The following is a 54,414-nucleotide window of genomic DNA, read 5'->3' as shown; positions in this document are numbered from 1 at the left end:
ACAGTGAAGCTGACACTCACATCATCGCATAAGCTAGTGAGCCGATATACAGACATCCAGTTGTCGAAAACAACCAAACCGCCCGCATATCTCTTCAGATAAACCGTAATGTCAAAGAGCCAGAGGCAAAAATAAACCGGAAGCGCCTTAGTTAAAGCGCGTCCCGCTTGTTTTCCTCTTGTAACCGCCCCTCCGTTTCGCGTTAGCGTCGCTTCGGTGCGTCCCGCAACGGTGTGTGCCGTTTCGGTGAGGGGGTTTCTACGCATCCACGCTGGTGCCCGCAAGTGGATTTTTCGCAAAACCGTCACTTTTTTAATTCCGGCCCAAAAACAGCGAATAAAACATGGGCTTTTTATCAAAGCTTCGGATGAGCATAAGCGCCGTCTTGCCCCGACAAATAGAAAAGGGCGCCGGAATCACCGTGCGCCCTCTACCGATTCCATCGATTTCCGACTCGGATTTCAGGAAAACAGCCGCCCCCGCGACCGGATAATTGCCGGAGCCAGCATCACGACATAGGCCAGATCGACCAGCACAAGCAGCAGCCAGATGCGCGTGAACACCAGACCGATCCCGACCACGGTCGCCATCAGCAAAATCCCGACCATGCCACGCGGAACTTTCACCGCCTTGGGCGAGAAGGTCTTGAGCCGCGAAATCATCAGCAGCCCCACAAACCCAAGCCAAAGCGCGACCAAAGCCGGCACCAGCCGCATATCCAGAACGCCTGCAAGCGACAGGTATACCGGCAGCAGCCCCAACAGCGCCCCCGCGGGCGCAGGCACCCCGATGAAATGGCGGGCGGTTTCCTCGGACTCGCCGCGCATCACATTGAACCGCGCCAGACGCATACAGGTCGAAGCGGCGAAGATCAGAACGAAGATCCAGCCAAGGCTGTGGGTCTCACCCAATGCGTATTGGTAAACCAGAACGCCGGGCGCAACGCCGAAGCACAGGAAATCCGACAGCGAATCCAGCTCCGCGCCAAACTCCGAGGTCGCGTTGAGGCGTCGCGCGATCAGCCCGTCCAGCCCGTCGATCAGCGCCGAGAGCAGAATCAGCAGCGCCGCCGTCTCGAACCGCTCGTCCATCGCGAAACGGATCGAGGTCAGGCCAAGACACATCCCCGAAATCGTCACCAGATTCGGCAAGAGTTGCAGAAAGGGAAGCTGGTCTCGGTGCTGCGGATCGCGGGCCATCTGGAGAACTCCTTAGCGGATACCACCGACGCAGGCGGGCGCCTGGCCGGTCAGATCGGCGATTACGGTTTCACCCGCGATCATCGTCTGACCGATACAAACCTGCGGCTGCACGCCTTCGGGCAGGTAAATATCAAGCCGCGAACCGAAGCGGATCAGGCCGAAACGCTCGCCGGTTTGCAAGTGCTGCCCCTCTTTCGACCAGCACAGGATGCGCCGCGCGACCAGACCGGCGATTTGCACGGTGCCGTATTTGCGCCCGTCAGCCAGCTCAACGGCAATTCCATTGCGCTCGTTATCCTCCGACGCCTTATCAAGCGAGGCATTCAGGAATTTCCCCGGACGGTAGGCAACTTTGGTGATGCGCCCTTCGGCGGGCAGGCGGTTCACATGGCAGTTAAAGACCGACATGAACACCGACACGCGGGTCATCGGCGCGTCACCAAGCTCCAGCTCGGCGGGCGGCACGGCGGGTTCAAGCAGCGAGACCACGCCGTCAGCGGGCGAGACCATCAGCCCCGGACGCGTCGGCGTAACCCGCACCGGATCGCGGAAGAAATAATAGACCCAGATCGTCAGACCAGCGCCGATCCAGCCCAGAGGCTCCCACAGCAGGAACAACACCACCGTGATAGCCGCGGCAATCGCCACGAACTTGCGCCCCTCGGGGTGCATCGGCTTCACGAAAGTGGACATCATCGAGACGGACATAGGAACCCCATATTCTGTTATCTGACCGTCCTAGACGATGCGCGCGCGCATGGGAAGCGCGCGATTGATCGCGGTCCCGTCAGAGCGGACCGCCTCGTTCGCGCATGGCGCGCGCCAAAGCGGGATTGCCACGGGCCTCAAGCCCCTCCGCCGCGCCAAGCCGGTCTTCTGCCTCGCGGTTCTGCCCGATCTTCGATTTCGCCAAAACACGGGTGATCGTGATCTCCAGCCCGATAATCTGCCCTAGCATCTGCTCCATATAATCCGCAGGCGCATCGGCCATCCGCCAACCCTCCGCGCCATTGGTCTCTTGCTCGAACCGCTTGGTCAACCGCCCGACAACCGCGCGCAGGGACTTCTCATCGTCGAAAAAGCGCGCCGCGCCATAGACATGCGCCACCTCGTAATTCCACGTCGGCACATGGCGATGGTGATCCGCCTTGCCTGGATACCAGTTGGGCGAGATATACCCCTCGGCGCCCTGAAAAATCGCCAAAAGCTCGGCCCCCTGCGCGACCCGAGTGTGCAGCGGGTTGGCCCGCGCGATATGCCCGATCAGCCGCCCTGCCCCGTCACGCAGCAGCGGCAGATGGTTGGCCACCATCCCGCCTTCGGCCTGCGCAACCACGCAAGCCAGAGGGTGCGCGTCGATCAGTGCCTCGATCCGTGCGGGATCGGTCTCGGCAAAATGCTGTGGCAGATACATCGGCACCTCGGGCTTTTGATGCACAATATCGCCAAAATGAAAAAGGGCCACCCAAAGGCAGCCCTTTCCAAACTTGCAATTCCAGTGAAACTTAGCGCTTCGAGAACTGGAACGAACGGCGGGCTTTGGCCTTACCGTATTTCTTACGTTCGACAACGCGCGAGTCGCGGGTCAGGAAGCCAGCGGCTTTCAGAGCTGCGCGCAGCGAGGGATCGTAAAGTTGCAGAGCCTTCGAGATGCCGTGCTTGACTGCACCAGCCTGGCCCGAGAGGCCGCCGCCGGTGACGGTCGCGTAGACATCGAACTGGCCAGCAACGTTTGCCACGCCGAAGGGCTGGTTCACGATCAGCTGGAGAACGGGACGTGCGAAGTAGACGCCCATTTCCTTGCCGTTGACGGTGACTTTGCCCGAACCCGGCTTGACCCAAACGCGAGCGACAGCGTCTTTACGCTTGCCGGTTGCGTAGGCACGGCCTTGCGCGTCGCGCACGGCCTCACGGGTGGACGGTGCAGCAGCGGCCACGGCTTCGCCGGAAACGGCCGACTTCAGATCGTCGAGAGATTTGATATCGGACATGATTAGCTCCGGGTGTTCTTTTTGTTCAGGACTTTAACGTCGAGAACTTCGGGCTGTTGGGCTTCGTGCGGATGCTCGGCACCGGCGTAAACGCGCAGGTTCGACATCTGGGCACGGCCAAGGCGGTTGCGCGAGATCATGCGCTCGACAGCCTTGATGACAACGCGCTCGGGGTGAGCACCGTCCAGAATCTGGCGTGCGGTGCGCGACTTGATGCCGCCCGGGTGATTGGTGTGCCAGTAGTAGGTCTTGTCATCACGCTTCTTGCCGGTCATCTGGACCTTGTCAGCGTTGATGATGATGACGTTATCACCCATGTCCATGTGGGGGGTGAAGGTCGGCTTGTGCTTGCCACGCAGGCGCATGGCAACGATCGTTGCGAGGCGGCCCAGAACAACGCCTTCAGCGTCGATCAGGATCCACTTCTTTTCGATCTCCGCCGGTTTTGCGGTATAAGTTTTCATCTTAGATCGCCCTTGAAGGGTTATGGAATTCAGATTGCGGGCTTTTCACGGATTCTCAGGCGAAAAGCAAGCAGACAGATCATAATTTTACACTGTGAAATCAAGGTGTTACAAAATAGGTATTAAAATACCCCAAATCTCGTGCCACTTTTGACGCCCACATGCGGCCAATGCACATCATTCGGGTGGCGCAGCTGTGGGAAACTGCGATCATGGGCGGCAACACAACGGCTCTCAGAGGGCTTGAATGCAAGACACACTGCCTCTTTTGGCCTTTCTGTTCCCGCTGGCCTACAGCCCCGGCCCCGGCAATATGTTCTTTGCCGCCAACGGCGCGCGCTTTGGGTTGCGCGCGACCCTTCCGGCGAGCCTTGGCTATCATATCGGCACTTGGGTCGTCACTGCGGGCCTCGGATTTGGCGCGCTGTCAGCGCTGACCCAGACGCCGCGGCTGTTTCTGGCACTGAAACTTGCGGGAACCGTGTATGTCCTCTGGCTTGCGCGGCGCCTGTTCAACGCGGGCGGCACCGATGGCACGGCAGCACAGGCCAAGGCCCCCCGCGTCACGGATGGCGCGATGCTCCTGATCCTCAACCCCAAAGCCTATGTCATCATCGCGCTGATGTTCTCGCAGTTCCTTTCAGGGGCCGGCACGCCCGAGGTCTTGCGGATCACCACGATCTTCACGCTCAACAACTTGATCGCCTTTACGGTTTGGACCCTTCTGGGCGACCGGCTCGCGCTTCATTTCCGCGACGAGGTCCACGCGCGCGCCCTCAACCGCGGCTTCGGCGTGATTCTGGCGATTGTCGCGCTCTGGATGCTTTTCACCTAACGCGGCGGGATCGAGTAGGTCATCGAGGCGCGGGCAACAGGCTGTGCCTCGCCATCCGAATAGATCAGCACATCGCCCACCGCCAGAACGCGACCCAGCTTCAATATCCGCACATGGCCCAGCAAATCCCGCCCTGCCGCCGGTTTGCGCATAAAGTCGATCGAGGCATTCGTCGTCACCGCCAAAGCCACCGGCCCCAGCCGTTGCAGGATCGCCAGATACAGCCCCACATCCGCCAGCGCGAACATATTCGGCCCCGAGACCGTGCCCCCGGGCCGCAGGTGTCGTTCGGCGATTTTCATCCGCACGACCATCTCTTCGCCCGCTGCCTCGATGGCAAAGTCATTGGCGACCTGAGGGAAGGCTTCGGCCAGAAACCCCTCAAGTGACGCTACGTCCATTTTGAAATCCATCTTTCCCCTCGTCTCATCCCTCCCCTAGAGTTCCGGCAAACAGGAGGAGTTTCAATGACTGATCTGGTCGAACTGGAAAGACGTGGCGTCGTCGCGCATCTGACGCTGAATTCGCCCTCGAGCCTGAACGCGCTGTCGGATGCGATGCTGGCCGCGTTGAAGGCCCGTTTCACCGAGATTGCCACCAGCAGCGAGATCAAGGCGGTTGTCCTGAAGGGCGCGGGCAAGGTGTTTTGCGCGGGCCATGACCTGAAGGAAATGCAGGCAGGCCGCGAAAGCGATGACAAGGGGCGCGCCTATTTCGCCGATCTTTTCGCGCGCTGCTCCGAAGTGATGCTGATGATCCCCAAGTTGCCGCAGCCCGTCATCGCCGAGGTTCACGGCATTGCCACCGCTGCGGGCTGTCAGCTTGTCGCCTCTTGCGACATGGCAGTCGCGGCGGAGGGCACGCGCTTTGGCGTGAACGGGGTGAATATCGGGCTGTTTTGCTCAACCCCGATGGTCGCGCTGACCCGCAATGTCCCGCGCAAGGTCGCCTTTGAAATGCTGACCACGGGCGAGTTTATCGACTCCACCCGCGCGCGCGAAGTGGGGCTGGTGAACCGCGTCGTGCCGCATGACCAGCTTGACGCCGAAGTCTCGCGTCTGGCGGAAACCGTCGCCGCCAAGCTGTCGCTTGCGGTCAAGGTGGGTAAGCGCGCTTTCTACGAGCAAATCACAATGGACACCCGCGCGGCCTATGAACATGCCTCTGCGGTGATGGTTGAAAACATGCTCGCGCGCGACACCGCCGAGGGCGTGCAGGCCTTCATCGAAAAGCGCAAACCCGACTGGGCGGAGTAAATGCAGCGCGTCAGGGGGGCTACCCTCTGGCGCCCTACCCCAGAACGGCAAGCGAGGGGAAGTTTTCCAACAGCCAGAAGCTGAGCGCCGAGAACGCATTGGTCGCCAGAAGCAGGCCGACAATCACCAAGAGCGCGCCCATGCCCTTTTCGATCAGCCCCATGTGGCGCTTGATCCGGTTCATCACGCCCATCGCGCGCTGGATGAACAGCGCCGCCAGCAGGAACGGAATACCAAGGCCAAGCGCATAAATCGCCAAAAGCCCCGTGCCGCGTGCCAGATCGGCCCCTTGCGCTGCAATCGACAGGATCGCGCCCAACTGCGGGCCGATGCAGGGCGTCCAGCCAAAGGCAAAGGCCAGCCCCAGCACATAGGCGCCAAGCGACGAGCCGCCCCGGTCTCCGGCATCAAGGCGCGCCTCGCGGTCGAGGATCGGGATACGGTAGAGCCCCAGAAAATGCAGGCCCAACCCGATAATCACCACGCCCGCGATGCGGCCAAAGAGTTCCTGGTTCTGCAAGAAGAACTGGCCAAAGGCAGAGGCCGCAAAGCCAAGGAACAGGAACACCGTCGACAGGCCCATCACAAAGAACAGCGCAGGCACCAGCGCGGATCGCCGACCCTCGCGCAATTCGCCAAGGCTCACGCCCCCCATATAGGCCAGATAGGGAGGGACAATCGGCAGCACGCAAGGGCTGAGAAACGAAAGCAGCCCCGCCACAAGCGCCACAAGGGCCGCAGGCAGAAAGCTGGCGTCTATGAGGTCGATTCCGAACATGCGCTACCCTTAGCCCATCGCATTCGCGCCGTCACCTGCCACCGCTTCACATCCGCGTGGACAAATCGGCGCGGGGCGGATAGCCCGTTTTCATGGAGATCACCCAAGAGATAGACGCCATCGGCCTATTATGCCCCCTGCCCGTCTTGCGGTTGCGCAAGGTGCTTGAGGGGCTACCATCGGGCGCGGTGGTGCGGCTGATTGCGTCCGATGGCGCAAGCTGGATTGATGTCCCGCATTTCTGCGGCCAGACGGGGCACGAGCTGATCTCGGCCGAGGATACAGGCAAGACGAAAATCTACCTCGTCCGCCGCCGTTAAAGCCTGTCGCACGAAACGTGGCGCCGGTTTTCTGGCCCGCTGAACATGCGGCCTCATGGAGCCAGAGCCGTTCGCAAATATGACCGCGACACGCTTTCCCCAAAACTAAAAAGCCGGGCGCGAGGCCCGGCTTTTTGTTCTTAGCGCGACCACCAGCCCGAGCGTCGGGGCTTGGCCGGCTCTTCGGGGGTGGCGACTGCTTCGGCCATCGGCTCGGACGGAAGTTCGACCGGAGCCTCGGCAGGGGTTTCTACCGGAGCCTCAACAGGCGCTTCGGCAGGCGTTTCAACCGGCGTTTCAGCGGGAGCCTCGACCGGGGCTTCAACCGGCTCCTCCGCAGGCGCCTCGATCGGCGTTTCCGCAGGCTTCGGAGCTTCCTCGGACGCAGCCTCCTCGACTTTCTTACGCGAACGGGTTGCGCGCTTGCGCTTCGGCTTCTCCTCGACGGTCTCTTCCGCTGCCGGAGCCTCTTCGGTTACGGCCTCGGCGCTCACCTCTGCATCGACTTTCTTACGCGAACGGGGCGCCCGCTTGCGCTTCGGCTTCTCTTCGACGGTCGCTTCCGCAGCCGGAGCTTCCTCGACAATAGTCTCCGCGACCGGAGCGGCTTCACCCTCAGCCTCGGCCGGAGCCTCCTCGACGACCGGCTTCTTGCGCGAGCGGGTGCGTTTGCGCTTCGGCTTCTCGTCCGCAACCTCTTCCGCCGCCGGAGCCTCTCCCGAAGGCGCAACCTCGGAAGCATCATCCGCTTCGTCCTCGTCGCCATCCTCGTCCGAAGACTGATCGCTCACGCCATCCTCATCGGACTTCCGCTTGCGGCGACGCCGACGACGGCGCTTCTTCTTGGGCTGCTCATCGGCGGCAACCGCCTCTGCCTCGACCTCTTCGGCCTCGGCTTCGTCGATGTCGTCCTCTTCGACGACATCCTCATCGACCTCGGCCATCAGGCTTGCCGATGCCGAGACCACATCCAGATGCTCGACCTCGGGGACGACACGCGTCGCGGTCTTGAAACGCTCGATGGTGAAATCGGGCGAAACCAGCGCCGGATCAGCCTCGATCCGCACCGACAGACCATAGCGCGCCTCGATCGTCGCCACATGCTCGCGCTTGGCGTTCATCAGGTAGTTCGCCACCGCGACCGGCACTTTTACCAGAACCTCGCGGGCGCGTTTGCGCGTGCCCTCTTCCTCGATCGCGCGCAGAACCGTCAGCGCAAGGCTGTCGTCCGAGCGGATCAGGCCGGTGCCGTGGCAATGCGGGCAAGGCTGCGTGGTGCTTTCCAGCATCCCCGGACGCAGGCGCTGGCGCGACATTTCCAACAGGCCGAAGCCCGAAATCCGGCCAACCTGAATCCGCGCGCGGTCGGTTTTCAGCTTGTCTTTCAGGCGCTTCTCGACCGAGACGTTATTCTTGCGCTCTTCCATGTCGATGAAGTCGATCACGATCAGACCCGCAAGGTCACGCAGACGCAACTGGCGCGCCACTTCTTCGGCAGCCTCAAGGTTGGTCTTGAGCGCGGTCTCCTCGATCGAGCCTTCCTTGGTCGCCCGACCCGAGTTCACGTCGATCGCCACAAGCGCCTCGGTCACGCCGATCACGATATAGCCGCCCGATTTAAGCTGCACGACCGGATTGAACATCTGCCCCAGATAGCCCTCGACCTGGAAGCGCGAGAACAGCGGAAGCTGCTCGTTGTAATGCTTCACGTTCTTGGCGTGGGACGGCATGATCATCTTCATGAAGTCCTTGGCCGCGCGGTAGCCGCGATCGCCCTCGACCAGAACCTCGTCGATGTCTTTCGAGTAGAGGTCGCGGATCGAGCGCTTGATCAGATCGCCTTCCTCATAGATCGGCGCGGGCGCAACCGAATGCATGGTCAGCTCGCGGATCTGCTCCCACAGGCGCAGGAGGTATTCGTAGTCGCGCTTGATCTCGGTGCGGGTGCGCTGAGCGCCGGCGGTGCGGATAATCAGACCCGCGCCTTTGGGCACTTCGACCTCGGTCGCGATTTCTTTCAGCTTCTTGCGGTCAACCGCATTGGTGATCTTGCGCGAGATGCCACCGCCACGCGCGGTATTCGGCATCAGCACGCAATAGCGGCCAGCCAGCGACAGATAGGTCGTCAGCGCCGCACCCTTGTTGCCGCGCTCTTCCTTGACCACCTGCACCAGCATGATCTGGCGCACCTTGATGACTTCCTGGATCTTGTAGCGGCGCGGGCGCGGTTTGCGCGCGGGGCGGATTTCTTCCTCGACATCCTCATCCGCGACCGACTCGATGGATTCGTCCGTCGGGTGGGCGTGGTGATCGTGGTCGTGGTTGTCGTCGTCTTCAGAAGCGTCGCTGTCATCCCCGTCGTCTTCCGAAGCCTCTTCGGCCTCGACTTCTTCAGTTTCGGCCTCTGCGGGAGCCTCGACCACCTCCTCCGAAGCGACAGCCTCTTCGGCTACCGGCGCATCGCCTTCGACCGCGGCTTCGGCCGGAGCGCCCTCAACCACCTCGGCTGCGGGTGCATCGGTTTCTTCAGCGTCGACCAGTTCCATCCCCGGAATTTCGTCCGACTTGACCTCGGGATCGGCCGCAGCCTTTTCGGCCTTGGGGCCACCCCGGCGGCGGCGGCGCGAACGCGAGCTACGCTCTTCCTGCTCTTCCGCGGCCTCGGCATAGCGACGCTCTTCTTCCAGCAGCGCCTCGCGGTCAGCGACGGGGATCTGGTAATAATCCGGGTGAATTTCGGCAAACGCCAGGAACCCGTGGCGGTTGCCACCGTAATCGACAAAAGCCGCCTGGAGCGAAGGCTCCACACGCGTCACTTTTGCCAGATAGATATTTCCTGCGAGTTGCCGTTTGTTGATGGTCTCGAAATCAAATTCTTCGACCTTGTTGCCGTCCACCACGACAACGCGGGTTTCTTCCGCGTGCGTGGCATCGATAAGCATCTTCTTTGCCATTGATCCTGTTTCCCCATGCGGACAGCCGCCTGCACCTTGGGGGTGCGGCGCTGCGGGCATGGTGTATCGTTGAGGCGGACGCCTGCAGATGCGTGATCGGGGCCAGAGCCATCGGCCCGCCCATCGTCATCATCGCCACTGCACTTCGCGTCATCGCGTTACTTTCCTAAGCCCCTGCGCCAATTGGCATTCGGGGCCGAATGAGCGCCCCGCTTTTTAAAGCATGGGCAAGACTTACGGTCTTACGACCAATCGGTTGATCCTGAGGGGGACATGCGTTTCAGAGGTCCCTCGCCCGGAAATCAGCGAATTTCGGTGGGCCAGCGTCGCAAATTCGGCGCGCAAAGCCAACTAAAGGCGACAATAGCGGCAAGCCCTGCCCGAATACAATCGGTTTTTCATCGCCAAATGGTTAACGCCCCTGCCCATCACAGATAGTCGGAACGGCTTAGCCCGTATTTCGCCATCTTCTCGTTCAGCGTCCGGCGCGGCAGGCACAGCTCATCCATCACTGCCGCGATCGAGCCTTTGTGGCGGCGCATCGTGTTGTCGATCAGCATTTTTTCGAAGTTTTCGACGTATTCTTTCAGGGGTTTGCCTTCGGTTGTCATTGCGGTCGGCCCCGGCCCTTCGTCATCGGCCATCAGCAAAGACGCAATCGAGCCGGTCCCGCGCCGCGCCTGCAACACCGCGCGCTCGGCCACATTAATCAACTGGCGCACGTTACCGGGCCAAGGTGCCTGCAACAATTGCGCGGCTTCTTGCGCGCTGATCTCGGGGACATCGCAGCCGTATTCATCGGCGAATTGCTCGGCCATGCGGGTAAACAGCGTCAGCACATCCTCGCCGCGCGTGCGCAGGGGCGGCAAGGTGATCTTGAGCGCTGCCAGCCGGTAGTACAGATCGGGGCGCAGCGCATCTTCGACGGTGCGGCCTTCGCCATGGGTGTTGCAGATCGCGACAATGCGGGTTTCAGCGGGCATCCCCTGATCGTTGATGAACTGCAACAACCGCGCCTGCAACGCCGGGCTCAGCGCCTCGACATCCTCAAGGCAAAGTGTTCCGCCGCGCGCCTCTTCGACCATCGGCAGCGTGGCGCCCTCACCTGTCGGTCCGAACAGCTTTTCCGCCAACATCTCTTCGGCAAAGGCCGCGCAGGCCAGCACCACGAACTTGCGCCCCGCGCGCGGTCCCGTTGCGTGCAGCGCGTGCGCCACCAGCGTCTTACCCGAGCCGGTCTCGCCGTCGATCAGCACATGCCCGTCGGCCTGACTCAGATCGAGAATATCCTCGCGCAGGCGCTCCATCGGCTCGGAGGTGCCAATGAGCTTGCCCATCACCTGCTCGCCCTCGGCCAGATCGCGGCGCAGCGCGCGATTGTCCAGCGTCGTGCGGCGCGCCTGCGTCGCGCGCTTGGCCAGCTCGGTCATCCGGTCGGGATCGAAGGGCTTTTCCATAAAGTCCATCGCGCCCAAACGCATCGCCTCGACCGCCATCGGCACATCGCCGTGGCCGGTAATCATGATAACAGGCAGGCCGGAATCAAGGCTCATCAGGCGTTTCAGAAACGCCATCCCGTCCATCCCCGGCATCCGAATATCCGAGATCACCACCCCCGGCCAATCCTGCCCGATCACCTTGAGCGCATCCTCGGCGGTCGGGAAGGTCTCGGCATCAAAGCCCGACAGCGCAAGCCACTGACTGACCGACTGGCGCATATCCTCTTCGTCATCGACGATTGCCACCTTGATTACGCGCGACATGGGTTCACTCCGCTGCTTTGATTCCACCCTTGGGCGGCGTCTGTAATTCATCCGACAGAAGCGGCAGTTGCAGCTCGAACACCGCGCCCCCCGCTTCCGAGTTATGGGCCGTCAACCGACCGCCAAGATCCACCGCGATCGAGGACGAAATCGCCAGCCCCAGCCCCGTGCCCTCGCCCGGCTTTTTCGTCGTCCAGAACGGCTCGAACAGCTTTTCCAGATCGCTGATGCCGGGGCCATTATCGCGCAGCGTCAGCACCGCAGTTTCCCCCGCCGTCAGCAAAATCTCTATCTGCGGATCAGAGACCGCTTTGGTCGCATCCAGCGCGTTGCGCAACAGGTTGATAATCACTTGTTCGAGACGGATACGGTCCGCCTGCACCATCACCGGCGCGCGCGGCAGCGTGCGCGTGATCCCGACCGTGCGGCGTTTCAGCTGCGGCTCCATCATCGCCAGCGCCGACGACAGCGCCGCACGCATATCGACGGGTTCAAACGCCTCGCCCCCCTTGCGGGCATAGGATTTAAGCTGCCGCGTGATTGCGCCCATCCGCTCGATCAGATCATCAATCCGCTGGAAGGACGACAGCGCCTCTTCGGGCCGGTCGCGCTGCAACAACAGCCGCGCGCCTGCCAGATAGGTTTTCATCGCCGCAAGAGGCTGGTTCAATTCATGGCTGACGGCGGCCGACATTTCCCCCAGAACCGCCAGCTTCGAGCTTTGCACGATTGTCTGTTCGGCGACAGCAAGGTCTTTTTGCACCCGCTCGCGTTCGGCAATCTCGCGCGAGAGCCGCGCGTTCAGCGCCCGAAGCTCCGCCGATTCCGCGCGATAGGCCGCCGATTGCACCCGCGCGCGCCGCGAGAGCCAGTAAAAGGTGAAGGCCAGCAGAATCGCAAAGCCCATGATCTCAAGCGCCAGCACCGCATTCACCCGCTCGCGCACCGAGGCGTAAGAGGTAAACGCAATCAGCCGCCAACCGCGGAAGGGAATGCGCGACTCGGTGCGCATCACCGCCTGCCCTTTCAGATAGGCGTCCGGCGCATCATTTGCCCAATCCGCCGTCGCCTGAAGCGCACGCTCAATCGCCGAGGGCACCGAGCGCGCCTGCAACGCCTCTTCCAGCGTCAGCCCGCGCCATTTCGGCTCGGTCGTCAGGATCACGCGGCCTTCGCTGTCGGTCACGGCAACGGCTTCGGAAATCCCCGCCCATGAGCGTTCGAACTTCGACAGTTCCGCCTCGACAACAATCACCCCCGCCGCCTTGCCGCTCAGCGTCAGCGCACGGGAATAGTTGAACTGCGTCCCGCCGGACTCGATCTTGGCGGCGGTAAACACGGTCTCGCGCGAGCGCAGCGCCTCGACGAAAAACTGCGCATTCGTGTGATGGGTGCCGATCAGATTGCGGTTCGTCGCCGCCACCACGCGCCCCGAGACATCCAAAAGCCGGATCGAGGCCGCCGCAATCTCGTCGCGCGCCGAGATCAACCGCGCCGAGGTGCGCGAGAAATCACCCGTATCCAGCGCGGTCGTCAGTTCAGGGTCGCGCGCCAGAAGCAGCGGCACCACCGAGGTGCGCTGCAATTCCGAGATAATATTGCCCGAATAAAGCGCAAGCCGTAGTTCGGCGCGCACCCGCGTGGTTTCGGTAAAGCGGTCGGTCAGCCAGTAATTCGTGCCCCAGATCGCCGCCAGCGCAAAGACGATAATCGCCAGGATCGCCGCGCGCACACCCCACCACGAGCGGCGCGTCTTGGCGCCCCCCGCAGGGTCAAAAAGTTCGGTGTCGTAATCACGCTCTGGCATGGCGGAAGTCTAGGTCAGCCAATGCCTTCCAACAAGCGAAAGCAATCAGGCGTCAGCGCCCATTCCGGCCAACGCGCGGAAAAGCGCCGCCCCGTCAGTGCCGCCCTGAGCGCCTTCAACGGCGCGCTCGGGGTGCGGCATCATGCCGATAACGCGGCGATTCTCGCTCAGCACACCGGCGATGTCGGCGGTCGATCCGTTCGGGTTGCCGACATAGCGATAGGCCACGCGATCCTCGCCCTCAAGGCGGGCAAGCCCTTCGGCGTCGATCACATAGTTCCCGTCGTGGTGCGCGATCGGATAGACCACCTCGTCGCCAAGGCCATAGCCGCTGGTAAACACGCTATCGGTGGTGGCGACCTTCAGTTTCTGCGGACGGCAAACGAATTTCAGCGAGGCATTGCGCATCAGCGCGCCCGGCAACAGCCCCATCTCGGTCAGCACCTGAAAGCCGTTGCAAATGCCGATCACATAGCCGCCCTTCTTGGCGAAATCGACAACCGCCTGCCCGACGGGCGAGCGGGACGCAATCGCGCCGCAACGCAGGTAATCGCCAAAGGAAAACCCGCCCGGAACGCCGATCACATCAACGCCCGCAGGAATTTCCGTATCCTTGTGCCAGACCCGAACGACCTCGGCACCGGCTTTTTCAAAGCCCATAGCAAGGTCACGGTCGCAGTTCGAACCGGGGAAAGTGATGACGGCGGCCTTCATGGCGAAACTCCTGCCTTCGAGGTGGCGCTGGTATCTGATGGGCAGCGGCAGGGCCGCCACCCGTCTGGCTCAGGCGATTTCGATCGTGTATTTCTCGATCACGGTGTTGGCGAGCAGCTTTTCGCACATCTCGACAACTTCCTTCTCGGCTGCGGCGGCATCGGTCGCAGCCAGATCAAGCTCGATCACCTTGCCTTGACGCACGCCTTCGACCCCGGAGAAACCCAGATGGCCAAGCGCGTGACGCACGGCCTCGCCTTGCGGGTCCAGAACCCCATCCTTCAGCATAACATGAACGCGGGCTTTCATCGCATTCGGTCCTTTCAGTTGATCAGGGTCGGTTTCGACGTGCCGGTGTTCTCGGGCATCAGCCCAAGGCGGCGCGCGACTTCGGTATAGGCGTCGGTCAGGTTGCCCAGATCGCGACGGAACACGTCTTTATCGAGCTTCTGACCGGTTTTCACATCCCACAGGCGGCAGCTGTCGGGAGAAATCTCGTCGGCCACGATCAGGCGCATGAAATCGCCGTCCCAGACGCGACCGATCTCGATCTTGAAGTCGATCAGCTTGATGCCGACGCCGAAGAAAATGCCGCTGAGGAAATCGTTCACGCGCAGCGCAAGAGCGACAATATCATCAAGGTCTTGCTGGTTGGCCCAACCGAAGGCGATGATATATTCCTCGGGGACCAGCGGGTCGCCGAGTTCATCGTTCTTGTAGCTGTATTCCACGATCGGACGCGGAAGGGGGGTGCCCTCTTCGAGGCCCAGACGCTTGGCGATCGAGCCTGCGGCGAAATTGCGCACGATCACTTCAAGCGGCACGATCTCGACCTGACGGATCAGCTGCTCGCGCATATTCAGGCGGCGGATAAAGTGGTTCGGCACGCCGACATTGGTCAGCCCTTGCATGAAGAACTCGGACAGGCGGTTGTTCAGCACGCCCTTGCCCTCGATCGTCGCCTTCTTCTGCGCGTTGAAGGCGGTCGCATCGTCCTTGAAATACTGCACAAGGGTCCCCGGTTCCGGGCCTTCATACAGGATCTTCGCTTTGCCTTCGTAGAGTTTCTTGCGACGCGGTGCCATGGCATCTCCGTTTCGGAATGCAAAGCCCCGGCCTTTGGGGTTCCGGGGCGGTTCCGGCCCGCGCAAACCGCGGACCTCTTTTGCTGCCCCTATAGGCCAAGGCAACCCGCGCCGCAAGGCTAAGCCACGCCTGCGCGCGCGTTAATTTGCGCGGTTTCGGTCGATTTGCGCGCAAAGCACTCTTGCCCCCGCCCCTGCGCACGGGCATATGGAAGGAAAGAGGAACTTTAAGGGGGGCCCGCCCATGACCACCTTCGACGATCGCGAACACGCTTTCGAAAACAAATTCGCCCACGATGCCGAACTGCGCTTCAAGGCCGAAGCCCGCCGCAACAAACTGGTCGGCCAGTGGGCCGCAGAGCTGCTCGGCAAATCGGGCGATGCAGCCGAGGCATATGTAAAAGAGGTTGTCGCGGCCGATTTCAAAGAAGCCGGTGACGAGGATGTCATCGCGAAACTGGCCGCCGATCTGGACGGCAAGGCCGATGACGTGGCGATCCGCGCCAAGATGGCCGAATGCCTGGCAGAGGCCAAGCGTCAGGTCGTCGAGGGCTAAACGCTCGTCTCTCAACGTCTGGACAAACCGCCCGCGCGACCTGCGTCGGGCGGTTTTTCGTTGCGCGGGGCATCCTTCTCCTCGCCCGCCTGAACCGTTTTCATCAAGATCATGAAGAGAAGGAATTTGCCAAAACCGCGCGCGCGTGGCACACCGCGCGAAAGGCTCGGATTCTGGCGGGCCTCTCAAGCTATATAAAGGCATTGCACATGACCGACGCCCTGAGCCGCCTTCTGGAAACCCGCGACTGGCTTCTGGCCGATGGCGCGACCGGCACCAACCTGTTCAATATGGGGCTGTCGTCGGGCGACGCGCCCGAGCTGTGGAACGTGGACCAGCCGCAGAACATCAAGAAGCTTTATTCGATGGCGGTGAACGCCGGGTCGGACCTCTTTCTGACCAACAGCTTCGGCGGCAATGCCTCGCGCCTCAAACTGCACAATTCGCAATCGCGCGTGCGCGAACTGAACCGCGCCGCTGCTGAAATCGGGCGTGAAGTTGCCGATACCGCAGGCCGTCCGGTCGTGGTGGCAGGGTCCGTCGGACCGACGGGCGAGATTTTCGCCCCGATGGGCACGATGACGCATGAAATCGCGGTCGAGATGTTCCACGAACAGGCCGAAGGCCTGAAAGAAGGCGGCGCGGATGTGCTTTGGGTCGAGACGATCTCGGCCCCCGAAGAGTTCAAGGCCGCCGCCGAGGCCGCGCGTCTGGCCAATATGCCGTGGTGCGGCACGATGAGCTTTGACACCGCAGGGCGCACGATGATGGGCGTCACCTCGGCGCAACTGGCTGCACTGGTCGAGAAATTCCCGAACCCGCCGCTGGCCTTCGGCGCCAATTGCGGCGTGGGGGCATCGGACCTGATGCGCACGATCATGGGCTTTGTGGCATCAGGCACCGAGCGCCCGATCATCGCCAAGGGCAACGCGGGCATCCCGCGCTATGTCGATGGTCATATCCATTACGATGGCACCCCCGATCTGATGGCCGATTACGCCTGCCTTGCGCGCGACGCGGGCGCGACGATCATCGGCGGCTGCTGCGGCACCATGCCCGAGCATCTGGCCGCCATGCGTCAGGCGCTTGAGAATCGTCCGCGTGGCGAGCGTCCCTCGCTGGAGGAAATCGCCGCAAAACTTGGCGGGTTCTCCTCGGACAGCGACGGCACGGGCGACGACAGCACCACGCCAGAGCGTTCGCGCGGGCGTCGTCGGCGCAGCTAAGATCAGATTCCGGCGACACGCGCCGCTTTCAAATCCGCGCGTGTCGTAATTCGCCAAACATCGGGGCCGTTTTCTTTCCAAATGGGAACAGAATGACCCGCCATGGAGACACCTGATATGTCCGACGAACAAGATATCGTCCTCTCGGAGCTTAACGACGAGGAACTGGTCCAGCAGATGATGGATGACCTCTATGACGGTCTCAAAGAAGAGATCGAAGAGGCGGTTGAGATCCTGCTTGAGCGCGGCTGGACGCCCTACGACATCCTGACCAAAGCACTGGTCGCTGGCATGACCATCGTCGGCGCCGACTTCCGCGACGGCATCCTGTTCGTGCCGGAAGTGCTGCTGGCTGCCAACGCGATGAAGGGCGGCATGGCCATCCTCAAGCCGCTGCTGGCCGAAACCGGCGCGCCGCGCATGGGCAAGATGGTTATCGGCACCGTTAAGGGCGACATCCACGACATCGGCAAAAACCTTGTCGCGATGATGATGGAAGGCGCTGGTTTCGAGGTCGTCGATCTGGGCATCAACAACGCTGTGGAAGCCTATCTCGAAGCGCTCGACAACGAGCAGCCCGACATCCTCGGCATGTCGGCTCTGCTGACCACCACCATGCCCTACATGAAAACCGTCATCGACACTCTGGTCGAGATGGGCCGTCGCGACGACTATATCGTTCTCGTGGGCGGCGCCCCGCTGAACGAAGAGTTCGGCCGCGCCATCGGTGCTGACGGCTACTGCCGTGACGCTGCTGTTGCTGTGGAAACCGCCAAGCAGATGCTGGCCCGCAAGCACAACCAGCTCAGCGCCTGAGCCATCAAAAAGTGATCGCAAAAGACCCCGTCGCAAACCGCGGGGTCTTTTCTTTTTCCCGAAGACACCCAAATATCATGGGGTTGGAGGGACTCACCATGCCGCTTCCTGGTTTTCTTGCCGTTCTTGCGATTGTCCTGCTGGCTGGCGCTGGCACCGTCTGGATCATCGCGTGCAGCGGGGTATCGCCCGTGCTGATCGGCACGCTGGCGCTTTTGGGGGCAGGCTTTATCCGCATGATGGGCCGCGTTGAATGAGTGAACTTCCGTCTGACCGCGCACTCACCGAGGAGGGGCTGGCCGCTTCGGGCGAGGGCCGGATTTTGCTGATCGCCTGCGGCGCGCTTGCGCGCGAGATTCTGGCGCTCAAGCAGATGAACGGCTGGGACCATATGGACCTGACCTGCCTGCCCGCGAACCTGCATCTTTACCCCGAGAAAATCACCGCCGAGGTCGCCCGTTCTGTCTCCGTAGCGCGCGCGAACTACGCGCAGATTTTCGTGGTCTATGCCGATTGCGGCACGGGCGGGCTCTTGCAGGAAAAGTGCAAGGAACTGGGCGTCGAGATGGTCGCAGGGCCGCATTGCTATTCGTTTTTTGAAGGAAACGACGCTTTCGCCGCCAAGGCGGGGGATGAAATCGACTGCTTTTATCTGACCGATTTTCTGGTGCGCCAGTTTGACGCCTTTGTCTGGCGCCCGATGGGGTTTGACCGCCACCCCGACCTGATCCCGATGATGTTCGGCAATTACCGCAAGCTGATCTATCAGGCGCAAACCGACGATCCGGCGCTGGACAAAAAGGGGCAGGATGCTGCCGCCCGCCTTGGTCTGGAGTATGAGCGCCGCTTTACCGGCTACGGCGATCTGGCAACGACGCTGGCTTCGGTCGCGAAAGCGAAATAATCAGATCCGACGGTCGTTCGCGCGCGCAATCTGCACCGATTCGCCCTTATTCGGCATCAGCTCCAGATAAAGATTGTCGGGCAAAAGCAGCCAGTTGTGCCCCTGATCGGTCGCCTTTGCGCCATGCGCCAGTGCGGCCTCGATCGCGGCCTCCATATCGGCGCAGACCAGCCCGAGATGGGCAAAACGCCCTTCCGGACCCGCGAATCCCTCTTTGCGGATGAACTGGATACCGCCCAGAAGCCAGACCTGATCGGGGTTATCCGCGGCGCCTTTGACCTGCGTCACCGTCATGCCGAACACCTTGTCGAAAAAGGCGATATGCGGCGCAATATCGCCCACATAGATCGCGACATGTTCAAGATAGGCTTGGGTGGTGCTCATGGAATGTCCCTCGGGCTACGGTCAGGCTTCCAGTTCCGTATCCCAATACAGAAAATCCATCCAGCTTTTGTGCAGATAGCCCGGCGGAAAACGCCGCCCGACCTCTTGCATCAGGTTGGGCGACGGCTCGCGCGCGGGCTTTAGCAGCCGCATCCCCGACCGATCCAGCGGCTTGTTCGCCTTCTTCAGATTGCACGGCGCGCAGGCGGCAACCACGTTTTCCCAGCTTGTCACCCCGCCCCGCGAGCGCGGCACGACATGGTCAAAGGTCAACTCCCCCTCGCGCCCGCAATACTGGCAACGGAACTCGTCGCGCAGGAAAAGATTAAAGCGCGTGAAGGCCACGCGCTTTTGGGGGCGGATAAACTCTTTCAGCACCACGACCGAGGGGATTCTGACCTCTTGGCTGGGGCTTCGCACGACCTCGTCATATTCCGCAAGAATCTGCACCCGATCGAGGAACACCGCCTTGATCGCCTCTTGCCACGGCCAGAGCGACAGCGGGTAATAGCTCAGCGGTCTGAAATCCGCGTTCAGAACCAGCGCCGGAAACTTCTTAAGCGCCGCCGGTTCGCGGGTGAATTGCGTTCGGAAATCGCTCCTGTCGCAATGGTCCAGCATGGGTCACTCCATCCTCGCCCTGTCGCCTCGGTCCGAAGCCAGGGGCGGGGTCCGCCCCTGCCGTTAGAGACAACTATATATGGCGTTTTGCCTCTGGCAACCCCCTCGATCTGGGTATTGCCGCCATGCAGTGAAGGTAAGGCGCGGATGCAACAGTGGCATGACGGCACAGACAAGTGCCGCCTGAAACGGATACAAGCGGGTTTTCAGGGACTTAGGCGGGCAGCTTCTCTTTCAGAAACGAGAGCGCCACCGACAGGCCATCGGGCGCGATGCCATGCGGCGTGCCCTTCATCACATGTGCGTAGGTCTCGAATCCCGCCTGCACCAGCGCATCGCCCGCCAGCCCCATATCGGCAAAGGGAACCACCGGGTCCTGATCGCCATGCGCGAGCAGCACCGGCGGCTTTGACATCGCCTCGGCCTCCAGCGCCTCGGGGCGCAGAAGGCGTCCCGAAAAGGCCACGATCCCCGCCACCGGCTCGGCCCGGCGCGGGAAGGTCTCAAGCGCCATCATCGTGCCTTGCGAAAAGCCGACAATCGCAAGCTGCGCAGGCGCCAGCGCATTCTCGACCAGCACTGCGTCCACAAAGGCGTTCAGGTCGGCAACCGCCGCCTGCATCCCCTGCGCGGCAGCCTCTTCGGTCGAGCCGTCAAGCCACGGGATCGGGAACCATTGGCGCCCGAAAGGCGTGCCAGCACAACGCTCGGGCGCGTCGGGCGCAAGGAACAGCGTGTCGGGCAAGTGCGGCATCAGCGGATCGGCCAGCCCCAGAAGGTCGTTCCCGTCCGCGCCATAACCGTGCAGGAAAATCACCGCCGATTTGATCCGACCCGATTTCGGCCCTTTGCGACCGGCCTCCAGTTTCCGCGTCATGGCGCGACCCCTTCCCGTTGTTTGCAATGGGCGTAGTAGGCCCAAAGCCCGCGCGCCGCAACCGCCCGCCACGGCGACCACTCCGCCGACAGCGCATTGAATTCCTTGCGTTTCGGGCGCTCTGACAGATCGAACAGCATCCGCGCGCCTTCTGCCAGCGCCAGATCATCGACCGCGAAAACATCGGCGCGCCCAAGCGCAAAGATCAGATACATCTCGACCGTCCAGCGCCCGATGCCGGGGATCGGCAGAAGCGTCGCGATCACCTCTTCGTCGGGCAGACCGCGCAGCGCGGCGAAATCCACGCCCGAGCGCGCCAGCGCCTGCATATAGCGCACCTTTTGCCGCGAGAGACCGCAGGCGCGCAGGTCTTCCTCGGTGGCTTCGGCAATCGCCTCGGGCGCGCCAAGCCCCGCCGCCAGCACCTTTGCGCGAATGGAATTAGCCGCCGCGACAGAAACCTGCTGGCCCAAAATCGCATCGCGCAGAGCCTCGAATCCGTCGCCACGACGGCGCAGCGGCCAAGGGCCGGTCAGCTCTAACGCGCGGGCAAAACGCGGCTCGACAGCCGCCAGCCAAGCCGCGCCCTCGGTTATATCATCGTCTGTTTCGATAATCCGTCCAACCATGTGCCGCACCCTGCCCGAACATCTGCCCGCTTGCCAGCCCATTTCCGCAACGCTAGGGGTATCGGCATGAGTAATTTGTTCACCTCCTCCTCCACCACGAGCGCCAACCCGATGGTCTGGCGCAATGTGATCGTTCTTGTGCTGGCACAGGCCGTGCTTGGCGCGCAGATGTCGATGATCTTTACCGTCGGCGGGCTGGCGGGGCAGATGCTGGCCTCGAACCCGTGCTGGTCGACCCTGCCCTTGTCGCTGATCGTGTTGGGCTCGGTCCTCTCGGCGCAGCCCTTGTCCGAGTTCATGTCGGCCCACGGGCGTCGAGCGGGCTTTATGCTGGCGGTTGGCGCGGGGGCCACAGGCGCGGGCATCGCGGCCTATGCGCTTTATCTGGGCTCGTTCGGGCTATTCATGGCGGGGTCATTCCTGACCGGCATCTATATGTCAGCGCAGGGCTTTTATCGCTTTGCCGCGACCGATGGTGTCCCGCCCGAGTTCCAGCCGAAGGCAATTTCCTATGTGATGGCGGGCGGCCTGGCAGCGGCGATCATCGGGCCGCAGATGGTCAAGCTGACCGCGCAGGCGATGGTTGTGCCGTTCATGGCGACCTATCTGGCGATTATCGGGATGAACCTTCTGGGGCCGATCCTGTTTTCCTTCCTGCGCATCCCCGCGCCCGGTCGCCGCGCGAAGGGCGCGCCGCACCCCGGCCGCACACGGCGCGAGCTGCTGAAAGACCCCGTGATCGCGGTCGCGATGATCTGCGGGATGGTGTCTTACGCGCTGATGAACCTTGTGATGACCTCGACACCGCTGGCGGTGGTGGGCTGCGGCTTTGAAGCCGAGGATGCGGCTGACATCGTTTCGGCGCACGTTCTGGCGATGTATCTGCCCTCGTTCTTTACCGGCCATCTGATCGCGCGTTTCGGGCGCGAAGTTATTGTGGGCGTTGGGTTGGTGATCCTTGCGGCCTCGGGGGCGGTGGCGATGACGGGGGTCGAGCTGGAGCAGTTTTTTATCGCCCTTGTCCTTCTGGGCCTTGGCTGGAACTTCGGCTTTATCGGGTCAACCGCGATGCTGGCCTCGGCGCATAGCCCCGACGAGCGCGGTCATGTGCAGGGCATGAACGACTTTGTCGTCTTTGGCGGCGTGTTTCTGGCTTCGCTCAGTTCTGGTGGGCTGATGAATTGCTCGTCGGCGGGCGACCCGCAGGCGGGCTGGGAGGCGGTCAACATGGCGATGCTACCGTTCCTGACCCTTGCAGGGGCCGCCCTGATCTGGCTGGTGCTGCGCCCGAAAGAGATGCGCTGATCAGCAGTTCGGAACGTTGACGGCCAGCCCGCCGAGGCTGGTTTCCTTATAATGCTCGTGCATGTCGCGGCCCGTCTGGCGCATGGTCTCGATCGCGGCGTCAAGCGGCACGAAATGCGTGCCATCGCCGCGCATCGCCAAGGACGCCGCCGAGATCGCCTTGATCGCGCCAAGGCCGTTGCGCTCGATACATGGCACCTGCACCAGCCCTTTGACCGGATCGCAGGTCATGCCCAAGTGATGCTCCAGCGCGATTTCGGCGGCGTTCTCGATTTGCGCGGGCGAGCCACCCAGAACCGCCGTCAGCCCTGCCGCAGCCATTGCCGCCGCGGATCCCACCTCGGCCTGACAGCCACATTCCGCACCTGAAATCGAGGCGTTGGTCTTGATGATCCCGCCGATAGCCGCCGCCGTCAGCAGAAACTCTCCGACGCGCGATTGCGTGGCACCCGGCACATGATCGAGCCAATAGCGGATCACCGCAGGCAGCACACCGGCCGCGCCGTTGGTGGGTGCGGTCACAACCTGCCCGCCGGCCGCGTTTTCCTCGTTCACCGCCATCGCGTAGGTCGAAATCCAATCGTTGATGACATGGGGCGCGGTCAGGTTCATGCCGCGCTCGGCCTGCAAGGCCTCGTGGATCGCCTTGGCACGGCGACGCACCTTGAGGCCGCCGGGCAGAATGCCGTCATTCGCAAGACCACGGTTCAGACAATCGGCCATCACCTGCCAGATCCGCGCGAGCCCCGCATCCACCTCGGACGGGGAACGGAATTTCAGCTCGTTGGCCATCTTCATCTGCGCGATGGTCTTGCCCGAACTTTCCGCCATATGCAGCATCTCGTCGGCTTTGCGGAACGGATAGGGCACCGGCGAAGGCGTGTTGAGCGCCTTGTCATCGACCGCCGAATGTTCGGCCTCGGTCAGCACGAACCCGCCGCCGATCGAGTAATAGACCTCTTTGAGCAGCACGTCGCCCTCGGCGTCCAGCGCCTCGATCACCATGCCGTTCGCGTGGCCCTCAAGCGCGGGACCATAGTCGAAGACCAGATCGGCTTCAGGGTCGAACTGCATCGCGGCAAGCCCCGGCGGCGTCAGCGTTTTCAGGCGACGGTTTTCATCCAGAACCGTCTCGGCCGCATCATGCGCGTATGTGTCGGGCGCAAATCCGGCCAGCCCCAGAATCGTCGCACGATCGGTTGCGTGACCCTTACCAGTGAACGCCAGCGAGCCATGCAGCCGCGCGCGCAACGCATATGCGTGAAACGGCGACGCCCGCAGCGCGGCCAGAAACCGCGCGCCCGCCACCATCGGCCCCATCGTATGCGACGAGGACGGGCCGACACCCACCTTGAAAATATCAAAGACGCTCAGGAACATTCCATTCTCCCTTTGCGCCACAGTGACATGATTTGTGCGCCGCATCCGCCGGAAAACGACCTGTTGCTTTGCAAAAACGGGCGCGATGCTTTTTCCGGTTAGCGTGATCTTCACCCTTTTGCGCCAGTCTGGGCCAAAGACAGACTGAAGGGGCAAACCATGCCGACGCTTGGCGGATGGCACTTGTCGGACCTGCGGATCAGCGGGGTCGACCCGTTTACAACCGACGCTCCATCTCAGGGCAGCGCGGCTGGACGGGCGTCTTTTGTCGTCACACCCGCGGCACCGCCCCTTCGCATCGAGCTTGACAGCAAGACGGGCGAAGGCGCGGGGCTGGACACCGAGTATTGCTATATCATCCGCCCCGCCACCTCGTGCGATCCTGCCGACAATCTGACCCTGTTCCTGATGCGCGAAGAGGGGCGCATTACCGCCATCGCCTCACACGATCCATTGACCAAAGGCAAGCACTACAGCGTCATCGCGGCAGAGGTCGTTGATCCGGTCACCTTCAAAGGCACAGCGCCCGTCTGCTTTGCCGAAGGCACGCGGATAGCTACGAAACGCGGGCCGGTCGCGGTGCAGGATCTGGAACCCGGCATGCGGATACAGACAGCCGACAACGGGTTTCGCGAATTGCTCTGGGTCGGGCGCTGGCGGGTCAACGGGATCGGGCAAAACGTGCCGGTGCGGCTTGAGGCGGGGGTTCTGGGCAATGACCGCCCGCTTGAACTTTCGGCGCGGCACAGGCTGGTGATCCGCCCCTCGGGCGGACCTCTGGCGGGCGAAGAGGTGCTGGTGCCTGCGAAATCTCTGGTGGGGATGCGGGGAGTGACACAGGCGCCGCGCCCGCGCGTCCTGTGGCTGCATCTTTTGTTCGAAGACCACGAGATCATCTTTGCCGAAGGCGCCCGCGCCGAAAGCATGATGCCGGGCCACGCCACCCGCCGCACCGTCGAAAAGGCGCAGGCTGTGGCGCTGGAACGCGCGCTTGGCCACCCGCTGGAAATGGCCCTGCCCGCCCGCGCTATTCTACCGCCCAAGCGGCTCAAACGGCTCTCGCGCCACCATTCGACCGCCCGCGTTCTGGGCTTCGAGGACTAGCCACAAAACGCGGCTTTTTTGCCTCGCACCCTCCTGCCGGATTGCCTATAACCGTCGCAACCGTTTTTCAGGAGATGCATAATGCAAGCCGAACTCTCCCCCATCGACAAAGCGAAATTTGCCGCCGCGCGGCGCGCCGTCGATTTTATCGAAGATGGAATGCGCGTGGGCCTTGGCACCGGCTCCACCGCCGCGTGGATGGTCCGCTGCCTGGGCGAGAGGGTCCGCGACGAAGGGCTGAAAATCACCGGCGTCCCCACCTCGACCCGCACGGCCGATCTGGCGCGTCAGATGGGGATCAACGTGGTCAGCCTTGAAGAAGCGAAATGGCTTGATCTGACGATCGACGGCGCGGACGAGTTTGACCCGCAACTGAACCTGATCAAGGGCGGCGGCGGTGCATTGCTGCAAGAAAAGATCGTTGCGACCGCCTCGGACCAGATGATCGTCATCACCGACGCCGCCAAAGAGGTTGCGCAGCTTGGCGCCTTCCCGCTTCCGGTCGAGGTTGTGCCCTTCGGCTGGCAGACCACGCGCGCGCTGATCGAAGAGATGCTGGTCTCGATGGATGTTCTGGGGCGCAACACCTCGCTGCGGCTCAACGGCTCGCAGCCCTTCGTCACCGACGAGGGCAATTACATCGTGGACTGCCACCTCAACCGCATCGGCAACCCGCGCCAGCTTAGCCTTGTGCTGAACCAGATCCCGGGCGTTGTCGAAAACGGGCTGTTCATCGACATCTGCGATATGGTCATCATTGGCGGCTCGGACGGCAAGGTCGAAATCCGCGACATCAACGAAGGCACCATCGCGCATGAGCGCATCGAATTCGCCGAGGATGACAATATCTTCAGCAACCTCGACTGAGGGCTGGCAAGGTGCGGCTCCCGCCCTAACTGGGGCGGGAACTGTTGCAACGGGAAGGTAATATGAGCTTCGATTACGATCTGTTTGTGATTGGCGGCGGCTCGGGCGGGGTGCGCGCGGCGCGCATCGCTGCCTCCGAGCATGGCGCGCGCGTCGCACTGGCCGAAGAATACCGCATGGGCGGCACCTGCGTGATCCGCGGCTGCGTGCCGAAAAAGCTGATGGTCTATGCCTCGGCTGTGCCGTCGATCATCGAAGAAGTGCGTGGCTACGGCTGGTCGGCTGAAACGGGCAGCTTTGACTGGGGTGCCTTCCGCACCAAGCTGGACGCCGAGCTGGACCGGCTTGAGGCGATCTACAGGCGCGGGCAGGAAAACGCGGGCGTCACTGTGTTCGACAGCCGCGCCACCGTTATCGGCCCGCATGAGGTGCGCCTGGCCGATGGTTCGGTCAAATCGGCCAAACACATTCTGGTTGCGGTCGGCGGACGCCCCTTTGTGCCCGATTTCGCGGGCGCCGAGCATGTCATCACCTCGAACGATATTTTCAAGCTCGACACCCTGCCCAAGCGCGTCCTGATCGTCGGCGGCGGCTATATCGCGTGCGAGTTTGCCTGCATCCTGCACGGGCTTGGCGTGAAGGTCGTGCAATACAACCGCTCGCCCCTGTTGCGCAGCTTCGACACCGAGGCGCGCGATCTGATCGTCGATCAGATGGCCGCGCGCGGGATCGAGATTCACACCGGCGTCGTGGTGCAAAGCATCGAGAAACGCGGTGAAACCCGCGTCGTCACCTGCTCGCGCGGCTGCGTCGAGGAATTCGATCAGGTGCTTTACGCGACGGGCCGCGTGCCGAATACAGACGGGCTTGGGCTTGAGGCGGCGGGCGTGCAGCTTGCCCCGAATGGCGCGGTGACGGTGGACGAATGGTCGCAGACCAATGTCCCCTCGATCTATGCCGTGGGCGATGTGACCGACCGTATCCAGCTGACGCCGGTCGCGATCCGCGAGGGGCACGCCTTCGCCGATACGGTCTTTGGCGCCACGCCGCGCAAGGTGGATCATGATCTGGTTGCCTCGGCGGTGTTTACCCAGCCCGAGTTCGGCACCTGCGGCCTGACCGAAGACGAGGCGCGCGCCCGCGGCCCTGTCGAGGTCTATGTCTCAACCTTCAAGCCGATGAAAACCAGCTTCGCCGGCGCGCCCGACCGGGTGATGATGAAGCTTGTGGTCGAGAAAGAAACGCAGGTCGTGCTTGGCTGCCATATCGTGGCGCCTGACGCGGGCGAGATGATCCAGATGGTCGCTATTGCCATGAAGATGGGCGCGACCAAGGCGCAATTCGACGCTACCGTCGCCGTGCACCCGACGATGGCCGAAGAGCTTGTCACCATGCGCACGCCGGTGCGCCACGCATAATCCCGTGCGCCTGCCTTGAAATTCGCGGGGCAAGCGCACAAGTCGCTAAACGACAGAACAAAAAGGTGAGGACAGCATGAGTAACAACGGCCCCTGGGGATCGGGTGGCGGCGACGATGAAGATCGCGGCCGCGACAAGCGCGGGCAACGCCCTGGCGAAGGCCCGCAGATCCCCGAGATCGAGGAATTCATGCGAAAAGGCTCGGAACAGCTTCGCGTGCTGATGGGCGGGCGCGGCGGTTCGGGCGGTCGCCCCCCCGCAGGCGGGCGCTCTGCTGGCGGGCCGGGCTTTGGTCAGGCGATTGCGATTGGCGCGCTGGTGGCGGCGGGTCTGTGGGCCTATGCCTCGTTCTATACCGTCAAGCCCGAGGAACGCTCGGTCGAGCTGATGTTCGGGCAGTTCCACGGCACCGGAGAGCCAGGCCTGAACTTCGCCCCCTGGCCCGTTGTGACCGCTGAAATCGTGCAGGTGACGCGCGAACAGGTCACCTCGATCGGCTCGGGCAAGGCGACGATCGGGGATTCGAACAGCTCTGGCCTGATGCTGACCGGCGACAAAAATATCGTCGATGTCGATTATCAGGTGGTCTGGAACATCAACGATCCGGCGCAATACCTGTTTAACCTTGCCGACCCCGAGGAAACCGTGCGCGCTGTTTCGGAATCCGCGATGCGCGACATCATCGCGCGTTCGGAAATGACGCCGATCCTGACGACCGAGCGCCTGACCATTGCGGCCGACTTGCGCGAGGCCGTGCAGCATACGCTGGACAGCTATGAGGCGGGCATCTCGATCGTGCGTGTCAACTTCAACCGTGCCGACCCACCCTCGGACGTGATCCCGTCTTTCCGCGACGTCGAGGCCGCGCAGCAAGAGCGTGACCGGCTGGAAAAAGAGGCCGACGCCTACGCCAATAAAGTGACGGCGGAAGCCCGTGGTGCGGCCGCGCAGTTGACCGAAGAAGCACAGGCCTACCGCGCCAAGGTCGTCAATCAGGCCGAAGGTGACGCGGCTCGTTTCAACTCGATCTATGCAGAATATGTGAAAGCGCCGGACGTCACCAAGCGGCGTATCTTCATGGAAACAATGGAAAAAGTGCTCGGCGGCGTCAACAAGGTGATCGTCGATCAGGACAGCGGAAGCGGCGTTGTGCCCTACCTCCCGCTTGACCAGATCCGCAAACCGACGACCGCGAACGGGGGAACGAACTGATGGCAAAAGCTCCGATTCTGATCCCCGTTGTCGTGATTGCCGCCGCTGTTGGCCTCTCGTCGCTGTTCGTTGTGGACGAGCGCGAAAAGGCGCTGGTGCTGCAATTTGGTCAGGTGAAACAGGTCAAGACCGATCCGGGCCTTGGCTTCAAACTGCCCTTCTTGCAGCAGGTCGTGAAATACGATGACCGCATCCTGAGCCTGACCACCGCGCCGCTTGAGGTTAACCTTGAAGATCGCCGTCGCTTTGTGGTGGACGCCTTCGCGCGCTGGCGCATCAAGGACGTGGTGCAGTTCCGTCAGGCCACCGGCTCGGGCGGCGAGGCGCTGGCGCAGCAACGGATCGATTCGATCCTGAACGCCGCCATCCGCGAGGTTCTGGGTAACGTGACGGCCTCGGACGTTCTGTCGGACGACCGCACGCCCCTGATGAACCAGATCCGCACCGTTGCGCGCCGCGAGGCCGCAGCGCTTGGTGTTGACGTGATCGACGTGCGCCTGACGCGCACCGACCTGCCGCGTGAAAACCTCAACGCGACGACCGACCGGATGAAGGCCGAACGTCAGCGCGAGGCGGCCGATGAACGCGCCCGTGGCGCCGAAGCCGCGCAGCGCGTGCGCGCCGCCGCCGACCGTCAGGCCGTGGAAATCACCTCGGAGGCCAAAAAACAGGCCGAGATCATCCGGGGTGAGGCCGACGCCGAGGCAAACAACCGCTACGCCGCCGCCTATGGCCGCGACCCGCTGTTCTTCGCCTTCACGCGCCAGTTGCAGTTCTACGCGCAAACGCTGAAGCCCTCGTCCTCGTCGCTTGTGACCAAATCGGACAGCATCTACTTCGATTATGACCGTTTCGTGCAAAGCATCGAGGCCGAGAAATGATCACCTATCTGGCCACCGGCTTTGCGCTGGTGCTGGTATTCGAGGGGCTGGCGCTTGCGCTGGCCCCTTCGCGTATCGAGGAGGCGCTGGCCTTTCTTGCCAGCCTTGGCCCCGAACGGCGGCGGATGCTGGGGCTGGTGGTTCTGGCGCTTGGCGTCGGGCTTTTGTGGCTGATGAAATCCCTCACGGGCATTTGAGCCAGCGCGANAATCCCTCACGGGCATTTGAGCCAGCGCGATCCCCTTTCATTTGCATCCCCCCCGCCCTAGTTATTTATCAAGAGATAGAAACCGGGCCGCAGCCCCGGATGCGATAAGATTTCGGGAGTCGAGAATGAAACCATTTGATCTGACCATGCTGAAACCCGCTTTTGCGCGCGGCGTTCTGGGGGCGACTGTGCTGGCGCTTGTGATTGGTGTCGCGCCCTTGGCACCTGCGCCCGCCTTTGCCCGCGCAGCCCCCGAAAGCTTTGCCGATCTGGCCGAACGGATCAGCCCCTCGGTCGTCAACATCACCACCTCGACGACCGTTGCCACCCCTGCGCAGCCGGGGCCAAGCTTCCCCGAAGGCTCGCCCTTTGGCGATATGTTCCGCGATTTCGGCATCCCGAACGGCCCGAATGGTCCCTCGCGCCCGCAACGTTCGAACGCGCTTGGCTCGGGCTATGTGATCTCGGAAGACGGCTATATCGTCACCAATAACCATGTCATCGAAGGCGCCGACCAGATCGAGATCGAATTCTTCTCGGGCGACCGTCTGGAGGCGAAGCTCATCGGCACTGACCCGAAAACCGATGTTGCGCTGCTTAAAGTCACCAGCGACAAACCCCTGCCCTTCGTGAAATTCGGCAACTCGGACACGATGCGCGTGGGCGATTGGGTGATGGCGATGGGCAACCCGCTGGGTCAGGGCTTCTCGGTCTCGGCGGGCATCGTGTCGGCGCGCAACCGCGAGCTGTCGGGCACCTATGACGACTACATCCAGACCGACGCCGCGATCAACCGTGGCAACTCGGGCGGGCCGTTGTTCAACATGGACGGCGATGTGATCGGCATGAACACGGCCATCCTGTCGCCCAACGGTGGCTCGATCGGGATCGGTTTCTCGATGGCCTCGAATGTGGTTTCGAAAGTCGTAGGCCAGCTTAAGGAATACGGTGAAACGCGGCGCGGCTGGCTGGGTGTGAAAATTCAGGACGTGACGCCCGACATGGCCGAGGCGCTTGGCATTGCGATGGCCGAGGGTGCGCTGGTCTCCGAGGTTCCCGAAGGGCCGGCGCGTGACGCGGGCATCCAAGCGGGCGACATCATTATCAGCTTCGACAATGGCGAGGTGAAAAGCACCCGTGACCTCGTGCGCCGCGTGGCCGATGCGCCCGTGGGCGAGGCGGTGCGTGTGACGGTGCTGCGCGACGGCAAGAAAGAGACCATCGTCGTGACCCTTGGGCGGCGCGAACTGGCCGAGGGCGAGGCGGTTCCGGCAGCCGTTCAGCGCCCGCAGGACTCCGAGAAGGATCTGCTTGGCCTGACGGTGACACCGCTCACCGCCGAACTGGGGACCGAGCTTGGCTTGCCCTCGGATGCGACGGGGCTGGTCATCAAGGACATCGACGACACCTCGGCCGCCTATGAAAAAGGGCTGCGCGCGGGCGACCTGATCACCGAAGCCGGGCAAGAACCGGTCGCCAATATCGACGACCTCGAGGCCCGCATCGGCGACGCCAAGGATGCAGGGCGTAAATCGGTCCTCCTGCTGATCCGCCGTGCTGGCGAGCCGCGCTTTGTGGCCCTTCCCGTCGAATAACTCTCCCTTCCCCTCTGAAACGGCAAAGGGCGCCTTTGGGCGCCCTTTGTATTTATGCGGATTGTCCGGGGTCAGTCTTGCCAGATAACCAGACCCATCTCCATCGCGGCACGGCGCGACAGAACATCGGCGTCCAACCCGCGCGGCTTTTGATAGGCGCGCACCGCTGAACGGGTAGCCCCGTCCATCACACCCGAATCCGTCCCACGGTAAAGCCCCCGCGCCTTCAGCGCCCGCTGCACGGTCGCAACAAACTCGGGCGTCAGCTCTTTCACGCACATCGTCTCGAAGCTGAGCGTTTCGCCCGCATCCACAACAGCCGAGAAATCCCGCTCCTCATAAAGCGCGGGCTCCAGAACCTTGCCGCTTGCCGGATCGATCACGGCCTCCCGCACCTCGACCGCGCGCTTCACAGTGCCGAATTTCGCAGGGCGTATCTCGACCGAGTGGTAACACCCGGGCGCACCGGCAGGCGGCGCATCACCAAGCTCTTGCGCAAGCGTCGGGCGGATTTCGACCTCGGGCATAGGCGGGCCCGCCGCCATACAGCCCGCGACAAGCGGAACCCCGATCAACGCCAATACCGCCTGTTTCATTCCTGCCTGCCTCATTCTTCCTGCCCTTGCTTAGCGGTTTTCGCCCCTCTCGGAAAGGGTGGCCAACGCGCCTCTGGCCAAGCCCCGCCGATTGCCCTAAACCCGTTGGCCAAAGGCATTCTAATCAGACCGGAAAGACCGAGATGGCCAAGATCACCTATATCGAACACAACGGCACCGAGCATGTGGTGGACGTGAAACCCGGCATGACCGTGATGGAAGGCGCGCGCGACAATGGCGTGCCCGGCATCGACGCCGATTGCGGCGGCGCCTGCGCCTGCTCGACCTGCCACGTCTATCTGGACGAAGTCTGGGTCGCCCGCGTTCCCGCGAAAGAGGCGATGGAAGAGGACATGCTTGACTTCGCATGGCAGCCGGACCCCGAGAAATCGCGCCTGACCTGCCAGATCAAGGTGACGGACGATCTGGACGGGCTGATCGTGCGCATCCCCGAAAAGCAGATCTGACCCCTGCGGCCCCGCGCGATTTCAAGGCGACCTTCGATCCGCAGGTCGCCTTTCTCATGCGCGCTGTCGGAAATGCGTGTGCCGAATCTGCAACCAAAGCGGATTGTTCCCGTCACGGCCCCGCGCTAAGGGGGCGATCACGCCACTGAAAGGACGATCAATGACCCCCTATGTGCTCACGGTAGCCTGCCCCTCGACGCGCGGCATCGTCGCCGCCATTGCGAATTGCCTTGCCGATCAGGGCTGCAACATCACCGACTCGCATCAGTATGATGACCTGCTGACGAAGACCTTCTTCATGCGGGTCTCGTTCATGTCGCAAAAAGGCGCCGATCTGGCCGCGGTGCAGGCCGCCTTCGCGCCGGTGGCGGAAACCTTCGAAATGGACTGGGCGATCCACGACGGCAGCCACAAGATGAAGGTGCTGCTGATGGTGTCAAACTTTGGTCACTGCCTGAACGACCTTCTGTATCGCTGGCGCATCGGCGCGCTGCCGATCGAGATCGTGGGCGTCGTGTCGAACCACATGACCTACCAGAAGGTCGTCGTGAACCACGATCTGCCCTTCCACCACATCAAGGTGACGAAAGAGAACAAGCCTCAGGCCGAGGCACAGCTGATGAGCGTGGTCGAGGATTCGGGCGCCGAGCTGATCGTTCTGGCGCGCTATATGCAGATCCTCTCGGACGCGCTGTGCAAGAAGATGTCGGGCCGGATCATCAACATCCACCACTCGTTCCTGCCCTCGTTCAAAGGCGCGAACCCCTACAAGCAGGCCTATGAGCGCGGTGTGAAACTGATCGGCGCGACCTCGCACTATGTGACGGCTGACCTTGATGAAGGCCCGATCATCGAGCAGGACACCGTGCGCGTGACCCATGCGCAAAGCCCCGACGACTATGTCTCGCTTGGCCGCGATGTCGAGGCGCAGGTTCTGGCCCGCGCGATCCACGCCCATGTGCAGCACCGCTCGTTCCTGAATGGCGACAAGACGGTGGTCTTCCCCGCCTCGCCGGGTGCCTATGCCTCCGAGCGTATGGGATAAGCCACTGAAGGATAAGAAAGATGAAGGGGCGCCGGAGCGCCCCTTTTTCATGCGTTCAGATCGCGGATCAGGCGCGAGTGTTTTCGCACCTCGGTCACCACATCTCCGAAACTCATCAGCCCTTTCGCCTTGAGCGCGGGCAAGAGCTTCAGGAACGCATCCGCCGTCGCCACCGTGTCGCCAATCGCCGTGTGGCGCGCCTCTTCGGGGATGGTGATCCCCAGCCGGTGCGTGAGCGAATCCAGCGAGTGGCTCTCGGATTGCCCGAACACCACCGCCGACAGCAGCACCGTATCCAGAACCGGATTTTCGAAATTCTGCCCGATCAGCTTTTCCTTGCGGCGCAGGAATTCCATGTCGAAGGGCGCGTTATGTGCGATCAGCACGGCCCCTTCGGCGAATTTGTGGAACCGGCGCCCGACATCGGCAATATCGGGCGCACCTGTCACCATCGCATCCGAAATTCCATGCACCGCCGTCGATGCCGCCGGAATCGCGCGCCCCGGATTGACCAGCGTGTCGAACACCTCGGAATGGACGCGGCGCCCGTTCACGATCCGAACCGCCGCGATCTGCACAATCTCGTCGCCTTCGGTCGGCAAAAGTCCCGTGGTCTCGGTGTCGAAGACGACATAGGTCAGGTCTTCCAGCGGGCGCTGTGCGAACTCGGCCTCGCGCGCCTTGCCCAGAAGGTCAAAGTCATAAACCACCGCGCGTGGCACCGGCGCGGGGCGCGAGGTTTCGCGCCGCGCCTCGCGCAGCGGCAGGCACAGCCGCGCGCGTCCATCAGCGAGTTTCTCGGGCCAAAGTTCAGACGCATGGCTGATCAGAACGCGCCGCCCCGTCACATCGTCAAGGCCCACGTCCAGCGGTTCGTCGAGCCATCTTTCCAGATGGGCAATCGGCACCATCGGCCCCGTCCAGTCCAACGCAATCATTGCGCCCGCGCCGTCCTCGGAAATTTCCAGACGCAGGTCTTTGCGCTCGTTCAGGCGGCCCGCCAGTTTCCCCAAAAGCGCAACCATCTCAAAGCCTTCGCAGCGCAGCATCAGGGGCGCCGGATCGCAGGTAATCTGCCCGCCATCGGCCTCGACCCGCGCGGTCACGGCCTCGGCCAGATCGGAGGCGCGGATCATCGCCAGCGGCCACCAGTCGGCGCGGTTCTGCTCGTGGCGTTCGAACAGCGTATGGATCGCGCCGGCGAGCTGGCGCGCCTCGAGGCTTGCCGCCTCTCGCACCTTGTCGCGCGCAGGGCCAACGGGGCCATCATCCGCCGTCAGCACGCCGGTCAGCGATTGCAGCGCGGCGGCAGGGCGACGGATGCGGTCGAACAACTCGTCCATCAACAGTTCGCGCTGCGCATGTGAGCGCATGTCGTTCGACACATCGCGCAGCGTCAGCACATAGCCCGGACGCTTGACCAGATGGCGGTCCTCGCCCTCGGACAAAAGCCGCATCCGCGCGGCCAGCACCTTACCATCGGCCAAAGTGGCACAGAGCAGATCCGAGGCCGCATCAGGGTCTTCGGTCTGCAACAGGCGCTCGTAGGCGTGGGCAATCGGCGGCTGGTGCAGATAGTCGAACACCCGCCGGTCCAGCCCCGGCGCGTGCGCGCTGCCCAACAGGTCCACCGCCTGCCCGTTATAAAAGGCCAACTGATGATCCGCCGTGCAGAGCAAAACCCCCACCGGCACATCGCACAGCAACGCTTCAAGGCGCTCTTTTTCATCCGCAAGACGCGAGGTTTCACGCTGCACCGCTTCGGTCAGCGCTTGCCGCGTCGCATTAAGGCGCGAGGTCAGTTCCTGCGCGGCAGGCGCCAGATCGCCCAGATAGCGCGCCAGATCTTTTTCGATCTCGCCATCAATTTCGGAATGGGTGCGGGTGCGCAAAAAGCCCGCAAGCCGCTCGATCGGTTTGGCGACGTGCTCGTCGAACAGGAACCAGACCCCCGCCAGAGATCCGAGAATCGCAAAACTCGCGACCGTGCCGCCGATAATCATCGCGTCACGCATACTCGGGTCACCCATCCGTTCATATCCGAACAGAAGACCGGCGATCACCGCGATAATATTGCCCGCCGCGAGCGCCGCGAAGAACAGAAACACCCTGATCCTGAGGCTGAGACGGGCGAGGCTCATGACGCGGCCCTCCCGTCCAGAATACGCCGGACCTCTTCGCGCAACTCCTTAAGATCAAACGGTTTCGCGATAAACCCATCGGCGCCGAGCGCCAATCCCTTGCGCTGTTCCATCGCGGAGCCGCGCGCGGTCATCATCAGGATTTTCACCCCCGCCAGCCCCGCGTCAGAGCGGATGTTCTGGCAAATCTCGTAGCCCGAGACCCCGGGTAGCATCACATCCAGAAGCACAAGGTCGGGCTGGCTGTCTCGGATTTTCTCGACCGCGCCGGTGCCGGTTGCGATCCTTTCGTGGTCGTATCCCTCGCGCGTCATCAGATAATCAAGCGCGATGGCGATGTTATCCTCGTCCTCGACGATCAGAACGCGTTGCTGCCTCCCCCCGTCCGCCATGATCCTACCCTCCGTTGCAGGCGATGTTCAGCCCGCGATCCCCGTTTTCCAGCGAAACCCACTGGCCACCTTGCAAAGATCCGTCCGCGTTCAGCGCCGTGCCGCCAATCAGATCGGCCCGCGTTCCCGACGCGCAATCAAAGGCCACCGGCACCGCCTGCACCACGCTCGCCCAACGCTGGAACAGCAAAAACTCGGTGCGCGCGATGTCGCCCTGACGCTCGACCTTGGTAGTGTCGATGGCCATCAGGCGGGTCGTGATCGGCGCGGCATAGGTCCACGGGCGCCACCACGAGCTATCCTCGCCGGTCAGCACGATTTTCACGCCATCGTTCAGCCCGCCGCGCACCGTCGGAAACCAGTTGTATTCCTGATAGATCGTAACCCCGAGCATCGTCAGGCCCGCCGCCGCGGTCATAAGCCAGCGCGGCAGATCGGCGCCCGCCAATTTGCGCGCGGCATGGCGCAGGGCAAAAACCGTCAGCGCCGCAAAAGCGCCACCTGCCAGCATAGTCATGAAATCATTGAGCATCTTTTGGTTTCCTTAACTCATGCTGCCTTTGCCATGCCCGACGGCGGATTGCATCGTCCGCACCACCACGAAGGCATCGCGCAGGTGCGAGCGTTCAAAATCGCTCAGATCGGACGGGGCGAGATAGTTGTCCGGCTTGCGGCCCGAGCGCACGAGATGCGCCTGACTCTCAAGCCGCATCGTCTGGATCAGGTCATAGCCCTCCAGCAGATCACGCGCGCCGGACGCCGAAATCACCCCCGCATCTTCGGCCGCCAGAATACGCGCGCGGGTGTTCACCTCGGTCAGGCGCCCTTGCAGCGCATAGACGCGGGCAAGGTCCGTGATCGGCACAACGCCGTTATGCTTCATGTCGATATGGTTGCGATGCTCGCCCGAACGGATCGTCGCAAACCCGCGCAAAAGGCCCAAAGGCGGCGCGTGCTTTAGCGAGTTCGAGATCATATGCGCCACGAAGATCGAGTTCTTCGCCGCCTTCTCCAGCATCTCGTCCTGAATGTCGCTGAACAGATGCCCGCCCGTGCCGCCAATGGCGCGCAGGTCGAACATCACCGAGGAAAGCATCTGCGCCTCGGTGCTGGGTTTGTTGATCCAGCCTGCGAAATACTCGCGCCAGACGCGCTGCGGCTGGCACCAGCGATCCGCCGTCGCCATCATATCGCCGGGACAATAGACATAGCCGCAATCGTTCAGGCCATCAGAAACGATCTTGGCCAACTGCTTGAAATACTGCCGGTCGTCCTCGGTCGCGCTATCGTCGAAGATGATGCAGTTGTCCTGATCGGAAACGCCGGTCTGTTCCTGCCGCCCCTGACTGCCGCAGGCGAGCCAGAGATAGGGCACCGGCGCAGGGCCGAGTTTATCTTCGGCCATCGCCAGCAGGCGCCGCGTAACGGCATCGGCAATATCGGTAATCAGCCGCGTCACGACCTCGTGGCTTTGGTGCCCGCCGACAAGCTGCACCAGAAGCTGCGGGATCTGCGCCGTGACCTGCGCCATCTCTTCGACGCTCGTCGCCGCCGCGGCATCGCGGATCAGCACGGCGGTTGAAACCGCTTGAAAGCGCGTCAGATCGGTTTGCGTGATCATGCCGACGAATTTGCCGTGGTCCACAATCGGCAAATGCCCGATCCGGCGTTCCAGCATGATGTGCAGAATATCGGTGCCAAGCGCGTCAGGGCTAAGCGAGATCGGGTCAGCCGTCATCACCTCGGTGATCGGCGTCGAGAGCGGCAGCCCCCCCGCAACCACCTTGTTCGACAGGTCGCGCACCGTCACGATACCGCGCAGCATCTCGCCCTCGACCACGCCGAGCGAGGACACCCGCGTATCGCGCATCATCACCGCCGCCTCTTGCACCGAGGTCGCCAGATCACAGGCCAGCGGCTTGCGCGCCAGAAGGTCGCCCACTTTCATCGTCTCGATGGTGTTGGGCCGCGCCTCTTCGCCGCGCGAGCGGTTGAAGAAGCGCACGAAAGCGGGTGCCTCTTCGCGCAGGTGCAGGAACTCGGGCTTGGGCAGCAGCAAAAGCACCGTGTCTTCGGTTGTGCGCGCGGCGGTCAGCGCCAGCCCGTCGCGCATCAGCCCGCGCTCGCCAAACGAGTTGCGCGGCCCGAGAATCGAGACCAGCGCGCCGTTGCGGTCGGTAATCTCGACACCCCCCGATTTGATCAGGAACAGCCCCTCCATCTCGTCGCCATAGGCATAGACGGAGGCATTCGCGGGCAGCTCCCTGCGGCTGAAGGAACCGGCGACACGCACCAGTTCGTCCCGCGGCAGGTTGTCGTAAGGATGGACGCCTTCGAGAAAAGCAATGATCGGTTGAATATCTGCGTCCATGACTAACAAGCTCCGGAAAGTGAAGGCGCGCCCCGCGCCGATGCAGCGGGGCGCGCCCGGGGTTTCAGTTCAGGCGGAGCATATCACCCCGCCCGAAGCCTGGCTCAGTGGTCAACCGCCGCACCAGCGCCTTTCGGCACGCGGATCGATTCCACCAGCTCCTGGATCTCAGCCGGGGTGTCCTCGGTCGCGTTCGACACGACATAGGCAACCACGAAGTTGATCAGGGCACCGACCGAACCGAACGAGGTCGATTTGATCGAGAGTAGCAGCGGGTCAGCATCCGAGAACGAGTTGGTGTCCGGAATGAAGAACCAGCCCTTGTGCAGGAAGATGTAGACAACCGTCACAAGCAGACCGGCGACCATACCAGCAACCGCACCCTTGTTGTTGATGCGCTTCGAGAAGATGCCCATCATCAGTGCCGGGAAGATCGACGCCGCTGCCAGACCGAAGGCGAGAGCCACGGTTTGTGCCGCGAAGCCGGGCGGGTTGAGGCCGAGGTAGGTTGCGATCGCGATAGCAACACCCATCGAGACGCGCGCAGCCATCAGCTCGCCTTTTTCCGAAATACCCGGGTTGATCTGCGACTTGATGAGGTCGTGCGACACTGCCGACGAGATCGCCATCAGCAGGCCCGCAGCGGTCGAGAGTGCAGCGGCCAGACCACCAGCAGCGACCAGAGCGATAACCCAGCCCGGAAGCTGTGCGATTTCAGGGTTCGCAAGAACCATGATGTCGCGGTTCACGTCCAGTTCGTTCGCGTCTTTCGAAGCGACATACTGGATGAGGCCGTCACCGTTCTTGTCGTCGAACTTGAGAAGACCGGTTTGCTCCCAGTTCTTCACCCAGGTCACGTTGTTGCCCTTGGCATCGGTGCCGGTTTCGATCTCGGCGAGCGACAGAGCCGCACCGTCAAGCCCGTTCGGGTAGAAGGTCGAGATCAGGTTCATACGAGCCATCGCACCCACAGCCGGAGCGGTGAGATAGAGCAGCGCGATGAAAACCAGCGCCCAGCCAGCCGAGGAACGTGCGTCTTTCACGGTCGGAACGGTGAAGAAACGAACGATAACGTGCGGCAGACCTGCGGTACCGATCATCAGCGACACGGTGAACAGGAACATGTTCAGCGTGGTGTCTTTCTGGTCGGTATACGAGCCGAAGCCCAGTTCGTGCATCATGCCGTTGAGCGTCTCGAGGATCGGCATACCGGTCGACTTGGCTTCCGAGAAGAGGCCGAGCGGCGGCAGTGCGTTACCCGTCAGGTTCAGCGAAATGAAGACCGCCGGAATGGTGTAGGCGATGATCAGAACGACATACTGGGCCACCTGAGTGTAGGTGATGCCCTTCATGCCGCCGAGAACCGCATACATGAACACCATCGCAGCGCCGATGTAGAGGCCGGTTGCCTTGTCGACTTCAAGGAAGCGCGAGAAAGCCACGCCCACACCGGTCATCTGACCGATAACGTAGGTCAGCGAAGCGGTGATAAGGCAGATAACAGCCACGGTGCGCGCGGTCTGCGAGTAGAAACGGTCGCCGATGAATTCCGGAACCGTGAACTTGCCGAACTTGCGCAGGTAGGGCGCCAGAAGCATAGCAAGCAGCACGTAACCGCCGGTCCAACCCATCAGGTAGGCCGAGGTATCGTAGCCACCGAATGCGATGATGCCGGCCATCGAGATGAAGGACGCAGCCGACATCCAGTCAGCGCCGGTTGCCATACCGTTCAGAACGGGGTGAACGCCGCGGCCAGCGGCGTAGAATTCAGCGGTCGAGCCAGCGCGGGCCCAGATCGCGATGCCGATGTAGAGAGCGAAGGTCGCCCCCACCACCAGCAGGTTAAGCGTAAACTGATCCATTGTCCCTGCTCTCCCTTATTCTTCCACGCCGTATTCTTTGTCCAGCTTGTTCATGCGCGCGGCATAAGCAAAAATCAGGACCAAGAAGACGAGAATGGAACCTTGTTGAGCAAACCAGAAGCCCAGGTCAGTGCCACCGATTGCGATGCCCGAAAGCATCGGACGAAGCAGAATGCCAAAGCCGAACGAGCACACGAACCAGATGACCAAGAACAGCTTGATCGTCTTGACGTTCGCTTGCCAGTAGGCGTTGGACGATGATTTGTCCGCCATTAGCGTAACTCCCTTGTTTTCCTCCAGACGGGCCCGTTTGTCAGGCCCGCCCCTCCCCGTTCAGGCCGATACTTTTTGAACGATCGACCCTAGCCCCGAAGCGATGTCTTCGATGGACCCCATCGCATCCACCTCTTCGAGAACGCCGAGTTGCCCATAGTGGGCAATCAGCGGCGCCGTTTGGGCGTGGTAGGCCTCAAGCCGCGCACGCGCCGTTTCGGCATTGTCGTCAGCGCGGCGTTTGAACTCCGTGCCTCCGCATTTGTCACAAGTTCCCGCAACGGCGGGCAGCTTGAATTCGTCGTGATAGCCTTCGCCGCAGCCGCCACAGGTATAGCGGCCCGAGACGCGCTTGATCATCGCCTCGTCATCGACCTTGAGCGAGATTGCGGCGGTGACGCCAAGCCCCTGACCCGCCAGAAGCCCGTCAAGCGCCTCGGCCTGACCTGCCGTGCGCGGAAAGCCGTCAAGGATCACGCCCTTGGCGGTGTCCGGCTCGGCCATGCGGTCTTGCAGGATTTGCAGCACGATCTCGTCCGAAACGAGCCCGCCCGCCTCCATCACCGATTTCGCGGCCAGACCCGCCGGAGTTCCTGCGGCCACAGCAGCGCGCAGAAGATCTCCGGTCGAAAGCTGGACCAGCCCGAATTTCTCTTCGAGCATACGGGCCTGAGTGCCCTTCCCGGCACCCGGAGGGCCGAGAAGGATCAGAACGGCGGTATTTGTCGCGACAGTGTCGGTCAAGTGTCCGCTCCTCAGGATTTACGGTTCTGGCGGTTGGCGATCAGTTCCTCGACGACCGACGGATCGGCCAGCGTCGAGATGTCACCCAAAGCGCCGAAATCGTCCTCGGCGATCTTGCGCAGGATGCGGCGCATGATCTTGCCCGAACGGGTTTTCGGCAGACCCGGCGCCCACTGGATAAGGTCGGGCGATGCGATCGGACCGATCTCGGTGCGAACCCATTTCACCAGTTCCTTGCGCAGATCGTCTGTCGGTTCCTGATCGTTCATCAGCGTGACATAGGCGTAGATACCCTGCCCCTTGACCTCGTGCGGGTAACCGACAACGGCGGCCTCGGCCACGGCTGCGTGGGCCACGAGGGCGGATTCGACCTCGGCCGTGCCCATACGGTGCCCCGAGACGTTGATAACGTCATCGACGCGGCCGGTAATCCAGTAGTAGCCGTCCGAGTCACGGCGGCAGCCGTCCCCGGTGAAGTAATAGCCCTTATACTGCTGGAAGTAGGTTTCCTGGAAGCGCTCGTGGTCGCCCCAGACAGTGCGCATCTGGCCCGGCCAGCTATCGGCAAAGCACAGAACGCCCTCGGCTGCGGTTTCGTCCTGACGCACAGCGGTTTGCGCATCCAGAACCACCGGCTTCACGCCGAAGAACGGACGCGTTGCCGAACCCGGCTTGGTGGGGGTTGCGCCCGGAAGCGGGGTCAGCATATGACCGCCGGTTTCGGTCTGCCAGAAGGTATCGACGATCGGGCATTTGCCCTTGCCGACGAACTTGTCATACCAGGCCCAGGCTTCGGGGTTGATCGGCTCACCGACCGAGCCCAGAACCTTGATCGACGACAGGTCGTATTTCTCGACCCATTCCGAGCCTTGGCCCATCAGCGCCCGGATCGCGGTCGGCGCGGTGTAGAACTGGTTGACCTTGTGCTTTTCGCACACGGCCCAGAAACGGCCCGCATCCGGATAGGTCGGAACGCCCTCGAACATCACCGTGGTCGCGCCATTCGCCAGCGGACCATAGACGATATACGAGTGGCCGGTCACCCAACCCACGTCCGCGGTGCACCAGAACACATCGCCCTCGTGATAGTCGAAGACATATTCATGGGTCATCGCCGCATAAACAAGATAACCGCCGGTCGAGTGGACAACGCCCTTCGGCTTGCCGGTCGACCCCGAGGTATAAAGGATGAACAGCGGATCTTCGGCGTTCATCGGGCGCGCCGGGCACTCGGGCGAGGCGTGCTTCATCAGGTATTTCACATCAACGTCGCGCCCGTCGATCCAGGTGGTCTGGTCGCCGGTGTGCTTGACAACAAGGCAGCGCACGCGGTCCGAGCAGTGCAGAAGGGCTGCATCGGTGTTCGACTTAAGCGGCGTGCGACGGCCACCGCGCGGAGCGGTGTCAGCGGTGATAACGACCTTCGCGCCGCAGTCGTTGATGCGGTTCGCCAGCGCGTCGGGCGAGAAACCCGCAAACACGATCGAGTGGATCGCACCGATACGCGCACAGGCCAGCATCGCATAGGCGGCCTCGGGGATCATCGGCAGATAGATCACAACGCGGTCACCGCGCATCACGCCCTGCGACAGCAGAACGTTCGCCATGCGGTTCACGTTTTCCGACAGCTCTTTATAGGTGATGTGTTGCGCAGGGGTTTCCGGATCATCGGGCTCGAAGATAATCGCGGTCTGGTCGGCACGGGTCGGCAGGTGACGGTCGATACAGTTGACCGAGGCATTCAGCACACCGTCCTCGAACCATTTGATCGAGACGTGACCAAAGGTGAAATCGGTGTTCTTGACCTTGGTGTAGGGCGTCATCCAGTCGAGACGCTTACCCTCGCGGCCCCAGAACTTGTCCGGGTCAGAAATCGATTCCTGATACATCTCGCGATATTTCGCGGTATCGCAGTGGGCATTTTCGAACCCGGCGGGGATCTCTTTGATCTCTGGCACGATGTTCGACTGTTCCTGAGCAGCCATCTGGCAACCTCCCTAGAATTCCTTGCGGCCCGTCGCCGCACCCAAACCCCCGGCACGACCCGAGAGCACTCTACCCCGAAAACATTGTAAACCAGAAACGCTTTTTTTATGTAACCCCCTATGTGCATTGATTTTTTCTGTAAATAATTTCACAGAGCCATCGGTAACATTGTAAAATTAATCTCTTGGAAAGAGAAAAATGGCTATTGTTTCAAGCCCTTGCCTGTTCATGAAATTGTGTAGTTTCGACGTTGCGTCACGAGCATCGAAAAGAAATAAAGTTTCGCGCCGCAATGCGGCATCGAAATTTTCATGCAGTCGCAGCATACGATTCGAACGACGAAAGCAACCGCGAAGCGTCAGAAATGCTCGGGCGGAACACCTGCGGAACGCAACTGCTCGACAATATCGGGGCGGGCACCCGCAATATGTAGCCAGCCGCCACGGCGCGACAGGTTTTGCGCCAGTTCACGGATCATGCGCGCGCCGGTGATGTCGACAAAGCTCGCCCCTGTCAGGTCCAGCTCGACCGTGCGCGGGCGCTCGGCGATGCGCTCGAGAACTGTGCCAAGGCGTGCGACCGAGCCGAAGAAGATCATACCCCGCATATGATAGACCACGCGGTCGGCATCTTGCGTATCCGAAGGCTCGTCAGCGGCATCCGAGACCGGAGCGGGATTTTCGAAGACACCCGAATGCTCGGACATATGGCGGATGAACACCAACCCGCCCAGCGCAAAGCCCAGAATGATCCCCTCGGCCAGATCGCGGAATACCACCACCAGAAGCGTGACCCACAGCACCATCGCATCGCCCCGCGACACACGGGTCAGGGCTGCGCATTCGTGCTTTTCGATCATGTTCCACGCGACGATTCCCAACAAACCCGCCAGGGCGGCCAGCGGGATATAACCGGCCAGAGGTGCCGCGATCAGCAGAAACACCAGCAGCACAAGCGCGTGGATCATCCCCGCAACCGGCGTATGCGCGCCCGAGCGCACGTTGGTCGCCGTCCGTGCAATCGTGCCGGTCACGCAAAAACCACCGAACAGCGCGGCCCCCATATTCGCGACGCCTTGCGCGATCAGCTCCATATTCGAGCGATGCATCGTGCCGCTCATCCCGTCGGCCACCATCGCCGAAAGCAGTGATTCAATCGCCCCCAGCAGCGTGAAGGAGAACGCCCAGGGCAGCGCGGCAAGCAGCGCATCTGGCGAAAGATCAGGCAGATGAGGCAAGGGCGGCAGGCGCGGCAACTCGCCAAAACGCGTCGCGATGGTCTCGACCTGCAGCCCCGCAAGCGTGCTGAACAAAGTGACCGAGGCGATCCCGATCAGAAGCGAGGGCCAATGCGGGCGTATCCGCTTGATAAGCTCGATCACCGCAATCGTCAGAACCGTCACCGCGATCGCGGACAGACTCGCGGTTTCGCGGGCCTGCCAAAGCGCGGCAATCTTGGGCAGGATCGGCCCCGGTTCGCCACCGGGCAAGCTCAGCCCCAGCATATCCTTCAGCTGGCTGGCCAGAATGATCACCCCGATCCCCGAGGTAAAGCCCACCGTCACCGGATAAGGCATATAGCGGATCGTCGAACCAAGCCGCGCCAAGCCCAAAAGCGCCAGCATCACACCCGACAGAAACGTCGCCAGAATCAACCCCGACAGCCCGGTTTGCGCGACACAGGCCGCGACAAGCACGATAAACGCCCCCGCAGGCCCACCAATCTGGAACCGCGACCCGCCAAGTAGTGACACCAGAAACCCGCCGATAATCGCCGTGTAAAGCCCACGCTCCGGCCCGACCCCCGATGCAATCGCGATGGCCATAGACAGGGGCAGCGCAACAATGGCAACCGTCACCCCCGCCAGTGCATCCGCGCGCAATCGAGATGGCGTCAGCCCTTCTTTCAGGGCGTCAAAAAACATAGGACGCAGCGGCTGCCCGTGAGGAGCCACGCCGCCCGCCGCCTCGTGTTGGTCTGGGCTAAAGGGCATTTTTCGCGCTATTTTGTATGATGTTGCAGGCAACTGACGCGATTGCCCCCACCTTTGTCAAGCTGATCAGAGGATAATCAATGACAAACGCCCCCTCGCCGATCCGCAAAACCGATGATACGGCCCGCAGGCTCGCTGCGAAACCTGATGGCAAGCGCAAGATTTGGCGCGCTTGGTGGCATTGATCCAGCAACGGGGTCTCCGTCCGTCAGCCGCATGTCTCTTGACGCCGGACCGGAGGGAGGACTGTCCTCTCTGGCCTCCCGCCTCTCAGCGCATAGCCGCGCGCTACGCCCCCCCCCCGCGTGCGGGGCTGCTGAATGGCGGGTTTGCCCAAGCCGATCGGCTGACGGGCACCGATCTGGCATAGAAAAGGGCGCCAGATGGCGCCCTTGTGCATCCTATCCCGAACGGCTCAGTTCGGATTGTCCATCCGGACCCGCATCTGCAGGCGCCCTTTCGCGGCAGAGGGCCAGTTCACCGTGACCTTGTCCTTGCTGCTGCCCTGCTCCACCTCGACATAGGGCATCGCCGTGACAACCGCGTTCGAGGCCGACCGGATTGCCCCCTCGGCGACAAGGCTTTCTACATTGCGCGCCCATCCCGAGAACGGCAGCAAGACCGACGGATCAACGGTCCAGACCGTTTGCGCGGTGGACTGGTTCACCTCAAGCGACGCCGGGTTCGAAATCTGCTCGTTAATGCCGTTGAACATATTGCCCTCGACGCGGATATTGCGCATCCGCGAATAATTCAGCGTGGCATAGGTCGTATCGACCTTGTCGATCCGCGTGATATTGCCGTTGATCGCCTTGAACACGTTCTCCGCAATGGTCAGCCCGTGGATGAAATGCCCCGAGCCATAGGGTTTGATCGAGAAGAAGGTAAACCACGGCGCGGCATCCATCGCGACACAGGTATTGCCGCTGACGGTCAGCCCGCCGAACGAATAGCCCGATGTGTAGTCCACCGCCGGATCGTGCTCGTTTGTCCACTCGACGATCGCGCTGTCGATGTAGTTTCCGGTCACGGCGGATTGCACGTTCAGCTGGGTAAACACCAGCCCCGGCAGCCGGACGTTATTATCCTCGTCATCGCCCTGGAACCAGTGGTTCCCGACGATCAGATGCCCCGAGCCATGCATAACGAAGGTAGTCCCGAACCGCACGAACCGCGAGTCGCGGATTTTCGCATCATTGGCGTTCACGTTCATCACGACCGAGCTGCGATCCTGCGCGGGCACTGAGGTTTCATTCGAGATGAACTGGCAGCGGTCGACCAGAATGTCCTGACAGCCGCGACCGATCGAGGTAATCACACGGTCCTTCGGCTTCACCACATAGCAATCGCGGATATGGAACATCTGCCCGACCGGCGCCAGCATCACCGCCGAGGCCACCCCGTTACACAGGAACTCCACATCGTCGATGTTAAAGCGATCAAGCTTTTGCAGCCCCGAGAAGTCCAGCACATACTGGTAGCGGCGGAAAGTGAAGTTGCGCGTGCCAGACCCACCATAGAGCGGCTGCGAAAGCGTCAGCGTGCCAGCCCCCACATTGACCGCCTGCACAAAGACCTCGCGGCCCACGCCCGAGCCGGTCACATGCGCGCCCACGGGGATATTCGCGATGTTGGCGACGCCGGTCAGCAGATAAGGCGAGCCGGTCGAATACGTCCCCGTCGAGGTCACAACGCTATCCGCCCACGCGGCCCCGTCGATGACATTCAACTGACCATTGCGCAGAACGCGGCGGTTGGAAAACGAGGTCAGACCGGGCGCGATCTCGGAAATGCGGATCGGCTCTGTCACCTCGACGCGCCGCCCTTTCAGGTCCAGCGCATTGTGGTCGGTATAGTCAAAAAGCGCCTGCAACGCCTTCTTGAAGCCTGCCATCTCATCGCCAAAGGCTTCGGCATAGGTCGGGAAATCAAAGCTCGACAGCAGCGCAAGCCGCGCGGCGACCGGCATTTTCAGCGTCCCTTCAAACCGGATCGGCGCATTGATCGACAGGCTTGATCCGATAGCATACTCGCCCGCTGGCACGAAAATCGAACGCCCGTTTGCTGCGGTATCAGCCGCGACAAAGGCCGCGCGGTCATCGCTCACCCCATCGCCGCGCGCGCCGTAATCGCGCACATCCACCCAATCCAGCATGTCGCGCAAAAAGGCCGAGGTGACATCCTCGATCTCGAAATTCTCGATCCTCACCACACCACCGCTCAGCCCGGTCAGGTCCAGCCCGAAATGTCCGTAATCGGGCGCGATCCCCCAAACCATATCGACGCCGCCCCGCGCGCCCGAGCCGACAATCGCCGACACCTCGTAGATCGAGCCATATTGCTGTGTGGTCACGCTCGGGCCGATCTCCACCAGCCCCGGCACATGCGCGCCCGCGTCGATCATCGCATAGCCCGCAATGCGCACCTCGGGCCGGTTCCCCGAAAGCACCTTGATCCGCGTTTTGATGCGCAGATAGCAGCCGGGCAGCAGCACCGTTTCCCCCATATAGCGCAGCTTTTGCACCGACTGCGTTTTGACCAGTTCGAGGCAATTCCCGAAATCCTGATCTGCCACCGCGATCGAGGCATTCACCGCCCCCGCATAGGTTGCCGATCCGGCTGTGCCATTCTCGCTCGACCAAACGCCCAATCCCAGTTCAAAAGCGGGCGGGGTCAGCACCAGCCCGTCGGTAATCGCCTTGTTCATCCCATAATCCCCTTGTGGTGTTCCGCCGCCGTTACGGCCAGCGCGCCCGCTCTCGTAACGGCGCTGAAAGGGCGCAAGCCCCAAGCCCGAACAGAACTAGCCAACAGGGTTAAACAGGGATTTACGCGACCGTTCGCCCGAAACGCAAACGGGCGGATGCCTCGCACCCGCCCGCCAAATCCGTTTGTCTATAAGGGATTAACCCTGAACAAGCTCGCCGTTCAGCGCGCGTTCGATCAGGCCGACAGTTTCCTCGACACCGTAAAGCGCGATAAATCCGCCGAACCGCGGGCCTTGCGATTGACCCAGAAGCACCTCGTAAAGCGCCTTGAACCAGTCGCGCAGGTTCTCGAACCCGTGGTTCTTGCCAATCGCAAAGACCACCGTTTGCAGGAAATCGTCGCTGTGGAAATCGGCCTCGGGCAAGGCTTCGTCGCTGCCTGCCTCGGCGTTCTTGCGCGCGATCTGGGCCAAGGCGGCCTCGGGCGATTTCATCGCTGCCACCAGATCCAGAAGCGCCGCGCGCTCGGAGTCAGAAGGCAGGCGGAACTGGCGCTCGGGCGCCACGAAATCGTGGTAATAGCGCACCGCAAAAGCCGCCGCCTGATCAAGATCGGGGTGGGTTTCCGGCGTCGCCTCGGGCGCATAGCGCTTGATAAAGCCCCACAGCCCGTCCTTGTCAGACGCACCAGCCACCGATGCGAGGTTCAGCAGCATCGAGAACGGCACCACCATCTTCGACTCGGGCGGGTTGCCGCCGTGGATGTGCCAAACCGGATTGTTAAGCTGCTGCTCAAGGCTCTGCGTCGGGTAGGCGCGAAGCTGCTGATGGTATTCGTCCATCATCTTCGGGATCACATCCCACCACAGACGCTTGGCGGTCTTGGGCTTGAGGAACATGAAATACCCCAGCGATTCCGACGACGCATAGGTCAGCCACTCGTCGATCGACAGGCCATTGCCTTTCGACTTGGAAATCTTTTCGCCATTCGCATCAAGGAACAGCTCGTAGGTGAAATGCTCGGGCTTCTTGCCGCCAAGGATTTCGCAGATCCGGTCATAGATCGGCGTGTTGGTCGAGTGGTCCTTGCCATACATCTCGAAATCGACATCCAGCGCGGCCCAACGGGCGCCGAAATCGGGCTTCCATTGCAGTTTCACATTGCCGCCCGTCACCGGCAGCGTCCATTCGCGCCCGTCTTCGTCGTCAAAGGTGATCGTGCCCTCTTTGGCATTCACCTCTTTCATCGGCACATACAGAACGCGGCCCGTCTCGGGGTGGATCGGCAAGAAGCACGAATAGCTTTGCTGGCGCTCTTCACGCAGCGATTTCAGCATCACCGCCATGATCTCATCATACTTTTCGGCGGCGCGGCGCAGAACCGCGTCGAACCGGCCCGATTTGTAGAAATCGGTGGCCGAGTAGAATTCGTATTCAAACCCGAAGGTATCAAGGAACCGGCGCAGCATCGCGTTGTTATGGTCGCCAAAGCTGTCGAACTCTTCGAACGGGTCCGGCACCGAGGTCAGCGGCTTCTGCTCGTGCTCGCGCAGCATGTCCTGATTGGGCACGTTCGTCGGCACCTTGCGCATCCCGTCAAGATCGTCCGAGAAGCAGATCAGCTTCGTCGGAATGTCCGAGATCACCTCGAACGCCTTTTTGATCATCGTGGTGCGGGCGACCTCACCGAAGGTGCCGATATGGGGCAGGCCCGAGGGACCGTAGCCGGTCTCGAAAAGCACATACCCCTTTTCAGGCGCCTTCTTCTCGTAACGTTTGAGCACCCGGCGGGCCTCCTCGAAAGGCCAGGCTTTGGAATTCATCGCGGCGTCGCGCAGAGTGCTCATGTCATACCTCATCGGGGCGCCCCATGCGCCCTTTCGCCCTCCACCTATTGAACGGGCGCGGGATCGTCAATAATTTGCTCAGGCAAACCAGTGTAAGGAATCCCTGCCCGTGCTCGAAACTCACCCTTCGCTCTCGCCGCAAGACGCGCTAGTCGCCGTCATGGTCGCTGTTTCAGCCTCGGACGAGGACATCCGCACCGCCGAGCTGGTCGCGATCGAACGCATGGTCAATCACATGCCGATTTTCGCGACCTATGACATCGACCGCATCCGCACCGTCGCACAAACCGTCTACGCCCTCTTCGAAGAGGAAGAGGGGCTCGAGGCGCTCTTCGGTCTCGTGCGTGACGCGCTGCCCGAGAAGCTGTTGGAAACCGCCTATGCGCTGGCCTGCGATGTGGCCGCCGCCGATGGTGTCCTGCATCAGCCCGAGTTGCGTATGCTCGAGGAAATCCGCGCTGAGCTGGCCATCGACCGGCTGCACGCGGTAGCAATCGAATGGGGCGCGCGGGTGCGTCACCTCAATCTTTAGCCGTAAAGCGCGCCCCAGCGTTCCAGCAAACGGCTTTGCAATATCTTCGAGCGCCGCACCCAGGCGCTTGAGGCCTGCTTGTCGCTGTCGCTTTCCTTCATGCGCTTGCGCCGCGCCAGATCACCGGTGAAAATCGCGAACACCAACTCGGTTCCGTCGGGCGCCGTCAGATAGCCCGCCAGCGTCGACACATAATCCAGCGTTCCGGTCTTCGCGTCGATCCGCAGCGGCCCGCCTTTCATCTTTTTGCCGTTGTTATCACGCAGATCGAACGGCTTCATCAGCCCGCGCACCCCCATCGGCGCCCCCACCACGCGCAGCGCCTGCACCATATCTGCGGCTGAAATCCGCGAGCGCACATTCAGCCCCGAGTGGTCGAAAAAGCCCGCCCGCCCGATGCCCGCACGCGCCTCGATCCAGTCGCTCATCGCGCGCCCTGATTGCCCCAACCCGGCCCCCGCTCCGCGCGCGGCACTCGCCATCATCCCCACCGCTTCTGCCGTCAGGTTGGTCGAGAACCGCATCATATCGCGCAAGATCGTCGGCAGATCCGCGCTTGAGATCGCCGCGACCACCTGCCCGCCGGGGAAATCGCTTACCGGCCGAGGCGCCGGCAGGTCGATCCCGTGACTGCGGCACAGGGTCTGGAACACATCGCCCGCATAGGCTTCGGGGTGGCGCACCGGCAACCAGCGGCTTCCCGCCTTGCCCAAAGCGCCCGCGGCCACCGTCCACAGCTCCTTGCCGCCCTCATCCCGATAGGAATAGACCGGATTTTTCCGATTGCTCAGCCTGGCTTGCGCTGTATAGGCGCGGGGACGGAATTTCTCGCCCCGCGCATCCATCGACAGCTCGTATCCCTTGCCCGCGCGTTTCCATTCGAAATGCACACGGTTGTAATTGAGCACAATCCCCGAGATCGCCGGATTATACCCCACATGCACCGGCTGATCGTCCGCAATCTGCGCGGCATAGGGGATCGCGCCGCCCCAGACCATAAACCGCCCCGTTACCCCGCGGATACCCGCTCCGCCCAGCTTGGCCGCCAGCACTCCAAGCCCGTCCGTATCAAGCGTCGGATCGGCACCACCGGCCAGCACCAGATCGCCCTGCACCACGCCGCCCTGCACCGGCCCTGTCGCGACGATCCTCGTCGAAAAACGATAATCGCGCCCCAGATGCTCCAGCGCGTAAAGCGAGGTAATCGCCTTTGTCGTCGAAGCTGCCGCCATCAACTTGGCCGCATTGTATTCTTCCAGAACCAGCCCCGTGCGCCGATCGGCAACGACGAACGAGACGTCTCCACTCAGGTCCGCCTGCGCAATCAGGTCTCGCGCGGATGCGACGCCAGGGGCTGCCCATAGCGTGGGCGCGAATGCCCCCGCCCCCAGCCCTCCCAAAACGGCCCGCCTCGTTACCATTGCTTCACCTTGCATCACTGGACAGCCCGAGCCTAGCCAGTGCGCGTCAGGGCTTCAAGCGTCGCCGCGCCGCCACAGCCCCTGCGCGCGCAATTCCGAGGACGACAACTCGTTCAACGGCACATCCAGAAAGCACCACGCGGGCGGCACAGCGCCCGCCAATAGCCGCGCCTTTTCCCGTGGCAGCCGCGCCGCCTCGTAAATCCGCGCGGCCCGCGATCGGCGCGCTTTCATCCGAGCCCCCGGACGGGCGAGAACGCCAACCGGAACCATCTCCAATATGGTTTGCCAGCGGTCCCAACGGTCGAACTGCACCAGATTGTCGCCGCCCATCAGCCAGACGAATTGCACGCCCGCATAAAGCGCCTGCAACTGTTCAAGGGTTTCGGCAGTATAGCGCGTGCCCAGCTTGGCTTCGACGTCGGTTACGACCACCCGCGGGTCGGGGATCACCCGCTTCGCCTTGGCCAGCCGCGCTTCGATCCGCGCGGGTCCGTGCGTTTTCAGCGGGTTACCGGGGCTGACCAGCCACCAGACTTGATCCAGACCGAAAGCCTTGAGCGCTGCGCGCGTAATATGCGCGTGCCCCTCATGGGCCGGATCGAACGATCCACCCAGAAGCCCGATGCGCATGCCCGGTCTCGCCAAGGGAAATCCACGTTTCATGGCGCTAGCCCTAGCCGAAATCATAACGGCAGGGAAAGCAGATTTTAAGGCATGACAGCTTGCTTGACGATCGTGCAGCGCGCGCGCCCTTCGCGTTTTGAATTATAGAGTGCTGCATCGGCATCGGCGAGCATCCCCTGCGCATCAGGGCGCAAGTAGTTCATCGACAGGACAACCCCGATCGACCCCGAAATCCGGCACTCCTGTCCCTCGAACGGCACAGGTTCTTCCAGGCGCGCGATGATCCGCTCGCCCATTTTCGAGATCCGCGCATAGTCGAGAGGGCCGCGCAACAGCATGATAAATTCGTCCCCACCGACGCGCGCGACAAGATCACCTTTACGGGTCTCTTCACGCAGGATTTGCCCCACAACTTCCAGAACGCGGTCTCCGGCGGCATGTCCAAGCGTATCATTCACAGCCTTGAAATGGTCGAGATCGAGATGGGCCAACGCGAATGGCGCCCCTCCGGCAAAGCTGCTTTCCAACGATTGTTCGAGCGCCGTATCAAAAGCCCGACGATTGGCGAGCCCGGTCAAGGCATCGGTCATCGCCTCACCTATCGCCCGCGCCCGCGCCTGTTCCAGCCGGTGGTTCAATGCGCGCAACTCCCCCATCACCAGTTCTTTGGCCTCTTGCAGATACAATAGCTCCATCGCCAGATCGGATGGCGCAAAGTCATCGTCAGTCAGAGCGAAATCACGCACAGCCTGCGCAAGATGCACCCCAAAGGTCAGGTTCATCAAAACACCATCATCCTGCGCACGCGCGATGGCGCTGCCACGCAGGGTAATTTCCGGATGCGCACGCAGGCTCAGATGGATGCGGCGCCCCGCCTTTATCCGCCACGCGCCAAGGCGCAGCGACTCTGGATCGGGAGGTGCGTCATCTGCCACCTCCCACCACCCGCGACGCGGTTGGAATATCGCCTCGAAGGGCTGACCACAAATGTCTTTCCCGATAATTTTTGCCAGCGTCGGCCCGAGTGCCATCACCCGCCCGTCCGCCGCAATCATCAGATACATCGGCATCAGGTGTCCCATCGTATCGGGTGCCATCCCGATACATTCCTCTGGGCAGGCATCCTTGCGGCTCGGTTCAGAACTCATCCCACCCTCGTCAATGTAAGGTTGGCGGACGACACGGGGGCCGCAGCCAGATCAAAACGGCGGCCCTCGGCATAGCGCGCCTCCAGCAGAGAAATCGAAATCTTGTCGCGCACCTCCTGTCCGTCATCGACAGTTTCGATCAGCACCAACGCACCATAATCATCCGCCATGGCTCGCAATAGGCCAGCCATCACCGGCGTCCAGTCCGCGACAGCGGATTCGACCAACAGCAGAAAATGTCCGGCCCCTCCATCACACAGGGTCAGCCCCGGCAGATCGAGGTCAGGCAAGGTCAAACACCCCCGGCCCGGCAATTCCTCCAGCGAGAGAAGAAAATCCAGATAGTCCCCCCCGCCAAACCGCAGGAGGCGGCGCAGCGCCTCGCGCGAGGCAAGAAATGTGCCCAGATCCTCGAACAGGACATCGCGGGTACGACCAAGCTCTCCGAGAGCCGCCACGACGACCGCTTCGGTTACACTATCGTCATAGTGCAACAAAGGTTCGAAAATGTGATCCCTTCTCAGCCCCGCGCGCGCGGCAATCCGCATCCACAGGTCCTCCCCATAGGTATCATTGAGAAAACACTGGATCGATTTGCTTATCAGGCCGTGCATGGTGCCTCCTTTCCGGAAAGCTACCGCGCAGGCGTTAAGAAACCGCCAAAGCCTCAGCGTTAAACATCTGATTTTTCACTAAGCCCAGGACTCACAACCAAAACATGACGGTTGCAGCGAGTGCGACTGCCGAGAGGAAGCCGTTGTCCGTGTGTTTGCGTTTCGGGTTGGTGGGTCGCATTGCTCAGGTGCATCAGCCCAAAGGATGCCAATGCGCAGGGCTTAGAAAATACTGTTGATCACGCGGCGGCCATGAACCCGCATCTTGCCCCTTGTCTTGCTGGGCAAGACCGCCTGGATGAATTCCCATTCAAGATCGCACATGTCTGATCGTGCCATTTGCTTCCTCCCGACCGAAGTTCGCTTGGGAGGCAAACATCCGGCGAAGGCCACGGTCAGGGTGCGTTGAGGGCGTCCTGTTGTGTTTTCCAGTGCCACGGCAGCAATTCGGGGAGGCGCGAGACGGGCAAGTCCGGCAGCCGCGCCAGGACGTC

At 62.1% G+C, this 54,414-nt stretch carries 54 protein-coding genes; 19 read left to right on the top strand and 35 right to left on the bottom strand.

What is annotated here, in order from left to right; genetic code table 11:
* The 6 genes from RYZ20_RS15170 to rplM form a co-directional block, all read right to left on the bottom strand.
* Positions 1–266, bottom strand: a 266-nt coding sequence (locus tag RYZ20_RS15170) for a hypothetical protein (RefSeq protein WP_317674961.1), incomplete at its 3' end; no start/stop codon positions are given.
* A 195-nt stretch (positions 267–461) separates the two neighbouring features.
* On the bottom strand, positions 462–1,199 hold the full coding sequence (pssA, locus tag RYZ20_RS15165) for a CDP-diacylglycerol--serine O-phosphatidyltransferase (protein WP_317674959.1): 738 nt from the start codon (positions 1,197–1,199) through the stop codon (positions 462–464).
* A 12-nt stretch (positions 1,200–1,211) separates the two neighbouring features.
* The gene (locus tag RYZ20_RS15160; RefSeq protein ID WP_317674957.1) at positions 1,212–1,910 is read right to left on the bottom strand and encodes a phosphatidylserine decarboxylase; all 699 of its coding nucleotides are present in this window, start codon (positions 1,908–1,910) and stop codon (positions 1,212–1,214) included.
* 79 nt (positions 1,911–1,989) lie between these two features.
* Positions 1,990–2,667: an FMN-binding negative transcriptional regulator gene (locus tag RYZ20_RS15155; protein WP_317674955.1), complete on the bottom strand. Its 678-nt coding sequence runs from the start codon at positions 2,665–2,667 to the stop codon at positions 1,990–1,992.
* A gap of 40 nt (positions 2,668–2,707) precedes the next feature.
* Complete coding sequence (rpsI, locus tag RYZ20_RS15150) at positions 2,708–3,193, bottom strand: 30S ribosomal protein S9 (RefSeq protein ID WP_317674953.1); 486 nt, start codon at positions 3,191–3,193, stop codon at positions 2,708–2,710.
* A 2-nt stretch (positions 3,194–3,195) separates the two neighbouring features.
* Positions 3,196–3,657, bottom strand: coding sequence for a 50S ribosomal protein L13 (gene rplM, locus RYZ20_RS15145; protein WP_317674952.1), 462 nt, complete (start codon positions 3,655–3,657; stop codon positions 3,196–3,198).
* 247 nt (positions 3,658–3,904) lie between these two features.
* Between rplM and RYZ20_RS15140 the strand changes: the two genes are divergently transcribed.
* A complete protein-coding gene (locus RYZ20_RS15140) occupies positions 3,905–4,492 on the top strand; it encodes a LysE family translocator (RefSeq protein WP_317674951.1) in 588 nt (195 codons plus the stop codon).
* Here the strand turns inward: RYZ20_RS15140 and RYZ20_RS15135 are convergent.
* Positions 4,489–4,905, bottom strand: a complete 417-nt coding sequence (locus RYZ20_RS15135) for a PaaI family thioesterase (protein ID WP_317674949.1) — start codon at positions 4,903–4,905, stop codon at positions 4,489–4,491. The genes RYZ20_RS15140 and RYZ20_RS15135 overlap by 4 nt on opposite strands.
* A 54-nt stretch (positions 4,906–4,959) precedes the next feature.
* Here RYZ20_RS15135 and RYZ20_RS15130 point away from each other — a divergent pair, with 54 nt between their 5' ends.
* A complete protein-coding gene (locus tag RYZ20_RS15130) occupies positions 4,960–5,748 on the top strand; it encodes an enoyl-CoA hydratase (RefSeq protein ID WP_317674947.1) in 789 nt (262 codons plus the stop codon).
* A 34-nt stretch (positions 5,749–5,782) separates the two neighbouring features.
* Here the strand turns inward: RYZ20_RS15130 and RYZ20_RS15125 are convergent, their stop codons facing one another.
* Positions 5,783–6,526 (bottom strand): cytochrome c biogenesis CcdA family protein, encoded by a 744-nt coding sequence (locus RYZ20_RS15125; RefSeq protein WP_317674945.1) that lies wholly within the window; start codon positions 6,524–6,526, stop codon positions 5,783–5,785.
* Positions 6,527–6,618: 92 nt separating this feature from the next.
* On the opposite strand from RYZ20_RS15125, the gene RYZ20_RS15120 reads away from it, so the two are divergent.
* On the top strand, positions 6,619–6,846 hold the full coding sequence (locus RYZ20_RS15120) for a sulfurtransferase TusA family protein (RefSeq protein WP_317674943.1): 228 nt from the start codon (positions 6,619–6,621) through the stop codon (positions 6,844–6,846).
* Between the two features lie 140 nt (positions 6,847–6,986).
* Here the strand turns inward: RYZ20_RS15120 and RYZ20_RS15115 are convergent, their stop codons facing one another.
* The 6 genes from RYZ20_RS15115 to purC form a co-directional block, all read right to left on the bottom strand.
* On the bottom strand, positions 6,987–9,800 hold the full coding sequence (locus RYZ20_RS15115; protein ID WP_317674941.1) for an Rne/Rng family ribonuclease: 2,814 nt from the start codon (positions 9,798–9,800) through the stop codon (positions 6,987–6,989).
* A gap of 428 nt (positions 9,801–10,228) precedes the next feature.
* Positions 10,229–11,563 carry a sigma-54-dependent transcriptional regulator gene (locus RYZ20_RS15110; protein ID WP_317674939.1) on the bottom strand — a complete coding sequence of 445 codons (1,335 nt, stop codon included), beginning with the start codon at positions 11,561–11,563 and terminating at the stop codon, positions 10,229–10,231.
* Between the two features lie 4 nt (positions 11,564–11,567).
* Positions 11,568–13,370, bottom strand: a complete 1,803-nt coding sequence (locus RYZ20_RS15105; protein ID WP_317674937.1) for a sensor histidine kinase — start codon at positions 13,368–13,370, stop codon at positions 11,568–11,570.
* Between the two features lie 45 nt (positions 13,371–13,415).
* Positions 13,416–14,084 carry a phosphoribosylformylglycinamidine synthase subunit PurQ gene (gene purQ, locus RYZ20_RS15100; protein WP_317674935.1) on the bottom strand — a complete coding sequence of 223 codons (669 nt, stop codon included), beginning with the start codon at positions 14,082–14,084 and terminating at the stop codon, positions 13,416–13,418.
* Positions 14,085–14,153: 69 nt separating this feature from the next.
* Entirely contained in the window at positions 14,154–14,393 is a 240-nt protein-coding gene (purS, locus tag RYZ20_RS15095) for a phosphoribosylformylglycinamidine synthase subunit PurS (RefSeq protein WP_317674933.1), read from the bottom strand.
* 14 nt (positions 14,394–14,407) lie between these two features.
* Entirely contained in the window at positions 14,408–15,169 is a 762-nt protein-coding gene (gene purC, locus RYZ20_RS15090) for a phosphoribosylaminoimidazolesuccinocarboxamide synthase (protein WP_317674931.1), read from the bottom strand.
* A gap of 244 nt (positions 15,170–15,413) precedes the next feature.
* On the opposite strand from purC, the gene RYZ20_RS15085 reads away from it, so the two are divergent.
* From RYZ20_RS15085 to RYZ20_RS15065, 5 genes are all read left to right on the top strand, one after another.
* A complete protein-coding gene (locus RYZ20_RS15085) occupies positions 15,414–15,725 on the top strand; it encodes a DUF1476 domain-containing protein (protein WP_317674929.1) in 312 nt (103 codons plus the stop codon).
* Between the two features lie 209 nt (positions 15,726–15,934).
* Positions 15,935–16,951: a betaine--homocysteine S-methyltransferase gene (gene bmt / locus RYZ20_RS15080; protein ID WP_317674927.1), complete on the top strand. Its 1,017-nt coding sequence runs from the start codon at positions 15,935–15,937 to the stop codon at positions 16,949–16,951.
* A gap of 117 nt (positions 16,952–17,068) precedes the next feature.
* On the top strand, positions 17,069–17,767 hold the full coding sequence (locus RYZ20_RS15075; protein WP_317674925.1) for a corrinoid protein: 699 nt from the start codon (positions 17,069–17,071) through the stop codon (positions 17,765–17,767).
* Between the two features lie 98 nt (positions 17,768–17,865).
* Positions 17,866–18,024: a hypothetical protein gene (locus RYZ20_RS15070; protein WP_317674923.1), complete on the top strand. Its 159-nt coding sequence runs from the start codon at positions 17,866–17,868 to the stop codon at positions 18,022–18,024.
* Positions 18,021–18,671 carry a DUF1638 domain-containing protein gene (locus RYZ20_RS15065; RefSeq protein ID WP_317674921.1) on the top strand — a complete coding sequence of 217 codons (651 nt, stop codon included), beginning with the start codon at positions 18,021–18,023 and terminating at the stop codon, positions 18,669–18,671. The genes RYZ20_RS15070 and RYZ20_RS15065 overlap by 4 nt, the downstream gene beginning before the upstream one ends.
* Here RYZ20_RS15065 and RYZ20_RS15060 read toward each other — a convergent pair whose 3' ends face one another.
* The 4 genes from RYZ20_RS15060 to RYZ20_RS15045 form a co-directional block, all read right to left on the bottom strand.
* Positions 18,672–19,055, bottom strand: a complete 384-nt coding sequence (locus RYZ20_RS15060) for a VOC family protein (protein ID WP_317674919.1) — start codon at positions 19,053–19,055, stop codon at positions 18,672–18,674.
* A 21-nt stretch (positions 19,056–19,076) separates the two neighbouring features.
* Positions 19,077–19,676 carry an HNH endonuclease gene (locus tag RYZ20_RS15055; RefSeq protein ID WP_317674917.1) on the bottom strand — a complete coding sequence of 200 codons (600 nt, stop codon included), beginning with the start codon at positions 19,674–19,676 and terminating at the stop codon, positions 19,077–19,079.
* A gap of 214 nt (positions 19,677–19,890) precedes the next feature.
* Complete coding sequence (locus RYZ20_RS15050) at positions 19,891–20,553, bottom strand: alpha/beta hydrolase (protein WP_317674915.1); 663 nt, start codon at positions 20,551–20,553, stop codon at positions 19,891–19,893.
* A complete protein-coding gene (locus RYZ20_RS15045) occupies positions 20,550–21,182 on the bottom strand; it encodes a DNA-3-methyladenine glycosylase family protein (RefSeq protein WP_317674913.1) in 633 nt (210 codons plus the stop codon). Before RYZ20_RS15045 ends, RYZ20_RS15050 begins: the two co-directional genes overlap by 4 nt.
* A gap of 66 nt (positions 21,183–21,248) precedes the next feature.
* Between RYZ20_RS15045 and RYZ20_RS15040 the strand changes: the two genes are divergently transcribed.
* Complete coding sequence (locus tag RYZ20_RS15040; RefSeq protein ID WP_317674911.1) at positions 21,249–22,487, top strand: MFS transporter; 1,239 nt, start codon at positions 21,249–21,251, stop codon at positions 22,485–22,487.
* Here RYZ20_RS15040 and RYZ20_RS15035 read toward each other — a convergent pair whose 3' ends face one another.
* Positions 22,488–23,867, bottom strand: a complete 1,380-nt coding sequence (locus RYZ20_RS15035) for an L-serine ammonia-lyase (protein ID WP_317674909.1) — start codon at positions 23,865–23,867, stop codon at positions 22,488–22,490.
* A gap of 159 nt (positions 23,868–24,026) precedes the next feature.
* On the opposite strand from RYZ20_RS15035, the gene RYZ20_RS15030 reads away from it, so the two are divergent.
* From RYZ20_RS15030 to RYZ20_RS15000, 7 genes are all read left to right on the top strand, one after another.
* Positions 24,027–24,971, top strand: coding sequence for a Hint domain-containing protein (locus tag RYZ20_RS15030; protein ID WP_317674907.1), 945 nt, complete (start codon positions 24,027–24,029; stop codon positions 24,969–24,971).
* An 81-nt stretch (positions 24,972–25,052) separates the two neighbouring features.
* The gene (gene rpiA, locus RYZ20_RS15025) at positions 25,053–25,838 is read left to right on the top strand and encodes a ribose-5-phosphate isomerase RpiA (protein WP_317674905.1); all 786 of its coding nucleotides are present in this window, start codon (positions 25,053–25,055) and stop codon (positions 25,836–25,838) included.
* A 62-nt stretch (positions 25,839–25,900) separates the two neighbouring features.
* A complete protein-coding gene (gor, locus tag RYZ20_RS15020; protein WP_317674903.1) occupies positions 25,901–27,256 on the top strand; it encodes a glutathione-disulfide reductase in 1,356 nt (451 codons plus the stop codon).
* Positions 27,257–27,332: 76 nt separating this feature from the next.
* Positions 27,333–28,469: an FtsH protease activity modulator HflK gene (hflK, locus tag RYZ20_RS15015; protein ID WP_317674901.1), complete on the top strand. Its 1,137-nt coding sequence runs from the start codon at positions 27,333–27,335 to the stop codon at positions 28,467–28,469.
* On the top strand, positions 28,469–29,350 hold the full coding sequence (hflC, locus tag RYZ20_RS15010; protein ID WP_317674899.1) for a protease modulator HflC: 882 nt from the start codon (positions 28,469–28,471) through the stop codon (positions 29,348–29,350). The genes hflK and hflC overlap by 1 nt, the downstream gene beginning before the upstream one ends.
* A complete protein-coding gene (locus RYZ20_RS15005) occupies positions 29,347–29,547 on the top strand; it encodes a DUF2065 domain-containing protein (protein WP_317674897.1) in 201 nt (66 codons plus the stop codon). Before hflC ends, RYZ20_RS15005 begins: the two co-directional genes overlap by 4 nt.
* A gap of 157 nt (positions 29,548–29,704) precedes the next feature.
* Entirely contained in the window at positions 29,705–31,153 is a 1,449-nt protein-coding gene (locus tag RYZ20_RS15000; RefSeq protein ID WP_317674965.1) for a DegQ family serine endoprotease, read from the top strand.
* A gap of 71 nt (positions 31,154–31,224) precedes the next feature.
* Here RYZ20_RS15000 and RYZ20_RS14995 read toward each other — a convergent pair whose 3' ends face one another.
* The gene (locus RYZ20_RS14995) at positions 31,225–31,749 is read right to left on the bottom strand and encodes a peptidoglycan-binding domain-containing protein (protein ID WP_317674895.1); all 525 of its coding nucleotides are present in this window, start codon (positions 31,747–31,749) and stop codon (positions 31,225–31,227) included.
* A 143-nt stretch (positions 31,750–31,892) separates the two neighbouring features.
* On the opposite strand from RYZ20_RS14995, the gene RYZ20_RS14990 reads away from it, so the two are divergent.
* Positions 31,893–32,216, top strand: a complete 324-nt coding sequence (locus tag RYZ20_RS14990) for a 2Fe-2S iron-sulfur cluster-binding protein (protein WP_317674893.1) — start codon at positions 31,893–31,895, stop codon at positions 32,214–32,216.
* A 160-nt stretch (positions 32,217–32,376) separates the two neighbouring features.
* On the top strand, positions 32,377–33,261 hold the full coding sequence (purU, locus tag RYZ20_RS14985; RefSeq protein ID WP_317674891.1) for a formyltetrahydrofolate deformylase: 885 nt from the start codon (positions 32,377–32,379) through the stop codon (positions 33,259–33,261).
* Between the two features lie 47 nt (positions 33,262–33,308).
* Here the strand turns inward: purU and RYZ20_RS14980 are convergent, their stop codons facing one another.
* The 11 genes from RYZ20_RS14980 to RYZ20_RS14930 all read right to left on the bottom strand — a co-directional run bounded on the left by RYZ20_RS14980 (position 33,309) and on the right by RYZ20_RS14930 (position 49,578).
* Positions 33,309–35,402, bottom strand: a complete 2,094-nt coding sequence (locus RYZ20_RS14980; protein WP_317674889.1) for a 3'-5' exonuclease — start codon at positions 35,400–35,402, stop codon at positions 33,309–33,311.
* On the bottom strand, positions 35,399–35,794 hold the full coding sequence (locus RYZ20_RS14975) for a response regulator transcription factor (RefSeq protein ID WP_317674887.1): 396 nt from the start codon (positions 35,792–35,794) through the stop codon (positions 35,399–35,401). Before RYZ20_RS14975 ends, RYZ20_RS14980 begins: the two co-directional genes overlap by 4 nt.
* 4 nt (positions 35,795–35,798) lie before the next feature.
* On the bottom strand, positions 35,799–36,326 hold the full coding sequence (locus tag RYZ20_RS14970; protein WP_317674885.1) for a hypothetical protein: 528 nt from the start codon (positions 36,324–36,326) through the stop codon (positions 35,799–35,801).
* A 12-nt stretch (positions 36,327–36,338) separates the two neighbouring features.
* Entirely contained in the window at positions 36,339–38,165 is a 1,827-nt protein-coding gene (locus tag RYZ20_RS14965; RefSeq protein ID WP_317674883.1) for a DUF294 nucleotidyltransferase-like domain-containing protein, read from the bottom strand.
* A 104-nt stretch (positions 38,166–38,269) separates the two neighbouring features.
* Positions 38,270–40,027 carry a sodium:solute symporter family protein gene (locus RYZ20_RS14960; protein ID WP_317674881.1) on the bottom strand — a complete coding sequence of 586 codons (1,758 nt, stop codon included), beginning with the start codon at positions 40,025–40,027 and terminating at the stop codon, positions 38,270–38,272.
* A gap of 15 nt (positions 40,028–40,042) precedes the next feature.
* Positions 40,043–40,300, bottom strand: coding sequence for a DUF4212 domain-containing protein (locus tag RYZ20_RS14955; RefSeq protein WP_317674880.1), 258 nt, complete (start codon positions 40,298–40,300; stop codon positions 40,043–40,045).
* A 60-nt stretch (positions 40,301–40,360) separates the two neighbouring features.
* A complete protein-coding gene (locus RYZ20_RS14950) occupies positions 40,361–41,044 on the bottom strand; it encodes an adenylate kinase (RefSeq protein ID WP_317674878.1) in 684 nt (227 codons plus the stop codon).
* Between the two features lie 11 nt (positions 41,045–41,055).
* Complete coding sequence (gene acs / locus RYZ20_RS14945) at positions 41,056–43,029, bottom strand: acetate--CoA ligase (protein WP_317674876.1); 1,974 nt, start codon at positions 43,027–43,029, stop codon at positions 41,056–41,058.
* Between the two features lie 359 nt (positions 43,030–43,388).
* Positions 43,389–44,954 (bottom strand): SulP family inorganic anion transporter, encoded by a 1,566-nt coding sequence (locus tag RYZ20_RS14940; RefSeq protein ID WP_317674963.1) that lies wholly within the window; start codon positions 44,952–44,954, stop codon positions 43,389–43,391.
* 484 nt (positions 44,955–45,438) lie between these two features.
* Entirely contained in the window at positions 45,439–47,730 is a 2,292-nt protein-coding gene (locus RYZ20_RS14935) for a glycosyl hydrolase family 28-related protein (RefSeq protein ID WP_317674874.1), read from the bottom strand.
* 198 nt (positions 47,731–47,928) lie between these two features.
* Positions 47,929–49,578, bottom strand: a complete 1,650-nt coding sequence (locus RYZ20_RS14930) for a lysine--tRNA ligase (RefSeq protein ID WP_317674872.1) — start codon at positions 49,576–49,578, stop codon at positions 47,929–47,931.
* A 109-nt stretch (positions 49,579–49,687) separates the two neighbouring features.
* Here RYZ20_RS14930 and RYZ20_RS14925 point away from each other — a divergent pair, with 109 nt between their 5' ends.
* Positions 49,688–50,110, top strand: a complete 423-nt coding sequence (locus RYZ20_RS14925) for a tellurite resistance TerB family protein (protein ID WP_317674870.1) — start codon at positions 49,688–49,690, stop codon at positions 50,108–50,110.
* Here RYZ20_RS14925 and dacB read toward each other — a convergent pair.
* Genes dacB through RYZ20_RS14905 form a run of 4 tightly spaced genes read right to left on the bottom strand, consistent with a single transcriptional unit; the run spans position 50,107 to position 53,920 of the window.
* A complete protein-coding gene (dacB, locus tag RYZ20_RS14920) occupies positions 50,107–51,531 on the bottom strand; it encodes a D-alanyl-D-alanine carboxypeptidase/D-alanyl-D-alanine endopeptidase (RefSeq protein ID WP_317674868.1) in 1,425 nt (474 codons plus the stop codon). The two genes, RYZ20_RS14925 and dacB, sit on opposite strands and share 4 nt — an antisense overlap.
* Positions 51,532–51,585: 54 nt before the next feature.
* The gene (locus RYZ20_RS14915) at positions 51,586–52,197 is read right to left on the bottom strand and encodes a nicotinate-nucleotide adenylyltransferase (protein ID WP_317674866.1); all 612 of its coding nucleotides are present in this window, start codon (positions 52,195–52,197) and stop codon (positions 51,586–51,588) included.
* 44 nt (positions 52,198–52,241) lie between these two features.
* Complete coding sequence (locus RYZ20_RS14910) at positions 52,242–53,306, bottom strand: GGDEF domain-containing protein (RefSeq protein WP_317674864.1); 1,065 nt, start codon at positions 53,304–53,306, stop codon at positions 52,242–52,244.
* Positions 53,303–53,920: a heme NO-binding domain-containing protein gene (locus RYZ20_RS14905; protein WP_317674862.1), complete on the bottom strand. Its 618-nt coding sequence runs from the start codon at positions 53,918–53,920 to the stop codon at positions 53,303–53,305. Before RYZ20_RS14905 ends, RYZ20_RS14910 begins: the two co-directional genes overlap by 4 nt.
* Positions 53,921–54,414 lie beyond the last annotated feature (494 nt).

Origin of the sequence: Pseudothioclava alba, assembly GCF_033100795.1 — a bacterium.
In the GTDB taxonomy this organism is placed as follows: domain Bacteria; phylum Pseudomonadota; class Alphaproteobacteria; order Rhodobacterales; family Rhodobacteraceae; genus Pseudothioclava.
The sequence above is the reverse complement of the archived record's forward strand: the minus strand, read 5'-3'. Positions and strand labels throughout refer to the sequence as shown.

What these genes read in the sequence shown, in the direction of transcription:
- rplM (WP_317674952.1), bottom strand. Translation starts at nt 3,657, where the DNA reads ATGAAAACTTATACCGCAAAACCGGCGGAGATCGAAAAGAAGTGGATC.
- RYZ20_RS15045 (WP_317674913.1), bottom strand. Translation starts at nt 21,182, where the DNA reads ATGGTTGGACGGATTATCGAAACAGACGATGATATAACCGAGGGCGCG.
- purC (WP_317674931.1), bottom strand. Translation starts at nt 15,169, where the DNA reads ATGGCACCGCGTCGCAAGAAACTCTACGAAGGCAAAGCGAAGATCCTG.
- RYZ20_RS15085 (WP_317674929.1), top strand. Translation starts at nt 15,414, where the DNA reads ATGACCACCTTCGACGATCGCGAACACGCTTTCGAAAACAAATTCGCC.
- RYZ20_RS14995 (WP_317674895.1), bottom strand. Translation starts at nt 31,749, where the DNA reads ATGAAACAGGCGGTATTGGCGTTGATCGGGGTTCCGCTTGTCGCGGGC.
- RYZ20_RS15050 (WP_317674915.1), bottom strand. Translation starts at nt 20,553, where the DNA reads ATGACGCGGAAACTGGAGGCCGGTCGCAAAGGGCCGAAATCGGGTCGG.
- RYZ20_RS15115 (WP_317674941.1), bottom strand. Translation starts at nt 9,800, where the DNA reads ATGGCAAAGAAGATGCTTATCGATGCCACGCACGCGGAAGAAACCCGC.
- RYZ20_RS14955 (WP_317674880.1), bottom strand. Translation starts at nt 40,300, where the DNA reads ATGGCGGACAAATCATCGTCCAACGCCTACTGGCAAGCGAACGTCAAG.
- RYZ20_RS14940 (WP_317674963.1), bottom strand. Translation starts at nt 44,954, where the DNA reads ATGTTTTTTGACGCCCTGAAAGAAGGGCTGACGCCATCTCGATTGCGC.
- rpiA (WP_317674905.1), top strand. Translation starts at nt 25,053, where the DNA reads ATGCAAGCCGAACTCTCCCCCATCGACAAAGCGAAATTTGCCGCCGCG.
- RYZ20_RS15070 (WP_317674923.1), top strand. Translation starts at nt 17,866, where the DNA reads ATGCCGCTTCCTGGTTTTCTTGCCGTTCTTGCGATTGTCCTGCTGGCT.
- RYZ20_RS14935 (WP_317674874.1), bottom strand. Translation starts at nt 47,730, where the DNA reads ATGAACAAGGCGATTACCGACGGGCTGGTGCTGACCCCGCCCGCTTTT.
- RYZ20_RS15120 (WP_317674943.1), top strand. Translation starts at nt 6,619, where the DNA reads ATGGAGATCACCCAAGAGATAGACGCCATCGGCCTATTATGCCCCCTG.
- RYZ20_RS15075 (WP_317674925.1), top strand. Translation starts at nt 17,069, where the DNA reads ATGTCCGACGAACAAGATATCGTCCTCTCGGAGCTTAACGACGAGGAA.
- RYZ20_RS15035 (WP_317674909.1), bottom strand. Translation starts at nt 23,867, where the DNA reads ATGTTCCTGAGCGTCTTTGATATTTTCAAGGTGGGTGTCGGCCCGTCC.
- RYZ20_RS15030 (WP_317674907.1), top strand. Translation starts at nt 24,027, where the DNA reads ATGCCGACGCTTGGCGGATGGCACTTGTCGGACCTGCGGATCAGCGGG.
- RYZ20_RS15000 (WP_317674965.1), top strand. Translation starts at nt 29,705, where the DNA reads ATGCTGAAACCCGCTTTTGCGCGCGGCGTTCTGGGGGCGACTGTGCTG.
- gor (WP_317674903.1), top strand. Translation starts at nt 25,901, where the DNA reads ATGAGCTTCGATTACGATCTGTTTGTGATTGGCGGCGGCTCGGGCGGG.
- RYZ20_RS15135 (WP_317674949.1), bottom strand. Translation starts at nt 4,905, where the DNA reads ATGGATTTCAAAATGGACGTAGCGTCACTTGAGGGGTTTCTGGCCGAA.
- RYZ20_RS14930 (WP_317674872.1), bottom strand. Translation starts at nt 49,578, where the DNA reads ATGAGCACTCTGCGCGACGCCGCGATGAATTCCAAAGCCTGGCCTTTC.
- RYZ20_RS15065 (WP_317674921.1), top strand. Translation starts at nt 18,021, where the DNA reads ATGAGTGAACTTCCGTCTGACCGCGCACTCACCGAGGAGGGGCTGGCC.
- RYZ20_RS15125 (WP_317674945.1), bottom strand. Translation starts at nt 6,526, where the DNA reads ATGTTCGGAATCGACCTCATAGACGCCAGCTTTCTGCCTGCGGCCCTT.
- RYZ20_RS14910 (WP_317674864.1), bottom strand. Translation starts at nt 53,306, where the DNA reads ATGAGTTCTGAACCGAGCCGCAAGGATGCCTGCCCAGAGGAATGTATC.
- hflC (WP_317674899.1), top strand. Translation starts at nt 28,469, where the DNA reads ATGGCAAAAGCTCCGATTCTGATCCCCGTTGTCGTGATTGCCGCCGCT.
- RYZ20_RS15005 (WP_317674897.1), top strand. Translation starts at nt 29,347, where the DNA reads ATGATCACCTATCTGGCCACCGGCTTTGCGCTGGTGCTGGTATTCGAG.
- RYZ20_RS14905 (WP_317674862.1), bottom strand. Translation starts at nt 53,920, where the DNA reads ATGCACGGCCTGATAAGCAAATCGATCCAGTGTTTTCTCAATGATACC.
- RYZ20_RS15130 (WP_317674947.1), top strand. Translation starts at nt 4,960, where the DNA reads ATGACTGATCTGGTCGAACTGGAAAGACGTGGCGTCGTCGCGCATCTG.
- purU (WP_317674891.1), top strand. Translation starts at nt 32,377, where the DNA reads ATGACCCCCTATGTGCTCACGGTAGCCTGCCCCTCGACGCGCGGCATC.
- bmt (WP_317674927.1), top strand. Translation starts at nt 15,935, where the DNA reads ATGACCGACGCCCTGAGCCGCCTTCTGGAAACCCGCGACTGGCTTCTG.
- acs (WP_317674876.1), bottom strand. Translation starts at nt 43,029, where the DNA reads ATGGCTGCTCAGGAACAGTCGAACATCGTGCCAGAGATCAAAGAGATC.
- RYZ20_RS15110 (WP_317674939.1), bottom strand. Translation starts at nt 11,563, where the DNA reads ATGTCGCGCGTAATCAAGGTGGCAATCGTCGATGACGAAGAGGATATG.
- purQ (WP_317674935.1), bottom strand. Translation starts at nt 14,084, where the DNA reads ATGAAGGCCGCCGTCATCACTTTCCCCGGTTCGAACTGCGACCGTGAC.
- RYZ20_RS14990 (WP_317674893.1), top strand. Translation starts at nt 31,893, where the DNA reads ATGGCCAAGATCACCTATATCGAACACAACGGCACCGAGCATGTGGTG.
- RYZ20_RS15160 (WP_317674957.1), bottom strand. Translation starts at nt 1,910, where the DNA reads ATGTCCGTCTCGATGATGTCCACTTTCGTGAAGCCGATGCACCCCGAG.
- RYZ20_RS14970 (WP_317674885.1), bottom strand. Translation starts at nt 36,326, where the DNA reads ATGCTCAATGATTTCATGACTATGCTGGCAGGTGGCGCTTTTGCGGCG.
- dacB (WP_317674868.1), bottom strand. Translation starts at nt 51,531, where the DNA reads ATGGTAACGAGGCGGGCCGTTTTGGGAGGGCTGGGGGCGGGGGCATTC.
- RYZ20_RS15040 (WP_317674911.1), top strand. Translation starts at nt 21,249, where the DNA reads ATGAGTAATTTGTTCACCTCCTCCTCCACCACGAGCGCCAACCCGATG.
- pssA (WP_317674959.1), bottom strand. Translation starts at nt 1,199, where the DNA reads ATGGCCCGCGATCCGCAGCACCGAGACCAGCTTCCCTTTCTGCAACTC.
- RYZ20_RS15060 (WP_317674919.1), bottom strand. Translation starts at nt 19,055, where the DNA reads ATGAGCACCACCCAAGCCTATCTTGAACATGTCGCGATCTATGTGGGC.
- RYZ20_RS15055 (WP_317674917.1), bottom strand. Translation starts at nt 19,676, where the DNA reads ATGCTGGACCATTGCGACAGGAGCGATTTCCGAACGCAATTCACCCGC.
- RYZ20_RS14915 (WP_317674866.1), bottom strand. Translation starts at nt 52,197, where the DNA reads ATGAAACGTGGATTTCCCTTGGCGAGACCGGGCATGCGCATCGGGCTT.
- RYZ20_RS14960 (WP_317674881.1), bottom strand. Translation starts at nt 40,027, where the DNA reads ATGGATCAGTTTACGCTTAACCTGCTGGTGGTGGGGGCGACCTTCGCT.
- purS (WP_317674933.1), bottom strand. Translation starts at nt 14,393, where the DNA reads ATGAAAGCCCGCGTTCATGTTATGCTGAAGGATGGGGTTCTGGACCCG.
- RYZ20_RS14980 (WP_317674889.1), bottom strand. Translation starts at nt 35,402, where the DNA reads ATGAGCCTCGCCCGTCTCAGCCTCAGGATCAGGGTGTTTCTGTTCTTC.
- hflK (WP_317674901.1), top strand. Translation starts at nt 27,333, where the DNA reads ATGAGTAACAACGGCCCCTGGGGATCGGGTGGCGGCGACGATGAAGAT.
- RYZ20_RS15105 (WP_317674937.1), bottom strand. Translation starts at nt 13,370, where the DNA reads ATGCCAGAGCGTGATTACGACACCGAACTTTTTGACCCTGCGGGGGGC.
- rpsI (WP_317674953.1), bottom strand. Translation starts at nt 3,193, where the DNA reads ATGTCCGATATCAAATCTCTCGACGATCTGAAGTCGGCCGTTTCCGGC.
- RYZ20_RS15140 (WP_317674951.1), top strand. Translation starts at nt 3,905, where the DNA reads ATGCAAGACACACTGCCTCTTTTGGCCTTTCTGTTCCCGCTGGCCTAC.
- RYZ20_RS14975 (WP_317674887.1), bottom strand. Translation starts at nt 35,794, where the DNA reads ATGGCGGACGGGGGGAGGCAGCAACGCGTTCTGATCGTCGAGGACGAG.
- RYZ20_RS14965 (WP_317674883.1), bottom strand. Translation starts at nt 38,165, where the DNA reads ATGGACGCAGATATTCAACCGATCATTGCTTTTCTCGAAGGCGTCCAT.